General features: G+C 45.1%; 44 protein-coding genes, 1 other RNA gene, 1 pseudogene and 1 riboswitch (2 of these 47 running past the window's edge). Of the genes and pseudogenes, 23 read left to right on the forward strand and 23 right to left on the reverse strand.

What is annotated here, in order from left to right; genetic code table 11:
* Positions 1-1,771 carry the 3' portion of an ATP-dependent zinc protease gene (locus tag BCU07_RS01665; protein ID WP_102428277.1) on the forward strand. The gene continues 110 nt to the left of window position 1, outside the view, so the window shows 1,771 of its 1,881 coding nt (coding positions 111-1,881); its start codon lies beyond the left edge, outside the window; its stop codon occupies positions 1,769-1,771.
* A 156-nt stretch (positions 1,772-1,927) separates the two neighbouring features.
* On the opposite strand, the gene BCU07_RS01670 is transcribed toward BCU07_RS01665, so the two are convergent.
* From BCU07_RS01670 to BCU07_RS01685, 4 genes are all read right to left on the reverse strand, one after another.
* The gene (locus BCU07_RS01670) at positions 1,928-2,065 is read right to left on the reverse strand and encodes a hypothetical protein (RefSeq protein WP_170967427.1); all 138 of its coding nucleotides are present in this window, start codon (positions 2,063-2,065) and stop codon (positions 1,928-1,930) included.
* Position 2,066: 1 nt separating this feature from the next.
* Entirely contained in the window at positions 2,067-2,210 is a 144-nt protein-coding gene (locus tag BCU07_RS01675) for a hypothetical protein (protein ID WP_170964600.1), read from the reverse strand.
* Positions 2,211-2,566: 356 nt separating this feature from the next.
* Positions 2,567-3,157, reverse strand: a complete 591-nt coding sequence (locus tag BCU07_RS01680) for a hypothetical protein (RefSeq protein WP_240799484.1) — start codon at positions 3,155-3,157, stop codon at positions 2,567-2,569.
* A gap of 82 nt (positions 3,158-3,239) precedes the next feature.
* Entirely contained in the window at positions 3,240-3,572 is a 333-nt protein-coding gene (locus tag BCU07_RS01685) for a hypothetical protein (RefSeq protein WP_054542203.1), read from the reverse strand.
* Positions 3,573-4,319: 747 nt separating this feature from the next.
* Here BCU07_RS01685 and BCU07_RS01690 point away from each other — a divergent pair.
* Both BCU07_RS01690 and BCU07_RS01695 read left to right on the forward strand, forming a co-directional pair.
* Positions 4,320-4,508 carry a YgjP-like metallopeptidase domain-containing protein gene (locus BCU07_RS01690; RefSeq protein ID WP_241910049.1) on the forward strand — a complete coding sequence of 63 codons (189 nt, stop codon included), beginning with the start codon at positions 4,320-4,322 and terminating at the stop codon, positions 4,506-4,508.
* Positions 4,509-4,548: 40 nt separating this feature from the next.
* Positions 4,549-4,812: a M48 family metallopeptidase gene (locus BCU07_RS01695; RefSeq protein ID WP_229649987.1), complete on the forward strand. Its 264-nt coding sequence runs from the start codon at positions 4,549-4,551 to the stop codon at positions 4,810-4,812.
* Between the two features lie 87 nt (positions 4,813-4,899).
* Here BCU07_RS01695 and ssrA read toward each other — a convergent pair.
* Together ssrA and smpB are read right to left on the reverse strand one after the other, a co-directional pair.
* Positions 4,900-5,266: a transfer-messenger RNA gene (gene ssrA / locus BCU07_RS01700) on the reverse strand.
* Positions 5,267-5,332: 66 nt separating this feature from the next.
* Positions 5,333-5,818 carry an SsrA-binding protein SmpB gene (smpB, locus tag BCU07_RS01705; RefSeq protein ID WP_004735156.1) on the reverse strand — a complete coding sequence of 162 codons (486 nt, stop codon included), beginning with the start codon at positions 5,816-5,818 and terminating at the stop codon, positions 5,333-5,335.
* Positions 5,819-5,937: 119 nt separating this feature from the next.
* Here smpB and BCU07_RS01710 point away from each other — a divergent pair, with 119 nt between their 5' ends.
* Together BCU07_RS01710 and BCU07_RS01715 are read left to right on the forward strand one after the other, a co-directional pair.
* Entirely contained in the window at positions 5,938-6,366 is a 429-nt protein-coding gene (locus BCU07_RS01710) for an SRPBCC family protein (protein ID WP_012603332.1), read from the forward strand.
* Between the two features lie 3 nt (positions 6,367-6,369).
* Positions 6,370-6,681, forward strand: a complete 312-nt coding sequence (locus tag BCU07_RS01715; RefSeq protein WP_004735158.1) for an RnfH family protein — start codon at positions 6,370-6,372, stop codon at positions 6,679-6,681.
* A gap of 216 nt (positions 6,682-6,897) precedes the next feature.
* Here the strand turns inward: BCU07_RS01715 and bamE are convergent, their stop codons facing one another.
* The 3 genes from bamE to nadK form a co-directional block, all read right to left on the reverse strand.
* Positions 6,898-7,257, reverse strand: a complete 360-nt coding sequence (gene bamE, locus BCU07_RS01720) for an outer membrane protein assembly factor BamE (RefSeq protein ID WP_004735159.1) — start codon at positions 7,255-7,257, stop codon at positions 6,898-6,900.
* A gap of 167 nt (positions 7,258-7,424) precedes the next feature.
* Positions 7,425-9,089 carry a DNA repair protein RecN gene (gene recN, locus BCU07_RS01725; RefSeq protein ID WP_017098044.1) on the reverse strand — a complete coding sequence of 555 codons (1,665 nt, stop codon included), beginning with the start codon at positions 9,087-9,089 and terminating at the stop codon, positions 7,425-7,427.
* Positions 9,090-9,383: 294 nt separating this feature from the next.
* Positions 9,384-10,268 (reverse strand): NAD(+) kinase, encoded by an 885-nt coding sequence (gene nadK / locus BCU07_RS01730; RefSeq protein WP_004735161.1) that lies wholly within the window; start codon positions 10,266-10,268, stop codon positions 9,384-9,386.
* A 143-nt stretch (positions 10,269-10,411) separates the two neighbouring features.
* On the opposite strand from nadK, the gene grpE reads away from it, so the two are divergent.
* The 5 genes from grpE (at position 10,412) to dnaJ (ending at position 17,688) form a co-directional block, all read left to right on the forward strand.
* The gene (gene grpE / locus BCU07_RS01735; RefSeq protein WP_102393637.1) at positions 10,412-10,993 is read left to right on the forward strand and encodes a nucleotide exchange factor GrpE; all 582 of its coding nucleotides are present in this window, start codon (positions 10,412-10,414) and stop codon (positions 10,991-10,993) included.
* Between the two features lie 388 nt (positions 10,994-11,381).
* A complete protein-coding gene (locus tag BCU07_RS01740) occupies positions 11,382-12,656 on the forward strand; it encodes a dicarboxylate/amino acid:cation symporter (protein ID WP_019823920.1) in 1,275 nt (424 codons plus the stop codon).
* A 258-nt stretch (positions 12,657-12,914) separates the two neighbouring features.
* Complete coding sequence (locus tag BCU07_RS01745; protein WP_017059866.1) at positions 12,915-13,952, forward strand: polysaccharide lyase family 7 protein; 1,038 nt, start codon at positions 12,915-12,917, stop codon at positions 13,950-13,952.
* A gap of 389 nt (positions 13,953-14,341) precedes the next feature.
* A complete protein-coding gene (gene dnaK, locus BCU07_RS01750; RefSeq protein ID WP_017059868.1) occupies positions 14,342-16,255 on the forward strand; it encodes a molecular chaperone DnaK in 1,914 nt (637 codons plus the stop codon).
* Positions 16,256-16,539: 284 nt separating this feature from the next.
* On the forward strand, positions 16,540-17,688 hold the full coding sequence (gene dnaJ, locus BCU07_RS01755; protein ID WP_102428275.1) for a molecular chaperone DnaJ: 1,149 nt from the start codon (positions 16,540-16,542) through the stop codon (positions 17,686-17,688).
* A 154-nt stretch (positions 17,689-17,842) separates the two neighbouring features.
* Here dnaJ and BCU07_RS01760 read toward each other — a convergent pair whose 3' ends face one another.
* Positions 17,843-18,280 carry a type IV pilin protein gene (locus BCU07_RS01760; RefSeq protein ID WP_017059870.1) on the reverse strand — a complete coding sequence of 146 codons (438 nt, stop codon included), beginning with the start codon at positions 18,278-18,280 and terminating at the stop codon, positions 17,843-17,845.
* A gap of 102 nt (positions 18,281-18,382) precedes the next feature.
* Between BCU07_RS01760 and BCU07_RS01765 the strand changes: the two genes are divergently transcribed.
* The 7 genes from BCU07_RS01765 (at position 18,383) to tadA (ending at position 25,343) form a co-directional block, all read left to right on the forward strand.
* Positions 18,383-18,931, forward strand: coding sequence for a GspH/FimT family pseudopilin (locus BCU07_RS01765; protein WP_017059871.1), 549 nt, complete (start codon positions 18,383-18,385; stop codon positions 18,929-18,931).
* Positions 18,932-18,959: 28 nt separating this feature from the next.
* Complete coding sequence (locus BCU07_RS01770) at positions 18,960-19,541, forward strand: PilW family protein (protein WP_017059872.1); 582 nt, start codon at positions 18,960-18,962, stop codon at positions 19,539-19,541.
* Positions 19,538-20,848 (forward strand): hypothetical protein, encoded by a 1,311-nt coding sequence (locus BCU07_RS01775; protein WP_102428274.1) that lies wholly within the window; start codon positions 19,538-19,540, stop codon positions 20,846-20,848. Before BCU07_RS01770 ends, BCU07_RS01775 begins: the two co-directional genes overlap by 4 nt.
* A complete protein-coding gene (locus BCU07_RS01780) occupies positions 20,838-21,287 on the forward strand; it encodes a prepilin-type N-terminal cleavage/methylation domain-containing protein (protein WP_102428273.1) in 450 nt (149 codons plus the stop codon). Before BCU07_RS01775 ends, BCU07_RS01780 begins: the two co-directional genes overlap by 11 nt.
* A gap of 298 nt (positions 21,288-21,585) precedes the next feature.
* Positions 21,586-23,148 carry an AbgT family transporter gene (locus tag BCU07_RS01785; protein ID WP_017059875.1) on the forward strand — a complete coding sequence of 521 codons (1,563 nt, stop codon included), beginning with the start codon at positions 21,586-21,588 and terminating at the stop codon, positions 23,146-23,148.
* 214 nt (positions 23,149-23,362) lie between these two features.
* Positions 23,363-24,652 carry a hemolysin family protein gene (locus BCU07_RS01790; protein ID WP_017059876.1) on the forward strand — a complete coding sequence of 430 codons (1,290 nt, stop codon included), beginning with the start codon at positions 23,363-23,365 and terminating at the stop codon, positions 24,650-24,652.
* Between the two features lie 85 nt (positions 24,653-24,737).
* Positions 24,738-25,343 (forward strand): tRNA adenosine(34) deaminase TadA, encoded by a 606-nt coding sequence (gene tadA, locus BCU07_RS01795; RefSeq protein WP_032545688.1) that lies wholly within the window; start codon positions 24,738-24,740, stop codon positions 25,341-25,343.
* Positions 25,344-25,404: 61 nt separating this feature from the next.
* On the opposite strand, the gene BCU07_RS01800 is transcribed toward tadA, so the two are convergent.
* Entirely contained in the window at positions 25,405-25,536 is a 132-nt protein-coding gene (locus BCU07_RS01800) for a hypothetical protein (protein WP_017059878.1), read from the reverse strand.
* Between the two features lie 302 nt (positions 25,537-25,838).
* On the reverse strand, positions 25,839-27,407 hold the full coding sequence (gene mltF, locus BCU07_RS01805) for a membrane-bound lytic murein transglycosylase MltF (protein WP_017067640.1): 1,569 nt from the start codon (positions 27,405-27,407) through the stop codon (positions 25,839-25,841).
* A 329-nt stretch (positions 27,408-27,736) separates the two neighbouring features.
* Here mltF and purL point away from each other — a divergent pair, with 329 nt between their 5' ends.
* Positions 27,737-31,645, forward strand: a complete 3,909-nt coding sequence (purL, locus tag BCU07_RS01810; protein WP_102428272.1) for a phosphoribosylformylglycinamidine synthase — start codon at positions 27,737-27,739, stop codon at positions 31,643-31,645.
* A 372-nt stretch (positions 31,646-32,017) separates the two neighbouring features.
* Here purL and BCU07_RS01815 read toward each other — a convergent pair whose 3' ends face one another.
* The 4 genes from BCU07_RS01815 to dapD all read right to left on the reverse strand — a co-directional run bounded on the left by BCU07_RS01815 (position 32,018) and on the right by dapD (position 38,453).
* Complete coding sequence (locus tag BCU07_RS01815; RefSeq protein WP_102428271.1) at positions 32,018-35,122, reverse strand: efflux RND transporter permease subunit; 3,105 nt, start codon at positions 35,120-35,122, stop codon at positions 32,018-32,020.
* Complete coding sequence (locus BCU07_RS01820; protein ID WP_032545691.1) at positions 35,119-36,441, reverse strand: efflux RND transporter periplasmic adaptor subunit; 1,323 nt, start codon at positions 36,439-36,441, stop codon at positions 35,119-35,121. Before BCU07_RS01820 ends, BCU07_RS01815 begins: the two co-directional genes overlap by 4 nt.
* A 124-nt stretch (positions 36,442-36,565) precedes the next feature.
* A complete protein-coding gene (locus BCU07_RS01825) occupies positions 36,566-36,904 on the reverse strand; it encodes an EF-hand domain-containing protein (RefSeq protein WP_102428270.1) in 339 nt (112 codons plus the stop codon).
* A 517-nt stretch (positions 36,905-37,421) separates the two neighbouring features.
* Positions 37,422-38,453 (reverse strand): 2,3,4,5-tetrahydropyridine-2,6-dicarboxylate N-succinyltransferase, encoded by a 1,032-nt coding sequence (gene dapD / locus BCU07_RS01830; protein WP_017059885.1) that lies wholly within the window; start codon positions 38,451-38,453, stop codon positions 37,422-37,424.
* A 505-nt stretch (positions 38,454-38,958) separates the two neighbouring features.
* On the opposite strand from dapD, the gene ushA reads away from it, so the two are divergent.
* Complete coding sequence (gene ushA, locus BCU07_RS01835; protein WP_102428269.1) at positions 38,959-40,659, forward strand: bifunctional UDP-sugar hydrolase/5'-nucleotidase UshA; 1,701 nt, start codon at positions 38,959-38,961, stop codon at positions 40,657-40,659.
* 84 nt (positions 40,660-40,743) lie between these two features.
* Here ushA and BCU07_RS01840 read toward each other — a convergent pair.
* The 5 genes and pseudogenes from BCU07_RS01840 to BCU07_RS01860 form a co-directional block, all read right to left on the reverse strand.
* Positions 40,744-41,385, reverse strand: a pseudogene (locus BCU07_RS01840) (MarC family protein).
* A 229-nt stretch (positions 41,386-41,614) separates the two neighbouring features.
* Positions 41,615-42,604, reverse strand: a complete 990-nt coding sequence (locus BCU07_RS01845; protein WP_102428268.1) for a GGGtGRT protein — start codon at positions 42,602-42,604, stop codon at positions 41,615-41,617.
* A 24-nt stretch (positions 42,605-42,628) separates the two neighbouring features.
* Positions 42,629-43,321, reverse strand: coding sequence for an iron-sulfur cluster assembly scaffold protein (locus BCU07_RS01850; protein ID WP_065206889.1), 693 nt, complete (start codon positions 43,319-43,321; stop codon positions 42,629-42,631).
* Between the two features lie 194 nt (positions 43,322-43,515).
* A riboswitch (Fluoride riboswitch) is annotated at positions 43,516-43,599 on the reverse strand.
* A gap of 155 nt (positions 43,600-43,754) precedes the next feature.
* Positions 43,755-44,048 carry a YebG family protein gene (locus BCU07_RS01855; RefSeq protein WP_004735185.1) on the reverse strand — a complete coding sequence of 98 codons (294 nt, stop codon included), beginning with the start codon at positions 44,046-44,048 and terminating at the stop codon, positions 43,755-43,757.
* An 88-nt stretch (positions 44,049-44,136) separates the two neighbouring features.
* Positions 44,137-45,033: a LysR family transcriptional regulator gene (locus tag BCU07_RS01860; RefSeq protein WP_048608012.1), complete on the reverse strand. Its 897-nt coding sequence runs from the start codon at positions 45,031-45,033 to the stop codon at positions 44,137-44,139.
* A 163-nt stretch (positions 45,034-45,196) separates the two neighbouring features.
* Here BCU07_RS01860 and BCU07_RS01865 point away from each other — a divergent pair, with 163 nt between their 5' ends.
* From BCU07_RS01865 to recD, 4 genes are all read left to right on the forward strand, one after another.
* Positions 45,197-46,192, forward strand: coding sequence for a TDT family transporter (locus tag BCU07_RS01865; protein WP_198599052.1), 996 nt, complete (start codon positions 45,197-45,199; stop codon positions 46,190-46,192).
* A 127-nt stretch (positions 46,193-46,319) separates the two neighbouring features.
* Entirely contained in the window at positions 46,320-49,796 is a 3,477-nt protein-coding gene (gene recC, locus BCU07_RS01870) for an exodeoxyribonuclease V subunit gamma (protein ID WP_102428266.1), read from the forward strand.
* A gap of 409 nt (positions 49,797-50,205) precedes the next feature.
* Entirely contained in the window at positions 50,206-53,880 is a 3,675-nt protein-coding gene (gene recB / locus BCU07_RS01875) for an exodeoxyribonuclease V subunit beta (RefSeq protein WP_102428265.1), read from the forward strand.
* Positions 53,880-56,090: an exodeoxyribonuclease V subunit alpha gene (gene recD, locus BCU07_RS01880; protein ID WP_102428264.1), complete on the forward strand. Its 2,211-nt coding sequence runs from the start codon at positions 53,880-53,882 to the stop codon at positions 56,088-56,090. The genes recB and recD overlap by 1 nt, the downstream gene beginning before the upstream one ends.
* An 81-nt stretch (positions 56,091-56,171) precedes the next feature.
* On the opposite strand, the gene BCU07_RS01885 is transcribed toward recD, so the two are convergent.
* Together BCU07_RS01885 and argA are read right to left on the reverse strand one after the other, a co-directional pair.
* Entirely contained in the window at positions 56,172-56,363 is a 192-nt protein-coding gene (locus tag BCU07_RS01885) for a hypothetical protein (RefSeq protein ID WP_046224581.1), read from the reverse strand.
* A 283-nt stretch (positions 56,364-56,646) separates the two neighbouring features.
* Positions 56,647-57,671: the 3' portion of an amino-acid N-acetyltransferase gene (gene argA, locus BCU07_RS01890; protein WP_102428263.1), read on the reverse strand. Its footprint extends 313 nt past the window's final position; only the last 1,025 of its 1,338 coding nucleotides appear in the window; its start codon lies beyond the right edge, outside the window — the gene reads right to left on this strand; its stop codon occupies positions 56,647-56,649.

Genomic DNA, 57,671 nt, shown 5'->3' on the forward strand with positions numbered 1-57,671 from the left:
TGGTAAGGCGGTATTAGGCCGTACTGAGAATGTATACCTCTCTAGCGTTCAAGGGCTAAAAGACGTTCCTTTCATTGGCAAAATCGACACTGGTGCAGAAACTACCTCTATGCATGCTGAAGATATTCATGTGAAGAGCACGAATGCCGATTACAAGAATCTTAAAGACAAAGAGTTGATGGCGGCGTTAACCGAAGACCTGTTGAACAATTCCGATGTTGATTACAATGATTGGGATGGCACTACCTTTGCGAAATATGAAGCTGTGGTCTCTTTTAAGGTTCAAAACCCACGCACGGGAGACATGGTATTAATCGAAGCGCCTTTAGAGCGTGTCAGCATGATACGCAGCCGCACTAGCAGCACGCCTTTACTTCGTCCTACCGTAAAAATGTCGCTCACCATTGCAGACCAAGAGCTAAAAACCGATGTTAACCTGACCGACAGAAGCCATTTCTCTGCGCCAGTGCTGATTGGTAAAACCTTCCTTGCTGACAACGCTTTAGTGTTTGCGGGCTATGACTACTTGCAAGAGCAAGAGAATGCAACAGTGGTTGGCCGTAAAGAGGTGGTTTCTATCTCGGGAATGGCGATGAATGCGACCTTCTCTTTAAAGAATCGCTACAGCATTTTGCATGCAAAAGACATCGACATAGACAAAAAGAACAAAGAAGTGACGTTTGATATGTTCGACAACGACGGTAAGCAAAAAGAGATGACATTGCCGTTGGTTCGTATGTTAAGCGTGAGCGGTAAGAAGAGACCTTTAGTTTATGTACCTGTTCAACTCGATGAAAACACAACTAAAGACGTTCTGGTGTACCTACGTGAGCGCTCGAGTAGTGAATCGCAGTTGAGATTTGGAACCAACACCGCCAGCGAACTCTTCATGATTGACACCAGTGCTGAGAATATTTTATCAGAAGGTTCAGAGAGCTTTAGTGATGTGGCTGAGTCTGGTGAGCCTATGATTATCTCGCCGGAAGAGGATATCACCCTAGATGACTTCCCGCTTAAGGCTGTGGCTTCTTTCACCGTCAATACGCCTTTGCTGAAGGTCGACAGTTTTGAAATGACAGGTAAAGGCAAAGATGCTTCCGTTGAATTTTATCTTACGGATGTAAATGGTGAGAAGCAGAAGGTGACCAAGCCAATTATTAAGAAGCTTAAAGTCGGGGATGATACTCGTCCGGTTGTAAGTGGTGAGTTTGCGGTGTCTGGAAAAGTGCGCACGCAAGAGTTTGCCATCGATGTGCTCAATACAAATGAGAAAGAAGCGTACTTTATTTTAGGTAAGAAGATGGCAAAAGAGGGCGTTTACGTTAATACGCGTTCTGATTACCTTCTGAAAGCCGAACCACTGTTTAAAGTTGGGCACATCGAAGTCGTTGAAGTGAACGGCATGAAGTTCCCGGCCAAGCTCGACACTGGTGCGGATGTGAGTTCAATGAACGCAGTCAACATCAAACGATTTAAGAAAGATGGCCAAGACATGGTGAGCTTTACCTATCAAAACAACCAAGGCGATAAGCAAGATTTCACCAAGCCAGTGATTGATGTAATGCGCATTAAAGCGAAGAAAGGCGAGAAGGTGAACATTCGCCCAGTGGTAGAAATGAAAGTGAAGTTAGGCGACTTAGAGAAAGAGGTGAGAGTGAACCTACAAGATCGTTCTCGCTTTGAGTACAGCATGATTCTAGGTAAGAACTTCCTGAAGTACGGCGCGGTAGTGAGCAGCGATGAAGATTACTTGTTAGGTGATATGGAGTAACCCCTAAACTTATCTAAGTTCGTAGCAGAACAGATCTAAACAGCCACACATTTCAACAATAGGATGTGTGGTTTTTTATTGAGAGCCTAAACGGCTAACCATCAATGCCTTGTGAACAAGTTAAAAAAAACGGCTCCTTAGAGAGCCGCTTATTACTTAGTCATCACCTAAATAATCATCATTATTTGGGTTATGTGCATCAGACCAATCATCCATATCAGTATCGTTGTTTGGGTTGTTGATATCTGACCATACATCGAGCTCGTCTTGAGACATATCACTTGAATTTGGCATATTATTTCTTCCCTTGTTGATTAGGGTTTAGTTGTTTACCGCGGTTGCCTTTGTTCTGATCATGCTGACGGTTAGTGCCGCTTGTTCCCTTGTTGGCATTAGGGATGTTTGCTGCATTGTCTGCTGGTGTGATTTTCTTAGCCATTGTCAATTTCCTTGTTTAATAACTAGCCTTGCGGATTTGTTTAATGATTCGCTCAAATCCTTGCCTAGTTGTGATTGCTTTGGGATAAAGCCCATCAGGAGCAACACGCCAAACAAACCGGAACCCTCTACCCAACTTAAACCTAATATAGGTCGGACAAGAGCGGATCTTCTTACCCCCTAAATTTGGGTATAAAGCTCCAGCTCGGAGTTGGGCTTCAATACTGAAAGCTCGCTCTGCATAGCATGGAGGGAGTTGAGATTGGAATGTATCAATAAGCTGTTTAGTTGAAGTCATTCTTGCTCTCCCTGATGAACTGATAGCAAGAATGATTGAGTGCACTGCACTCGCAACAACTAATTTAATAAATTATTTAATAGGTCATCGAACTCGACGGCTTCGAGGTATTTCTGCTTGATAAGGGTTTGGTATTGAGCCAGCGCAGGAGTTGTATTTCCTAGAGAGCATGCTGCAAGGTAGGCTTTTTCTATATCCTGATTGAAAAAGTGCATGATCATTGATTCACCTTGTGTCAGCAAGGCGCTTTGAGCCAATAGAGCCTGCATTACACTGGTTACGCCATTAAGAGAAAGTTGCGGTAACTCTTGAAAAGGTTTTGGTAACTTTTCCTTACTCAGGTCGATGTGTTCTGATTTTAATTTTACGATCAGCTCTGACAGCGTAGTCGTTTGAATGCCAACTGCGAGAATAGATTGTCTACCCATGACGACTGTTTCTAAAAAGTCCGCCGCTTCTATGCGTTTTTTAGAATGAGAAAAGATCTCTTTGACTCGTTTACTATCAGCAAAGAACCCTTGTAGCAAAACGGCATTATGGAGTTTGGTTAGGCTATTACTTGCAATGAGCAAGTTGTTCTTTGTTGAGCCCAGCGCCATAGGCTCTTTTTTAACCTCAAAGAAACCTTTGCTTCTTACTAGTGGGTACACCAAATCTTTGAATGATTTATGTTCGGCTAACTTTATGTTAAATAGCTTCTTAATTGCATCAGGCGTTGAGATGTAGCTATCGTTAGATTTCACACGATAGCTCCAATAGTTTTCGCTCTGGCAACGGCTTATCTTTTAATGACTCGCGTGCAATAAACTGTGCTCGCTCATACCAATCTGAACGGCAGCCATATTCGGACTTTTCATATTGGTCAATCACTCCCAAGCAGTATCCTGCACGTAAACTTTCTGATAGCGATGTGGTTTGTGCCGCTAACAATCGTTTCGAACTTTTGGAGTCATAAATATTGATAAGTTCAACACAGCTATCGACCAGAGAGAGTTTTTTAGCATTGGAAACCATTGGTAAGATCGCTAGTGCAATAGCAAGCATGGCGTGTTTTTTATTGAGCATTTGTTACCTCAGCGTCCGTTTGTGCTTGTTTAGTATCGTTGTCGTTATTTGGGGTTTCTAATGGGGTGTCTGAGCCTGGGTTTAGAATCAGATCCTGGCTTGGAACTGCAATATACAAGCACAGTAATATAATGCTGAAAGAAAAGATTTGGTCGTAACTTTGCTCTAGCAATAACAGGTTTTTAAAGTGCTCGGTACCTTCGAATAGGTCAATAAAAACAATCGTACTGGCACAAAGTAACGCAGCCGTAATGAATTTTCCGTGCTATAAAAACGGGGTGCTAATGATATGCCACCAGCGAAGTGAGGTTTGTTTTGTATATACCCAATAGCGTTTTAACAACACAAGAAATGAGATAAAAAAGATAATCTCGATGGTTGATACATCAGAGAACCCATCTTGATATTCAAAAATATTGAGTAATTCAAAACTGATGACTGCAATACTCATACTGACGAGGAAAATGTAAATTAACGCTTTTAAAATAAATCCTAGCAAGCGACTTAATGTCCAATCAACCTGCTGTAAATAGTGTTTTAAAGAGGGCGTAGCCAATTTGGGCTTCGGGGTATCGTTGTTGATAGTGCTCTGCTCATGATTTGTTTACGTAATAGATATTTTACATACATCACGGGTGTTTAATTGCATAAAAAATAGATATTAATATGAAATGTTATGCAAATCATGGATTGCATCGATGATTTGTTGTGTTTGCACTCTTTCATTGCCCCACCAGCCCTACGACAATGCGAGAGTATGTGTCAGGTGAGTCATTGCCATACTTAGGGCGGAATTATCGCTTAAAAGTGCTTAAAGGCGACTTAAAGCCTACAAAACTACTTAATGGACGTATTACGGTCACCGTTTCCGACCCATCCACACAAGCGCACTATATTCGCCGAGCTTTAACGAATTGGTATAAGCAGCCATGCTGATAAGAAGATTCGAGAGAAGGTAAGGCGTTACGAATCGTTGGTGGGCGTTGAAACGGGAGTTGTTCGTACTAAAGAGTTTAAGAGTAGATGGGGCAGTTGTACCCCTTACGGTGATTTAGAATTTAACTGGGTGATTGTCATGGCTCCCAACAGGGTTGTTGATTACGTAGTGGTGCATGAGCTTTGTCATCTAATCCACCATGACCATTCGCCACAGTTCTGGAAAGAAGTTGAACGAGTCATGCCCGACTATAAAGAGCATAAAGAGTGGCTTAGAGGAAATGCACAAAATCTAATCATATAGTGCGTACGTTCACTAATGTAAAAAGACATCCTCAAATGAGACATAAAAAAAGGGCCAACTCTTTCGAGTTGACCCTTTCCAAACGTTTGGTGGAGCTGGCGGGAGTTGAACCCGCGTCCAAAAATCATTCATCATTGGTACTACATGCTTAGTCGATCTTTAATTTCACCAGCAACCTGCGAACCGACACGCTAGTTAAAGGCTAACCTGAATTATAATTCGCGCTTTTCCTCTCAGGTGGGAGAAGCCACGCTAGCTAGTTTGGGTTTGATCTCTTATTGGTCCCCGTCTTACGAGCGGAAGCTAGGGTAAGAGAGCTCTGAGCAGGTTATTAAGCTGCTAGTGCGTAGTTTTCGTCGTTTGCGACTATTTTTTTGCGGCTTTTAACGTGGCCAACCGCCCCACGGCATGCACCTCAGACTTCAAAATTCCTGTCGAATCCTAAATCAGCCCCAAGTGTTATTTGCATAGTACCAGAAAAGCTTACCCTGTCTAGCACTGTACGTTTAAGTGCTTAAAATTAACGCAAATTACTCTTCATAATTCGTGCTTTATCTCTCGCCCAATCTTTTTCTTTCATATCAGTACGTTTATCGTGCAGCTTTTTACCTTTCGCTACGCCAACTTTAATCTTCGCCCAAGAGCGAGACCAGTAAAGTGCGGTTGCGACAAGTGTCATGCCTTCACGGTTAATACGACCGATAAGGTTATCGAGTTCTTTTCTCGACATCAGGAGTTTACGGATACGTGTTGGGTTCGCCACGATATGAGTACTCGCTTGGGTCAGCGGAGTGATCGTCATACCACTGATGAATGCTTCGCCATCTCGGATGTAAACGTAGCTTTCTGCGATATTGGTTTTGCCTTCACGTAGGGATTTTACTTCCCAGCCTTGTAGCTCAAGCCCCGCTTCTATCTCATCATCGATGAAATATTCGTGGCGAGCTTTCTTATTAAGCGCAATGGTATTACTACCGGCTTTTGATTTTGATTTATTCTTTGCCATAATGGCCTCATTATACGGATTGCGCCCTAGTTGGGGAATCCTTTTTATTTGCGCTCTGGCCCAATACAATTAAAATTGCAGTTTGTGTTAATGTAACGCTGTCTTTAACAGGAGTCTATATGCCAAAGGTTACTCGTTCAGCATTAGTGTCGTTTAGTGCCGACCAGATGTTCAGCTTGGTCAATGATGTTGCTCGTTATCATGAGTTTTTGCCAGGGTGTTCTGGTTCACGTGTGATCGAATCTTCAGATTCAGCTATGGTGGCTTCGGTTGATGTATCTAAAGCCGGTATCAGCAAAACATTTACTACGTCTAACCGCTTAGCGGATGGCGCTGAGATCTTGATGGAGCTGGTGGATGGCCCATTTAAGAAACTGCAGGGTGGTTGGTATTTCACTCCGCTCGACGATCAAGCGTGTAAGGTTGAGCTTAAGTTGGAGTTTGAATTCTCTAGCCGAATGATTGAAATGGCATTTGGTAAGGTTTTCAATGAGCTGACGAGCAATATGGTCAGTGCTTTTACTCAACGCGCGAAACAGGTTTACTAAGCCATGACTATTGAATCAGATATGATCCACGTAGAGGTTGTGTTTGCGCTTCCGCACGAACAGCGTGTGTTTACCTTGGTGGTGAACAAAAACGCGACTGTGGAAGAGATTATTGCGCAGTCTGGTGTTTTGGAACTGTATCCAGAAATCGACTTAGCGAAAAATAAGGTTGGCGTGTTCAGCCGTAACGTTAAGCTAGATGCGACGGTTCGTGATAAAGACCGTATCGAAATCTACCGTGCACTGTTAGCCGATCCAAAAGAGATTCGCCGTAAGCGTGCTGAGCAAGCGAAAGCAGCAGCGGCTAAATCGTAATGCTAAACCAGTTTGACTAAGAAGAGAGCTCGCTATATTGGCGAGCTTTTTTGTGCCTGTTGGTTAGACAACGCAGCTAATTTGTTAGCAGATATTAAAAAGCCTGCTCATGTGAGCAGGCTTTTGCGATTCTTGCTTTGTCGACCGATAGCTTTGTCGACTGATAGCTTTATCGGCCAAGAGCTTTGTTGACTGGAAAGCTTTGTTGGTTGAAAGCTAGCGAAGGCTTTCGAAGAACTCATCACTGGCTTCAAAATCACCGTTGATCGTTACTAGAGTGCCTGTGGCATCAAAGTTAACGACTAGGTTTTTCTGAATAGGGTCTTCATGGCCTTTTTGGTGGTGGTAAATGTAATACCACGTATCTGGGTAGCCGTTTTCGATAAGCATTGGTGAGCCCATAACGTAACGAACTTGTGTTTTTGTCATGCCAAACTTGAGCTGATCGACAGCTTCTTGTTCAACATAGTTACCCTGATTGATGTCAATTCGATAAACCAACTTCTCTAGTAGAGAGCAACCGGTCAACATTGTTAGTGCAAGTGGAACTGCAACTAACCACTTTTTAATTCGCATAGTTTGAGATCTTTCTTCGCTAAAATACTGCCTGATAATAAACAAGCTCCAGCAAGAAGTAAAAAGCTCCTTGCGCTTTGAGCTTGTTATGACTGGCAATTTTGAATTAAGTTGCAAAATTGCCAAGAATTTTCGGTAAATTATCAGAAAGTTGCCGAATATGTAACCTAAGCTGCGATTAATAACTCTTTTGCGTTGGCAAGCGTCGATTCGGTAATCTGGCTGCCACCAAGCAGTCGAGCAAGCTCTGAAACGCGTTGTTGCTCATCAAGCGTGTGCATTTGAGTCTCGGTTTTACCTGATTTAGTGTTCTTCGCTACAAAAAGTTGTTGGTGACCGCAACCGGCAACTTGAGGTAAGTGAGTCACGCACATAACTTGTGTCGATTCGCCCAGCTTACGTAGCATTTTTCCGACAACCGCAGCGGTTGGTCCACTGATACCCACATCGACTTCATCGAAAATCAGGCTTGGTGTATCCACTTTTTGCGCTGTGATCACCTGAATCGCTAATGAGATTCGTGATAACTCACCACCAGAGGCCACTTTCGCAATCGGCTGCATCGGTTGGCCTGGGTTGGTCGAAACAATGAAGGTCACGTTATCCATACCCAATGGAGAAGGGTGTGTGTTGGTGTTGTTCACTTCAATGGCAAACTGCGCTTTTTCCATGCTCAGTTCGTGCATGCTTTGCGTGATCAGCTTGTTGAGCTCTTTTGCGTAACGAGTTCGAGATTTATGAAGCTTCTCTGATTTAGCAACGAACGATTGGTATTGGTTTTCCACCTCGTTTGCCAGTTCTTCTAATTTTTCATCAGAGCAATCAAGCGCTTCAACTTGTTGTAGTAAGTCTTGATGGTGCTTATACAGCTCTTCAGGTAACACGTGGTGTTTACGAGACATCGACATCACTTTAGAGAAACGCTCCTCAACGTAAGCCATACGACCGGGATCAACATCAATGCTGTCTAGGTATGTTCTTAACTCGTTGTTGGTTTCTTCAATCTGAATAATGGCTTCGGAAAGCAAGTTTGGTAACTCGGCTAATCTTTCATCTAGCTCAGCTAGCTGAATTAAGGAGTTATTGGCCGATTGCAGAATACCAAGCGCATTAACTTCTTCGCCTTCATAAATAAGCTCGATAGCTTGCTGACAGGTTGTGGCCAGTTCTCCGCTATTGGAGAGGCGCTTATGCTCTTGTTCGAGGTCTTCATATTCTTCCTCCCCAATAGACAGCTCATTTAACTCTTTGATTTGGTATTCAAGAAGTTGTTTTTGAGCTTGATTTTGCTGGCTATTTTCACGTAACTCTTTCAAGTGGTTATCGGCTTGTCGCCAGGCTTGGTAAGCATTACGTGTCGATTTCAACAGGTTCAAGTGGCCTGCGTATTGATCAAGCATGGCCATTTGGTAATCGCTCTTCATCAACTGATGATGCGCATGTTGACCATGAATGTTGATCAACAGCTGCCCAAGCGATTTCAACTGTGAAAGAGGGACAGGACTGCCGTTAATGAATGCGCGAGAACGACCTTCTTTAGAGATGGTTCTACGTAATATGCATTCACCGCCATCAAGCAGCTCGTTGTCTTCTAACCAGCGGGTAGCATGCAGATTGTTCTCAAGTAAAAAAGCGGCACTGACTTCGGTTTTTTCTTCACCTTGTCGAACCATTCCTGCATCGGATCTTCCCCCAAGACATAAGCCTAAAGCATCGATAGCGATAGATTTACCCGCACCAGTTTCTCCGGTGATTGTTGTCATGCCTTTAGAGAGTTCTAGCTGTAAAGACTTAACAATAGCGAAATTATTAACACTTAGATGAGCCAGCATTTTTATTTACCTGTATAACTGAACAATACTGTATATAAGCTCAGTATATACTGTTTCTTTATACAGTAAAGTCGGTGGGTGAAATTTTTTTGTGACTGTTATCAGAATTGAGGTTGTTCGTAGATCACTGAAACCGCTATAGATTCCCAACTCAGTCGTTCCTCCTTCTTGGGAATGACGGTGTGAATCATTGAGACGAAGAGAGAGTTGGCGGGCTTTTTACTGGTAATGAAAAAGGCTGACGAATGTCGTCAGCCTTTCAAATTTTCGGTTACCACTAGAGCGTTTATTCTTTTAGAACAGCTTACTCGACCAGCCTAGTTTGTTACGTAGAACATGGTAGTAGTTGTAGTCTTTAGGGTGGATCAGCTTGAGTACATTCGGGCTTTGGTAAATATGGATCTCATCGCCAGGAGAAACCGGTAGCGAGATTTGGCCATCGCAGCTGACTTCCTGTGTACCGCGGTTATCAGGCGATACGATAAGCTTGATACGACGCTTTCCATCCACCACAAGTGGGCGGCTTGAAAGGGTGTGCGGGAACATTGGCACTAGTGAGATAGCATTTAGGCTTGATGACAGGATAGGGCCGCCGCCAGAAAGCGAATAAGCGGTAGAACCTGTCGGTGTTGAGACGATCAAGCCATCAGAGCGCTGTGAGAAGGCGAAGCTGTCATCGATATACACTTCGAACTCGATCATGTGCGCGACTTGGCCGGGGTGCAGTACAGCCTCATTAAGGGCTGCATTGTGGCTTTTTATCTGGCCGTGACGATGAATTTCAGTTTCAAGTAAGAAGCGTTCTTCTTCCATGAACTCTCCCTTAAGCACATCAGTCAGCGCGCTCTGGAAGTTTTCAGGGTTGAGATCGGTTAGGAAACCAAGATTACCTCGGTTAACACCTATCACTGAAATGTCGAAACGTGACAAAATTCTAGCCGCACCGAGCATATTTCCATCACCACCCACAACAATTGCGAGATCGGCACGTTTACCCAATTCAATCAGGCTAGAAAAATGTTCTTGTGGGATATCGTCCAAAATGCTGGAGAGCCTATCATCAACAAACACTTGATAACCCTCAGTACTTAACCACTGATAGAGCTCTCTATGAGTCTGAATTGCTTGCTGATCTCGAGGTTTACCAATAATGGCGATGACTTCAAATGGCTTTTTCATAACGTTTCCAAACGAATTAGGCTTGAATCAAAATTCTTCATCCCCATAATAAAGGCAAGTTGAACGTCTATGCGAGTGTTTTATATCAATTTGAGGCGCAAACACGCCTGTCACTGGCATTGAAAACGAATTCTGGAGATATCATGAGCAACGAAGAAAACAAAGTAACCGAAGAAGAACTAGATCAGATCATTGCTGAAGCTGAGAAAGTTGAAGAAGCTGAACTGAATGAAGACGCTGCTGATGAGCAGGAAGCAAAAATCGCTCAACTGGAAGCTGCACTGCTTTCTAGTGAATCTAAAGTGAAAGAGCAGCAAGATTCTGTTCTTCGCGCGAAAGCTGAAGTTGAAAACATGCGTCGCCGTAGCGAACAAGAAATTGATAAAGCGCGTAAATTCGCTTTGAACAAGTTTGCTGAAGGTCTGCTTCCTGTAATCGACAACCTAGAGCGTGCAATGCAAGCAGCAGACGCTGAAAACGAAGTGGTTAAGCCACTGTATGAAGGTGTTGAGCTAACGCACAAAACGTTCGTAGACACAGTTGCTAAGTTTGGTCTTAAAGAGATCAACCCTGAAGGTGAAGCGTTCAACCCTGAATTCCACCAAGCGATGTCTATTCAAGAAAGCCCAGATCACGAATCAAACACGGTTATGTTTGTGATGCAAAAAGGCTACGAACTAAACGGTCGTGTGGTTCGCCCAGCGATGGTTATGGTTGCTAAGTAATGACGTATTACGTTACCAAGTGGTTGACTGGCGCATTGACTGAATTAGTAGCAGCGACAAAATAAATCACTGGTTTACGTAAAATAAAAAGAGAGGCATAGGCCTCTCTTTTTTTGTGCCTATAACTTGAGAGTCCACGTAAATAAGCATCAAAACCGCATTAAGAATGTCGTTCTTTTTATTTCATTCAGATCAGCGATTTAGAGTTTTGTGTTATGAAACTTGTTGTGATTGAGTAAATGTTTTGATGTCACATTTGTGATGTTTTTGTAAATAAATACTTTTAATTGTTATCTTTATATGTAAAATCCACTGCCATATAGCGATTTTGGTCGCATATATAACTATAAAAGTACAAATTTTAAACACAACAAACTGGAGAAGAACGATGGATAAATCGCTCTCAAGTAAAATTTTTGTAGGCTTGTTCGCCGGTCTACTTATTGGTACTGCTATTCAGTACCTATTCAGCGGTATTGCTATTTTTGATACGTATCTACTTGGCGCTGCCGAAGGTGCTGGTGGTATGTTTGTATCACTTATCAAATTGCTTGTAGTTCCTCTTGTATACGTATCTATTGTTTGCGGTATTGTTGAGCTAAAAGATATTCGTTCATTTGGCCGTCTTGGTGGTAAAACCTTTGGTCTTTACATTATTAACACCATCATCGCGATTTCAGCAGCGCTAACGATTGGTCTTATTTTCCAACCAGGTGCAGGTGCGAACCTTGCGGGTACGGTTTCTGAGACAATTGCGCTTACAACAACTGAAACACCAGACATCTTCTCTCTTGTTGTTAACATCGTTCCTAGCAACCCTGTAGAAGCGTTCGCAAGCGGCGACATGCTACAAATCATCTTCATGGCAATTTTGACAGGTCTTGCTATTCAAGCGCTTGATTCTCGTGGTGGCCCAGCTATCAAGACATTCAAGATGGCTAACGAAATCATGATGAAGCTTATCGGCCTAGTAATGAGCTTGGCGCCTTACGGTGTATTTGCTCTGATGATTCAACTGGGCGCAACACTGGATGCAGACACGCTAATGTCAGTTGCTGGCTATGTGGCGCTTGTGGTTGCAATGCTTGTGTTCTGGATTTTCTTCTTCTATCCAATGATGGTTGGTTCATTCACTGGTATTTCTCCAAAGCAGTTCCTACGTGCAACTCGTGAGCAAGTTCTATTCTCACTATCTACAGCAAGTTCGAACGCAACAATCCCAGTAACAATGCGTACTCTTACTGACAAACTAAACGTATCTAAGTCAGTAGCAGGTTTCGGTGTACCACTGGGTGCAACAATGAACATGTCTGGTGTATCTATCTACATTGCACTCGCAACTATGTTCGTAGCAAACGCGTTTGGTCAGCCAATCAATACTGCTGATATCTTCACTCTTGGTCTAACTATCCTGCTACTGTCTATCGGTGCTGGTGGTGTTCCTGGTGGCGGTGTTGTGATGGTAGGTGTTCTATTGCACCAACTAGGTTTACCACCAGAAGGTCTAGCGATTGTTGCTGCTGTTGACCGTATCTGTGACATGTTCTGTACTTCTTCAAACGTAGTGGGTGACACAGCGGTGAACACTATCGTTGCTAAATCTGAAAACGAAATTGGCGTTGAAGCTAACGAAGAAGCTGAGCTGCAAAAAGCAGAAGCTTAATTCTTAATTAAGACTCAATAACTGCGAAGCCCCGCTCAACCAGAGCGGGGCTTTTTTATTTCTGCTGTTGGGTACTTTGGGCTGTCTGCTGCTGAGTTAAAAGAGGGGGCTATGTTGGTGCGAAGTCTCATTTTTTCTTTTTACTCGCGCTGAATGGGTCATCAGTTTTCAATATTTAATATAGATCACATATAATAATACAATATTATTTTATTGTTCTGGCAACCTACATTATGACGACATAAAGGAAACCAAATAATGAAGTTGTCTTACCTAAGCTTACTGACTGCTAGCCTCTTAGCGGCTCCCGCTCTTGCTTCTAATCACGATATTGGTCAACAGTTCAATCTTGATCCAGCAAAAGCGCCTGCACAAAACTTCGATTTATCTAAATGGAAAATTAACTTACCGGAGCTGACGACTGAAGGGTCTAGAAAAGGTAAAACGCTGGAGATTGGTAAAAAGGAACTGTCGAATGTAGACACGCCTTACGTTCACCCTAAATGGTTCTACACGGATGCCGAGTCTGGTGCGATGGTGTTTGTGGCTCCGAATACAGCTCCAACGACGCCAAACAGTAAAAACACGCGTAGTGAGCTAAGAGCGATGCTAGCGGATAGCTACTCTGCGCCGAGCAACAACTTCGCGATTTCAAGCCATAAGAACGCGGAAGAGTTTGGCTCTATCGGTGGCCAGATGACGGCAACACTTTCTGTTGATCAGGTGAGCACCAGCGGTAATTATAAGAAAACCGGTGCATTCTCTGTGGTTATTGGTCAAATCCATGGGTCGGATAATGAACCTCTGAAAATTGTTTACCGCAAGTTGCCAGAACATGAGCATGGTTCGTTAACGTGGAACTATGAGTTAAACCCGCCGACAGAGATGAAAAACGCGAAGGATGAAAACGGAAAGAAACTTCGTAAAGACATTCGCCATGATGTATTTGGTCAATACAATCTGAAAAAAGGCAGCTCGGACCCTGCTGATGGCATCAAGCTAGGTGAAGTGTTCTCATACGATGTGAATATCAAAGATAACATCATGCACTTAACCTTTACTAAGAATCCAAACTCAGCCGATCCTATTGTGAAGACGTATGATGTTGATTTGGCTAAGGGTAAGTATCAGGGGCATGATATCGACCTTGGTTATGGACAGGACTGGATGTACTTCAAGGCGGGCGCATACAATCAATGCAACACTAAGAAGTCGAGCTCAGCCTGTGAATGGCGTGGTATGGAAGCGGGTGATTACACTCAAGCGAGCTTCTACCAGTTAGTGCTCAACCAATAATATGGCTGAATCAGTCACCATTTGAACAATATTTAACTGATTAATATCTATTTGAAAAAGACCTTCCACATGAAGGTCTTTTTTTATGGCATCTGGAATAGGGTTGAGGTTTCAATGTGGCGACAAATGCGAGAGTTTCTCAACATTGGAGCCTTAATTGGCAAGGGATCGGTCACTTTTTACCTTTATGTAAAAAGATACGGGAAAAAATAGATTTTTTTTACTTATTCCCTTGAAAACCAGTTTGCAGCCCTTATCTATGGTGCATACGAAAGCAAATTACATTTGCACTTAAATTTTGTGTATTAGGGTTGAATCCCTGATTACCGCCCCCCACATATGTGGGTATAGCAAAAAACTAATATAGATTATATTTCGGAGATAGCCTGATGGGTCGAATCATTGGTATTGATTTAGGTACTACTAACTCTTGTGTTGCTGTTTTAGACGGCGACAAACCACGCGTACTAGAAAATGCTGAAGGCGAACGCACAACAGCATCGGTAATCGCATACACTGACGGCGAGACGCTAGTTGGTCAACCTGCGAAACGTCAAGCAGTTACTAACCCTCAAAACACGCTATACGCAATTAAGCGTCTAATCGGTCGTCGTTTTGAAGATGAAGAAGTTCAACGCGATATCGAAATCATGCCTTTCAACATTGTTAAGGCTGACAACGGTGATGCATGGGTTGAAGCGCAAGGCCAAAAAATGGCTGCTCCTCAAGTATCTGCTGAAGTTCTTAAGAAAATGAAGAAAACAGCTGAAGACTTCCTAGGCGAAGAAGTAACTGGCGCAGTAGTAACTGTTCCTGCTTACTTCAACGATGCTCAACGTCAAGCAACGAAAGATGCTGGCCGTATCGCTGGTCTAGATGTTAAACGTATCATCAACGAACCAACTGCTGCTGCTCTAGCTTACGGCCTAGACAAGCAAGGTGGTGATCGCACTATCGCTGTATACGACCTTGGTGGTGGTACATTCGATATCTCTATCATCGAAATCGATGAAGTAGAAGGCGAGAAGACTTTCGAAGTTCTTTCAACTAACGGTGACACTCACCTTGGTGGTGAAGATTTCGATAACCGCATGATCAACTACCTAGTAGATGAGTTCAAGAAAGAACAAGGTATCGACCTTAAAGCTGATCCACTAGCAATGCAGCGTGTTAAAGAAGCAGCAGAAAAAGCGAAAATCGAGCTTTCTTCTACTACTCAAACTGACGTAAACCTACCTTACGTTACTGCTGATGCGACTGGTCCTAAGCACATGAACATCAAAGTGACTCGTGCGAAGCTTGAGTCTCTAGTTGAAGACCTAGTTCAACGTTCTCTTGAGCCACTAAAAGTAGCTCTAGCAGATGCTGACCTATCTGTAGGCGAAATCACTGACGTTATCCTAGTTGGTGGTCAAACTCGTATGCCTATGGTTCAAGCTAAAGTAACTGAATTCTTCGGTAAAGAGCCACGTAAAGACGTGAACCCTGACGAAGCTGTTGCAATGGGTGCTGCTGTTCAAGGTGGTGTACTAGCTGGTGACGTTAAAGACGTTCTACTACTAGACGTTACTCCTCTATCTTTCGGTATCGAAACGATGGGCGGCGTGATGACTAAGCTTATCGAGAAAAACACAACTATCCCTACTAAAGCGGATCAAGTGTTCTCTACAGCTGAAGACAACCAAAACGCAGTAACTATCCACGTTCTTCAAGGTGAGCGTAAGCAAGCGACTTACAACAAGTCTCTTGGTCAGTTTAACCTAGAAGGTATCCAACCAGCACCACGTGGCATGCCACAAATCGAAGTAACATTCGACCTAGATGCTGATGGTATCCTGAACGTATCTGCTAAAGATAAAGCAACAGGTAAAGAGCAGAAGATCACTATCCAAGCATCAGGCGGCCTGTCTGAGGAAGAGATCGAAGCAATGGTACAAGAAGCAGAAGCTAACAAAGAAGCGGACAAAAAGTTCGAAGAGCTAGTAACTGCACGTAACCAAGCTGACCAAATGATTCACGGCACTAAGAAGCAAGTAGAAGAAGCTGGTGAAGCTCTACCTGCAGACGAGAAAGCTAAAATCGAAGCGGCTATCACTGCACTAGAAGAAGTTAAGTCTGGTAACGATAAAGAAGCTATCGACGCTAAAGTTCAAGAACTTATGCAAGCAGCTCAAAAGCTAATGGAAATTGCTCAACAGAAAGCTCAAGCTGAACAAGCTGGTGCTGACGCTGGTGAACAACCTAAGCAAGACGACGATGTTGTAGACGCTGAGTTTGAAGAAGTTAAAGAAGACAAAAAATAATTTCGTCGCAGAGTAGCCTGATTTCGTTATCGGAAGTGTCCACCTACTAACGTAGGCTCCGCGCTTCCACTTAGGACTCAAGCTATCTGCTTAGAAATTTGTCTCAAAGACTTATTATTGCGGGCGTCAGAGGTAACTCTCACGCCCGTAAATTTGTATTTAGACTTGTCGATCTAGATAATAGCTTTATTCGGCATTTCAGCCGGCAGAACTTTTATCTAGATTGATACACAGACTACTGAAGTGATCATTCGGTAGTAGCAATTATTTTGGTGACCTAGAACATGTCAAAACGTGATTTTTACGAAGTATTAGGCGTAAGCCGCGATGCATCAGAGCGCGATATTAAAAAAGCGTACAAACGCTTAGCGATGAAATTCCACCCGGACCGTAACCAGGGTGATGAGACCGCAGCAGATAAGTTTAAAGAAGTAAAAGTAGCGTACGAGATCCTAACCGATTCTCAAAAGAAAGCAGCTTACGACCAATACGGTCATGCAGCCTTTGAACAAGGTGGCATGGGCGGCGGCGGTGGTTTTGGCGGCGGTGGCCAAGGTGACTTCGGCGATATCTTCGGTGACGTATTTGGCGACATCTTCGGCGGCGGTCGTCGTGGTGGCGGTCAACAGCGTGCACAACGTGGTTCAGATCTACGTTACAACATGGAACTTTCTCTAGAAGAAGCGGTTCGTGGTGTTTCTAAAGAAATCGAAGTACCAACACTTGTAGAGTGTGATACTTGTGACGGCAGCGGCGCGAAAGCGGGTTCTTCTGCACAAACGTGTGGTACTTGTCATGGCCACGGCCAGGTACAAATGCGCCAAGGTTTCTTTGCGGTTCAACAGACTTGTCCTACTTGTAACGGTAAAGGCAAGATCATCAAAGACCCATGTAACTCATGTCATGGTCAAGGTCGCAAACAGAAGACGAAAACGCTTAACGTTAAGATCCCAGCAGGTGTTGATACTGGTGATCGCATTCGTCTATCTGGCGAAGGCGAAGCAGGGGAGCACGGCGCTCCAGCTGGCGACTTGTACGTACAAGTACACGTAAAAGAGCACAATATCTTTGAGCGTGACGGCAACAACCTTTACTGTGAAGTGCCAGTAAGCTTCTCTATGGCTGCTTTAGGCGGTGAAGTTGAAGTTCCAACACTGGATGGTCGTGTAAACCTTAAAGTGCCAGAAGAAACACAAACGGGCCGTATGTTCCGTATGCGTGGCAAAGGCGTGAAAGGCGTTCGTGGCGGCGGTGTGGGTGATCTAATCGTTAAGCTAGTGGTTGAGACTCCAGTTAAGCTAAGCGCTCGCCAGAAAGAATTACTGCGTGAATTCGAAGAAACCTGTTGTGGTGAAGCGGCAAGCAAGCATAAGCCAAAGTCTGAAGGTTTCTTTAGCGGCGTTAAAAACTTCTTCGATGACCTAACTAAGTAATTAGATTGTTGATACTTTAAGTTGTTGATAAAGTTAAAAAACCTGCTCATGTAGCAGGTTTTTTTTGTATCTCAAACCTGGTTCTTTCTCTTTCTCTTTCTCTTTCTCTTTCTCTTTCTCTTTCTCTTTCTCTTCACCTGAAACCCTCATCACACTACATCCAGCAGGCTTCTGGGTATTCGACATTAGCACTGTCGAGAGTGAGCACTTTATGGTTTTGTCCATCGAAGCAGTTGTCTTTATCTTGACCTACTCCCGACTGAGGTGTTGCTGTAATCGTATAGGCAGCAGAAGCCGAACTGGTGACACTGAAAACAAAACGACTCGCTTCGGTATCGCAGATCAAACAATCGCTTCCCGAAACAATACCACTCCAGTCATAACCGCTGTCATAGGCTGCTTCTAGTTCTAATTGAATTCGAGCTATGTCAGCGAGTGCGCTAGTTCGATGTCCAGTCACTACGTGGTTGGTATAGCTCGGATAGGCGATAGCCCCCAAAATCCCAATGATGGCAACCACAATCAATAACTCGATCAATGTCATCCCTTTTACGCGCGTGTTGTTGCTGTTGCATTTATTTTTTCGAATCATCACGAGGACTTCCTTTTCACTTATCTGGCTATTTTTCCTTAGTGTTAGCATGTGCGCAAGGTTGAGTACGGTTGCTCAAGTTATTACATAGGAATTTGGGAAATGACTCGCGGGTTTACGCTATTAGAGCTGCTGATTACTGTAGTGGTGCTTTCAGTGCTACTGGCTGCGGCTGCCCCTAGTTTTAGTTCTTTGTTGGCTTCTTCTAAACTGCAGCGCTTAGCCCCTGAGGTTCATAGTTTTCTTATTACTGCCCGATCAGAAGCGGTCACTCGTAACCAAGAGCTTTATGTTTTGTTCTTGGTTTCAGGTGCCTTAGGTGGAACCGAAAGTTCTGATGGTGATTGGGATATGGTGTTGAGCAGTTCAACATTTTACGTTTCTGATAATGTACTTATGCATCTTGATGGTTCGGCATATAGAGGTATAAAAGTAGACTTTAATTTCTCCAATAGTACTTCAATTGCGATCGATAACGTCAGGGGACGTTTTCGAGACGGTAATGTTTCACTCGCCTCCACGAATGCGCTGTCGGATGTACTTTCAATCATCGCATCGAAAACGACAGGGCGGATCCGAATTTGCAGCAGTGACCCAAACAGCGATGGGCGCAATAGCATAGGTCATTATGGTTATGAGATCTGTGGCTAGGAGTGTTCAAGGTAGTACCTTGGTCGAAATGTTAGTGGCCTCTGTGATCGGTGTGATTGTTATCGGTACTATCGGCTCGGTATTTGTTACCAACCAACGTTTGAGTTCAGAAAAGAGCTTGGAGCTGCTCTTATCTCAGAACCTATTCGCTACTACTCAAATGATGAAAGAGGAGCTCTGGCGAGCCGGTTATGATGCAGACTCTGGACAATCAGTGAAGCTATCGGGCGCTGCCAATACGATTTATACCTTTCAATCCAGTGCCAGTGAATCTTACGTTGGTTTTGTTTATCGACAAAACAGCGCATCTTCGGCCTATCGAAACATTGTCTATCAATTTAAGGGTAATAAGCTGAACTATTGCCAAGAAGAATCTTCTTATTTATTAGATATCACTCAGATTACGTCATCTGGTTTGGGAGCAATGACATGTGAAAGTTTGTTTTTCGAAAAGCAAATAGAAGTAGAACTTTTTTTGGTTTCTGTAACTGAGTTATCTAACAGTCTGGCAACCTCGCAAAGAGTCGATATCGCTCTAGAAGCTTCTCTTGTGAATGCAGATGAAAGTCAGAGAGTAGTGACTTCAGTGGTACAAAGGAATTGGCAATGATGCGATTAAAGCAAAATGGAGCGGTAACACTACTTCTAGTCAGTATTCTATTGATTGGTGTGCTGATCGTTTCTCTTGGTAGCTTTAAAACCACTTTTTACCAAATAAAGCGTGCTCAAAACGAGGTTCAAGCTCGCAAAGAACATTGGACCGCCGAGGGGGGATTGGAGTGTGGTCTAAGCGTTATTATTGAAAACAGCAGTACCGCGATCCCAGGTGATCTCCTGGATTCCTGTAGCAACAAGCTTTCTTCATTAGATAAATCATCCGATAACGCTAATATCCTTGTCTCAACCGCCAACAGAACATCGATTAATAAAGAAATTCGATTTTCTAATGATTCGGGTTTGGGGGCCATACAAGCAATATCGGCTCTCGAAATTATTTCCGAGGACATCATGGATATCGACCCTGAACTCAGTGAAACCAGTAACAACGGTGTATATGAGTGTGTGGCAGTTCGGTTTTTCGACTCTGTTATACACACCAAAGGTACAGGGGGGAGCTTAACCACCGTTTCTAATCCTGAGAATGCACCTGCAGATTTTAGCGCTTGTAAAGATGCGGTAACTGACTTGAGTGAGAGCGCAACGATTACCGCATCGGGTAGTGATCCTAGCGGTGCTTTTATGAGTGATTACGTTCATGACACCAATCTAAATGGTTTCGAAAACTACTTCGGGGTAAAGAAAACAACGGACAATATCAACGCCCTTAAAAGTAATGAATATGAGGTAATAAACCTATTAGAGACGGATTCTCACGGGAATACCATGCATGTAGATTTCGATTCAAACACAAATAAATACGTGGGCAAGGAGTGCAGTACTCGAATCAATGATGCCTTTTCAGCTGGTAAAACTAAGGTGTGGGTCATTGGGGACTGTGTAGTTTGGCACCCAGCCATTAATATTGTGGATAGTGCAGGAACGATCACACCACGATCTTTAGTGGTCGAAAATGGGATTTTCGCAAATGGAAACGCCAGTGTACTTGATGGTGCTTTTTATCACTTGAATGACATGAGTGTCTTCAAGGACGCTTCAGGTGCTGAAAACAACACGGACTTTCTTGCTGATAGTTGGGATAAGTTACCAGCAACGATGGATTACTCTTTATTGGTTAAAGAAAATAGTACCTATATAGCTAACGCTTCCTTCTTCCCTAAAGGAGGCATATTTTTGGATTCAATCGGGGGGCTTTCTACGATTAAAGGCTCGATGAATCTAGATTATCGAGGAGAATACAACCCGCATGATGAACCTGTCGAAATACAGTGGAAAAAGGGCTCATGGAGTGATTTCTAACCAGCGTGGTTTTAGTTTACTTGAAGTACTTATCTCTTTTCTACTGGTGGACGTGGCCGCGTTAGGCATGGTCAAGCTGCAGACCTACACTGAGCAGAAAGCCGACTATGCGATTCAGAGTATCGAAGCGCTGCATTTTGCAGAAAGGCAGATGGAGTATTATCGAACTCGGGCGTCTAATGCGAGTGGGGCGGTAGGTTTAATTCCTTTTTCGGAACTAAATCAGGCGAGTCATTGTCTCAACATAGCAAGTTCAGATGCTTTATCCGGTTTGTCGGGTTCTGCCTATGCCATGACCTGTGAAGTGACTAATGCAAACGGTGCTCTGTCTAGCGCATTAAAAAGCATTACTGTCACAATTGCATGGCAAGATCGTATGAACCACGCACAAAGTATTTACCTCGAAACTATGCTCTCCAAATACAGTGAGTTTGATTGACCCTCAAGCAAACGTTTACTGCATGCCAAGGCTCATGCTACCCCTTTTACTGATAATTTTCACTCCTCGGACATTGTTTACGTGCTAGTTAAAACTCTGTATATGGAATGGTGTTTTTTATGTTTTTATATTGTTGTGGTTGTATGGTATTTTTGCAAAATATGTCTCCATTTATGGAAAATTAGGTGGAATCTTGTGCTTTTTAATAACGACTTTAATAGAATATGTGCTGTACCAATAGGCCGTGGTCAAAACTTATATTAGGCCTAAACAAAACAACATCACATATGGAGTTACAATGAGTAACCAAGCCGTAAAAAAAGCACCATCGACTGAGAAGATCAGTGGTATGGACCGCTTTCTAAACTTCATTGAACGCGCCGGCAACAAAATTCCAGATCCAGCAATCCTGTTCTTCTGGGCTCTAGTTATTGTATGGGTAGCATCTGCACTTTTATCGAATCTTTCATTCGACTTAATCAACCCTCAAACGGGTGCTGCTCTTGAAGTAAACAACCTACTAACTGGTGAAGCGCTTGCTAGCTTCCTAGCGAATATGGTTACCACGTTCACAGGCTTCGCACCTCTAGGCATCGTACTTGTTGCTATGCTAGGTGTTGGCGTTGCAGACTCTTCAGGCTTCATTACGACTGGCCTTAAGAAGATGCTTAACTTCACGCCAGCTAAGCTACTAACGCCGATGCTAATCTTGGTTGCTATCGTGTCTCACACAGCAGCTGATGCAGGTTACGTTCTAGTAATCCCTCTTGGCGGTATCATCTTCCACGCTGCGGGTCGTCACCCTCTAGCGGGTATTGCAGCAGCGTTTGCTGGTGTATCAGGTGGTTTCTCAGCGAACTTTATCCCTTCAGGTATTGATCCGCTACTAGCTGGTTTCACTCAAACAGCGGCAAACGTTCTTGACCCTGCATATGTGATCAACCCTCTAGCGAACATCTTCTTTACTGGTTTGTCTTCAATTCTAATTGTGGCAATTGGTTGGTACGTTACAGAGAAAATTATCGAGCCTCGTCTTGCTAATACGCCTGTAGATGAAGATGCAGAACAAGCACCTGATCTAGGTACGTTCACAGCCATTGAATCTAAAGCATTCAAATTCGCTGGTTGGGCAATGGTTGCCGGTATTGGTCTGCTTATCGCGGCTCTAATGCCTGAAAACTCAGCACTTCGTTCACCTGAAGGCGAATTAACGGCGTTCTCAGCACCAGTAATGAAGTCTATCGTTCCTCTGATCTTCATCCTGTTTATTATTCCGGGTATCGTCTACGGCCGTGTAGCGGGTACATTCAAGAATAGTAATGATGTTATCAAAGCAATGTCTGAGACGATGGCAACGATGGGCGCATACATTGTAATGTCGTTCTTCTGTGCTCAGTTCCTATCTGCATTCGCTCAATCAAACATCGGTACTATGCTGGCACTTTACGGTGCTGAAGGCTTGAAAGCGATGGACCTTCCAGGTGAAGCAACGGTTGTTGGTATGATTCTACTAACGGCTGCAGTTAACCTTCTTGTTGGTTCTGCTTCAGCTAAGTGGGCACTGATTGGTCCTATCCTAGTTCCAATGCTAATGGTTGTGGGTATCTCTCCTGAGCTATCTCAAGCGGCTTACCGTGTAGGTGACTCAGTGTCTAACATCATCTCTCCACTAATGGTGTTCTTCCCACTGGTTGTTGTTTACTGTCAGCGCTACGTTAAGTCGACAGGTATCGGTACTCTAGCTTCTCTAATGATGCCATTCTCGATTGCGATGTTAATCGGTTGGTCTATCTTCTTGCTAGCTTACTGGGCTCTTGGTATCCCACTAGGTATCCAAGCACCTTACACTTACACAATGTAAGATTGAACTAAGCAAAACTAAGCTTTATTCATTGCTAAGCCCGCACCGAAATGTGCGGGCTTTTTTTCGCTATTTTTTCCGTTTTTTATATCCAAGGTTTTTATATCCAAAACTTTCTATATCCAAAACTTTTTATATTCAAAATAAAGGCACTCAGCTTATACTCCGGATTACGGCTAATTGTTGGCCGGTAAATTTAGGAAATCCAAGCCACATGAAAATTCTGCTTTTAGTAGGGTTAATTGTTTTAAATGGTCTGTTTGCCATGTCTGAGATTGCATTGGTAGCAGCAAAAAATAGTCGGCTGAAACGCTTAGCCGAAAAACACCGCTCCGCTCAGGTTGCTCTTGATCTCAAAGAAAACCCAACCCGCTTCCTCTCTACAATCCAAATCGGTATCACGGTAATCGGCCTACTCAGCGGGATTGTGGGTGAGGCGACGCTATCGGCTCCACTAGCCGTTCAACTTGAACTGTGGGGACTAGACCCAACACAAGCGAACATCTTGTCTACTGCGGTTGTGGTGGTAGGTATTACTTATTTCGCTATCGTTGTCGGTGAGTTGGTACCAAAGCGTTTTGCTCAGTCTCAAGCTGAAAACATTGCTGTGTTAGTCGCGCTGCCAATCTTCTGGTTATCTAAAATCGCGACGCCGTTTGTGTTTGCGTTGTCGGCTTCAACGGAAGGTATTCTTAAGTTGATGGGCCGAGGCGGTGAAGAAGATAGCGTTACCGAAGATGATATCCATGCACTTGTGAAAGAGGGCTCAGAATCGGGTGTGATTGAACGCGGCGAACAAGAGATGATTCGTAATATCTTGCAGCTTGATGATCGTCTTGTGAGCTCATTGATGACTCCGCGTCGAGACATCGACTTTCTGGATGTCGACCAACCCGTTGAGCAGATATTAAAGAAACTGCGTTCATCAAAACACAGTGTGTTTCCATTGTGCCAAGATCACCTCAATAAAGTGGTGGGTACAGTGTCAGCCAAAGCCTTGCTGAATCAGGCGGGCAATCTAAGCATTCAAGTGATCATGGGGCTGTCTCGCTCGCCGATCTATGTTCCAGAATCGATGAAAGCTCTGCGTCTACTTGGCTACTTTAAAGAGTCGGGCACCGAGATGGCATTCATTGTCGACGAGTATGGCGATGTTCAAGGTCTTGTGACTCATTACGATATTCTTGAGGCGATTGCTGGCGAGCTATCGAATAATCCGAACGATCTTTGGACCGAGCAAGTGGAAGACGGTTTGTTGGTGGATGGATTGATTCCTATCAGTGAACTGAAGAACCGTTTAGAGCTATCGGATTTTGAGGGCGAAAGCGAGAGCTTCCAAACGTTGAATGGCCTTGTGACTTGGTTAATAGGGCGCTTACCGGATGCAGGCGAAGTTGTTCAATACCAGCAGTGGCAGTTTGAAATTATCTCTGTTGAGAATAACCGTATTGTGAGCATCAAAGCGACGCCAATAGCCGGTGACACAGAAGACGCTAATAGCTAACAGTTCGACCAACCAGCAAGCGGCAATGGTTCATTGTCTCTTGTTGTCTTAACCTCTTTATTGTTCATTATCACGAAGATTAGGTATGCTTCACCGCATACCTATTTTCGTTTTTATCCTTTGTTTTCTGGAGTTCCCTTTGTCAGACCATCAATTCACCCCTCAAGATGAAATCTTCATGCGACGCGCCATTGAGGTAGCTAAGCAAGCAGAGAGCGAGGGAGAGGTTCCAGTGGGTGCGGTATTAGTGAAAGATGGGCAGATTATCTCTGAAGGATGGAACCGTTCGATTGGCAGCCACGATGCAACGGCACACGCAGAAATTGAAACCTTGCGTAAAGCCGGTCAAACCTTAGAAAACTATCGGCTACTCGATACCACTTTATATGTCACGCTAGAGCCTTGCCCAATGTGCGCAGGCGCGTTGCTACACAGCCGAGTAAAGCGCATTGTGTTTGGTGCTCCAGACTTAAAAGCGGGCGCTGCAGGTACAGTATTGAACTTGTTTGAAAGCCAAGCCTCATACCACTATGCCGACGTTGAACATGGTTTGTTAGAGGAAGAGTGCCGTGAGCAATTACAAGCGTTTTTCAAGCGTCGTAGAAAAGAGATAAAAGAGAAGCGAAAGCAAGAACGTCTGTTGGAAGAGCAGCGTTTAGAAGCAGAGATGAAGGCTGGCAATAAGAAATAGCAGCGTACTTTCGGCACTCTCTATCGCAAGAGTGCCAAGCAAACTGACTGAGTAACTACATTTACTCAGCAATCATCTGCATGAAAGCGCGATTGCGCCAAATGATCTTCTTCTTATTATTTGAAAGCATACGCTTACGACGGTTTGCAGCAACGGTCTTATCAAGGCGTTTCGATTTCAGTTTCTTCATCATTTCAATGATTTCCTATTTGTCGTCTGACTTTTTAGTTTGGACTAACGATTTAATTATAGTGTTATTCGTTTATTTGGCCTGTCGCGCGCTTGGCTTACCCAGAAGAGCAGTTCTAGCGAAAACCCAGCACGGAAGTGCAACAGAGCGTAATTTTGATTATGGTGTGCCGTTATAAAGTTCGATTGTTACTGCAATATGACACATCGATTTTCACGGCCTTTTGTCGAGCTTATTCTTTTATGCGCAGTTATAAAAAGCACAATAAAAAAGAGCAATGCTTAATGGCATTGCTCTTTTAGTTTCTATTGCGAAGATTCTGAACTGCTTACTGTCGATTCAGCAGCGCTAATGCTTGATTCAGCACTAGAAGTCTCTAAAGGTGGGATGACAATCAAACCCTCAAGACTCTCTTCTTGTTCTTTATTACGCTTATTTACATGGCCGATGATGCTTTGGTAATAACGGCGAATGTTCTCAACGTAGTTTCTCGCTTCATCACCACGCGCATAGCCGTAGCGAGTTTGGCTGTAGTACTTCTTCTGTCTTAACAGAGGCAGTCTGTCTTTCACATCGCCCCAAGCATCGGGATCGCCACCTTGTGCCTTCGTGAGGCGACGCGCGTCCATCATGTGCCCGTAACCGACATTGTATGAAGCAAGTGCAAACCAGATCTTTTCGTGTTGAGTGATTGAATCTGGTACTCGGTTCACGATACGACGCAGGTACTCAACACCGCCTTGTACCGACTGGTTCGGGTCGAGACGGTTGGTTACCCCAACACTCTTCGCGGTGGGCAGTGTCAACATCATCATGCCACGAACACCCGTTGGTGAGCGCGCAACAGGGTTCCAGTGTGATTCTTGGTAGGCCAAAGCGGCAATCAAGCGCCAATCAAATTCTTGAGAGTACCTTTGAAATAGCGGCGACCATTTTGGCAACTTGCTGTCCAGTGCGCGGATAAAGGCACGAGTATCAACGTAGTCAAAAGTGCCGATGTGGCCGATGTATTTCTCTTCTAGTGAAGCCAGTTCACCAGACTGTTTTAGGTTACCGAAGAACTCAATCAACAGAGCATAAAGGCTTTCATCTTCAGACTTCTGCAAATACCAAGAGATAGGTTGGTCTTCTGTCAGTTCAAAAGCCAAAGCTACGTCTGGGTATAAACGTTGTGCCAGTGACAGCTCAATTGAGTCCGCAACCGTAAATAAGCGCTCGCCAGTCGATACTTCTTTGAGCAGGTCGTTGATATCAGCATTGCCGACCGCATCATAGATAAAGTCATCGTGTGTTTTCTGCAGCTGCTTTAGTGTTGGCTCAAAGTGTGAGTCTTTCACCACAACCAAAGATGGCGTTAATGTGTCAGTAGACGCCGCCTCTTCTGATTCAGTTTGTGCTTTAACAAAGTCAACCTGACGCTCATTCTCGAAATTGATCAGTTGTTCAAGGTTTCTCGGTCGCCACTGGCCTTTTTTGTATACGACCTGTTGGCTTACGTAGTAATAAGCAGGTGCGGCGCGATAAGCTCGTGTCAGTTTGTTGTTTTGCGTTAAGCCGGTCGCGATAAGATCGATTTCGCCTTTCTGCAGTGCAGGGAACAAGCCAGACAAACGGTAAGCGGGTTTAACCTCAAGCTTTACACCAAGCTCCTGCGCAAATTCACGAGCTAATTCGTAATCCAAGCCAGCAGGACCATCAGGACCGATGTAATAAGAGAGTTGGTTATTTAGGGTGCCGACACGAAGAACGCCACGATCTCGTATCTGCTCAAGGACACTTTTAGGTTCAGATTCAATCTGGCATCCAGCCAACCCAAATAGGGCGATGGCGAGCAGAAGGAACTTAGACGAAAAGATGAGCGTAAATTTAGGCATCAAAATGAAATCTCGAAAAGTGGAAGCTCCTTTATACCAAACCCCGCAAGGCTGGCAAAGCAGGTTTAATTAAACAGTTGTAAAAGTGGTGATAAATGCAGCAAAAGTACCATTTACGCAGAAAGATAAAAAAAATCACGCAAACGGTTGCTTTTGGTGTTACGTCACAAAAAGAAATGCTTTATAATGCGCTCGCATTGAAGAGGTGGGATCGGCATAGGTTTTTAAACCTTCGGGAATAGCTTCGAAGAAAACAGTTAGGTTTTTCCTTTAACCCACTGAATTTATTCCAATACTACCTTAATCAACTGCATAAGAGACGTAAGCACATGAGAATTTTGCGTGGCTCCCCAGCTCTATCTGAGTTTCGTGTTAACAAGCTTTTAGAGCTTTGTCGTGAATTAAGCTTACCTGTAACAGGTATTTACGCTGAGTTTGCCCACTTTGCTGATCTAACGGCAGACCTAGATGAGTCTGAAGTTGAGAAGCTAGAAAAGCTACTGACTTACGGTCCAACGATTGAAGAGCATGAACCTGAAGGTTTACTGCTGCTTGCAACGCCACGCCCAGGCACTATCTCGCCTTGGTCTTCAAAATCAACAGATATCGCACACAACTGCGGACTGGCTAAAGTGTCACGTCTAGAGCGCGGTACTGCTTTCTACATTGAAACCTCTGCTGAACTTTCTGAACTTCAACTTGTTGAGCTGAAAGCAATCCTGCACGACCGTATGATGGAAGTGGTTTTCACTGACTTCGAATCAGCGGCGGCACTATTTACCGTTGCTGAGCCTGCTCCTTATGCGGAAGTTGACCTACTAACTGGTGGACGTAAAGCGCTTGAAAAAGCAAACGTTACCCTAGGTCTTGCACTTGCAGAAGATGAGATTGATTACCTTCTTGAAAGCTTCACTGAGAAGCTAGGTCGTAACCCGACGGACATCGAGCTAATGATGTTTGCACAAGCGAACTCAGAGCACTGTCGTCATAAGATCTTTAACGCTGATTGGACTATCGATGGCGTTAAGCAAGAAAAATCATTGTTCAAGATGATTAAGAACACCTTTGAAACGACACCAGAACATGTTCTGTCTGCTTATAAAGATAACGCAGCGGTAATGACAGGTTCTGAAGTTGGTCGCTTCTTCCCAGATCCAGAAACTCGCCAGTACAACTACCACCAAGAGAAAACACACATCTTGATGAAGGTTGAAACGCACAACCACCCAACGGCAATCTCTCCATGGCCAGGCGCATCGACAGGTTCAGGCGGTGAAATCCGTGATGAAGGCGCAACCGGTATTGGTGGTAAGCCAAAAGCGGGTCTTGTTGCTTTCTCTGTATCTAACCTTAAGATCCCGAACTTCGTTCAACCTTGGGAAACTGACTTTGGTAAGCCAAGCCGTATCGTTACTGCTCTGGATATCATGCTTGAAGGTCCTCTTGGTGGCGCGGCATTCAACAACGAATTTGGTCGTCCAAACCTACTTGGCTACTTCCGTACTTACGAAGAGAAAGTAAACTCTCACGCAGGTGAAGAAGTGCGTGGTTACCACAAACCAATCATGCTAGCTGGTGGTCTTGGCAACATCCGTGATGAGCACGTTCAGAAGAAAGAGATCCCGGTAGGTGCAAGCCTAATCGTTCTAGGTGGTCCTGCGATGAACATCGGCCTTGGTGGCGGTGCGGCATCTTCAATGGATTCTGGTTCTTCTTCTGAAGATCTTGATTTCGCTTCTGTACAACGTGAAAACCCAGAGATGGAGCGTCGTTGTCAGGAAGTTATCGACCGTTGTTGGCAGCTTGGTGATGCGAACCCAATCGCATTTATCCACGATGTGGGCGCGGGCGGTATCTCGAATGCTCTTCCTGAGCTAGTCGACGATGGCGAGCGTGGCGGTATCTTTAATCTACGTGACGTGCCAAACGATGAGCCGGGCATGAGCCCACTTGAGATCTGGTGTAACGAATCTCAAGAGCGTTATGTAATGGCGGTTGCTGATAAAGACATGGCAACGTTCGACGCGATTTGTAAGCGTGAACGTGCACCGTACGCGGTGGTTGGTAAAGCAACTGAAGAACGTGATCTGAAATTAGAAGATTCACACTTCGACAACACGCCAATCGACATGCCAATGGACATCCTATTAGGTAAAACACCTAAGATGCACCGTGACGCGAAAACGCTAAAAGCTAACAACCCTGCGATTGACCGTTCTGGCATCGAGATGAACGAAGCGGTTGACCGTGTTCTTCGCTTGCCAACAGTCGCTGAGAAAACATTCCTTATCACCATCGGTGACCGCTCGGTAACAGGCCTTGTAGCTCGTGACCAAATGGTTGGTCCATGGCAGGTTCCTGTTGCTAACTGCGCAGTAACAGCGGCAAGCTACGACTCTTACCACGGTGAGGCTATGTCTCTTGGTGAGCGTACGCCAGTGGCACTTCTAGACTTCGGCGCATCGGCTCGTCTAGCGGTTGGTGAAGCAATTACTAACATCGCAGCGACCAACATCGGCGATATCAAACACATTAAACTGTCGGCTAACTGGATGTCTCCAGCAGGTCACCCAGGTGAAGATGCAGGTCTTTACGAAGCGGTTAAAGCGGTTGGTGAAGAACTATGTCCAGCTCTGGGTCTAACTATCCCAGTGGGTAAAGACTCAATGTCGATGAAGACTAAGTGGGAAGAGAATGGCGAGCAGAAAGAAGTAACGTCTCCGCTATCTCTTGTTATCACTGCGTTTGCACGTGTTGAAGATGTTCGTAAGACGATTACTCCTCAGCTTCGCACTGACAAAGGTAATACAAGCCTAGTTCTTATCGACCTAGGTAACGGCAAAAACCGTATGGGTGCAACAGCACTTGCACAGGTTTACAAGCAGCTTGGTGACAAGCCAGCAGACGTAGACAACGCAGCGCAACTAAAAGGTTTCTACGAAGGCGTTCAAGCACTTGTAGCGAACGACCAAGTTGTCGCTTACCACGATAAAGGCGATGGTGGTCTATTCGTAACGCTAGCAGAAATGGCGTTCGCAGGTCATTGTGGTGTTAACGCTGATATTGCAGCGTTAGGCGAAGATACGCTTGCGGCACTTTTCAACGAAGAACTGGGTGCGGTAATCCAAGTTCGTAACGACGACCTAGACGCAGTACTTTCTACTCTTGCAGCTAACGGTCTAGAAGCATGTTCTCATGTGATTGGCAGCGTTGTTGGTGAAGGGGAAGCTTCTGATGAGCTAGTGATTAAGTCAGGCGCAGACGTTGTAATCCAACGTAACCGTACTGAACTACGTACTATCTGGGCTGAGACGACGCACAAGATGCAAGGTCTACGTGATAACCCAATCTGTGCAGACCAAGAACACGAAGCGAAGAAAGACAATTCAGACCCAGGTCTGAACGTAAAACTAAGCTTTGACGTAAACGAAGACATTGCTGCACCGTTCATCAACACTGGCGCTAAGCCTAAGATGGCGATTCTACGTGAGCAGGGTGTTAACTCTCACGTTGAAATGGCAGCAGCATTCGACCGTGCAGGCTTCGAAGCAACTGATATTCACATGAGCGACATCCTTACGGGTCAAGCAGTTCTAGAAGAGTACAACGGCCTTGTGGCTTGTGGTGGCTTCTCTTACGGTGACGTACTAGGCGCTGGTGAAGGTTGGGCTAAGTCGGTTTTGTTTAATGACTCTACTCGTGAGCAATTTGAAAACTTCTTCAAGCGTGAAGATACCTTCTCTCTAGGTGTGTGTAACGGTTGTCAGATGTTGTCTAACCTACGTGAACTTATCCCTGGTGCAGAGTACTGGCCACGTTTCGTTCGCAACGAATCTGAGCGCTTTGAAGCACGTTTCAGCCTAGTAGAAGTTCAGAAGTCAGATTCTGTATTCTTCAACGGCATGGAAGGTTCTCGTATGCCAATCGCTGTTTCTCACGGTGAAGGCCGCGTAGAAGTACGTGATAACGACCACCTAAACGCGATTGAAAACTCAGGTACGGTTGCTCTACGTTACGTTGATAACAACGGTAACCAAACGCAGCAATACCCGAATAACCCGAATGGTTCGCCAAACGCTATCACAGGTTTAACAACGACTGACGGCCGCGTGACAATTATGATGCCTCACCCAGAGCGTGTATTCCGTACGGTTGCAAACTCTTGGTCTCCGGAAGGTTGGGGCGAGAATGGCGCTTGGATGCGTATGTTCCAAAACGCACGTAAGAACGTGGGTTAATTGAAAACGATTTAAACAGTGTTATCGGGACAATAACCACAAGCGCAGATCGAAAGGTCTGCGCTTTTTTTGGTGGTGAGTGTGGTGTAGGGATCACCGTATAGTGGATGTGTGTATAACAAACTTTTGGACAGAAATGAGTTTTGGAAAATCAAACATTAGCAAATGACTAATAACTTCAGGTATGACAAATAACTAAACCTGATAGAAAAACTGCCACCAAAGAGCAAAAGACAAGACCTGACCCTATTGTTTTTTGTACGCAAAAAAACAGCAGTCAGTGATAGGGTTTAATCGCCAAATAAATTCTACGCAAACTACCATTTTCATGCCGGGCTAAATGACATGGTTCAGCATGCACTCCCAAGGGCCTCAAAGGGAAGATTGAGCACCTTCTGCCCATTTGGTCAGCTTTAAATCGTCCAAAATAAGCAGCACGCAAGGCACAACAATTGACGCTAGTAACGTAGCCGAGACTAAGCCAAACGCAATACTGGCAATTAACGGGATCAGAAATTGCGCTTGCGTACTGGTTTCGGTTAACAGTGGAAGCAATCCTGCAAATGTGGTTAACGAGGTGATAAATATCGCTCTAAATCGGTCACGTACCGCCTCTCGACAAGCGTCTATCAAGCGCTCGCCTTGGGCGATATTCTTCTTAATAAAATTGACCAACAGAATGTTATCGTTAACGACGATACCCGCTAAGGTAGCAAAGCCAACCAAGCTTGGAATAGTCAAATCGAACCCCATGCCCAAGTGCCCCCATACCACACCAATCCAGCCCATAGGGATTGCCAGCAGCACAGCAATCGGTTGAGTGTAGCTTTGTAACAGGAACACTAAAATAAGATAAATCCCCACCACGCCAAGAGCAAAGAAGGTCGCCAGCGAGGAGCCCGTATCTGAGCTTTCTTTATCCTGACCTTGCGAGGTGAAGGTGATGTCTGGGAATTTGTGTTGAGTTTGCGAGACAAATTCGCTATTGAACTGCAGCATAATTTCACGCGCATTGGCAACCCGCGTATCGATATTGCCTTGCACAACCACAGTGTTCATCCCATTAATGCGGTGAATTCGCGAGAAGGCTTGTTTTCTGTCAAACGTCGCAACACTTGATAATGGAACTAGGGTTCCATTGCCTGCCGTCACCATCAAGTTATTCAACTCATACAGGCTAGCTTGGTGCGTAAACTCATCCAGTCTCACACTAATATCCACCAGCTCGCCTTGTTGGAAAACCGTCAGATCAGTACTGCCTTTTACCGCGCTGCGCAGCGTTTGAGCAATGTTGGAAGCATTAACTCCCATCACGCCAGCTTCATCTTTAAGGTTAACGTGAAATTCGGTTCTGCCCTCACGCAGATCGGTGGAGAGGTTATAGACACCGTCAAATCCCTTCAACCATTTCATCAGCGAGCGGCTGACTTGATTGAGCTCTTGTAACGACTCACCCTGAACCCGAATATCAATGCCATTGCCAGCAATGCCCCGTTCTTTATCGGTAAACTTGAGTGAAACCACATCCGCCGTAGGGCCTACTTTTTGTTTCCAATCTTGGATCAGATCTTTAATGCTCTGCTGCCTAAATTGCGCTGGCAATAGATCGGCACTGACGGTTGCCATATGCGGCCCCGACTCATTAGCATCAGCATTTGAGTTGAACATGATCGTGGTGCTCGCGACCAAAGGTTTTGAGCTTGGGTATTTCTCTGCGTATTCTTGGTTGAGTTCATCAAGCGCGTTTGAAACCTTCTCCACCACCGCCTCTGTCTGGCTCAGTAAACTGCCTTGAGGGAGCAAGATACGCGCCTGCAGCACATCACTTTCCAAGGCAGGCATGGCTTTGAATTTCAGCCAACCTGACGAAATGGAAGCGGTTGAAATCATCACCACCATCACCAATATCCCTACTGAAAGATAAGGTGCATTCATCGCCTTGACACTCACTGGCACAAAGAATCTGTCTCTGATGTTTTCAAAACCGGCAATGAACTTGTCCCGTATAGGATTAGAGCGAGATTCAGTATGGCTATGTGCCAAATGAGACGGCAAGATCAAGAAAGCTTCTATCAGACTAACAAGCAAGGTAATCAATAACACGATGGGAATATAGCGTAGTACTTCGCCCATCTTGCCTGTGAGAAACATCAGCGGCCCTATCACCATGATGGTGGTAGCAAACGATGCAATCACACCTGGGAAGACTTGTTTGGTACCTTCAACTGCAGCGTCAAACGCGGGTAGCCCTTGTTGCCTCTTGGCAGCGATGTTTTCTGCAATGATCAACGAGTCGTCCATTAGCAGACCAATCGCGACAATCAGCCCGACCAGCGTCATCATATTCAGGGTATAACCGAGAAGTTGTATCGCAAAAATGGCGCCAAGGAATGAAACCGGCAGCCCCATGGTGACCCAAAAGCTAAAGCGAATATTAAAAAACGCCCACAACATCAAAAATGCCAGTGCTAATCCCTGTGCGCCATTGCTGGTGAGGATTCTCAGACGCTCAATAATATTGGTGCTGGAATCTTGGGTGATGGTTAAAGCGACGCCTTCAGGGGCTCTCGCCTGTTCTTTTTCAACGATGCTGACGATCGCATCTTTGACCGTTAAGGTATCTTGAAATTGCGTTTTGGACACCTGAAGCAAAGCGGCACGCTGACCATTGAACAGGATTTGATTTTCATCGCTAGTGAACTTCTGCTGAATAACGGCAACATCACCGAGGCGAACCTGAGTCCCCGTCTCACTGGATTTAATCACGATATTTTCGAAGTCTCTGACGTTGCTGCCTAAGTGGTCGAAGCGGACGCTGATCTCTTCCAAGTCATTACTAAATACGCCAGCAGGAGTGCTGATACTTTGCTGTTGTACTAGATTGGACAAGTCGGACACACTCAGGCCGTACTGCTGCAACTTCCACTGCGATACGCGAATTTCTATTTCTTGATCCGCAAAACCGCTCACGGTCACCTGAGCGATCAATGGGCTCTCTTTTAACTTGTGCTTAATTTGTTGGGCATAGAGATATAAGTCCCTATCTGACATATTGCCGGTAATCGCGACACTGGCCACCGTTGCCACTCGGTCCAGTTTCGACACCGTGATCTGCTCAACTCGATCCGGAAAATCACTGATGGCGTTAACCTGCTGTTGAATATCGCTGGTTAAAGTGTCAATGTCTTCATCATCGCCGATTTCCACATTGGCGATGACCAAACTCTCTCGGGCATCACAGCTTAACTCTTTAATTCCACTCAGCTTATCGAGAGAATCTTCCAACGGGTAACACACTTCTTCCATCATCTCAAAAGGTGACGCGCCCGGATAAACGATCCGAACCTCAATATTTTTGGTCGGCGTCAACGGAAAAGTGTCTTTCTGCAGTTTGGGCAAGGCAAAAGCCCCTAACAGCAGTACCGCCATCATCAGGACATTGGCGCCAGTGGTGTGCCGAGCAAAAAAAGCGATCATAATTTGCCCTCTTTCTGAATCGCGTTTAGGGCTTTAAATCCGCTCTGCGTATCCAACCAAAGGCCGATTTTCTCATCCGGTTGCGGTTGTAAAGCCATCCCCTCAACGGCGGGTGAAAGTTTACTTAGTACAACCACATCACCGAATTCCACGCCAGATTTGATCACCGCAACCTGCCCTTGGACGAAATCTATCCTGACAGGTTTGCTTTTCAGTTTACCTTCAGAGACAGTGTAAACTTTACCATCATGGATGGCGTTTATCGGTAGCAAGACTTGTTGCTCCATCATTGGTGCTTTAATCGTGACTTTAACGAAAGTCCCACGAATAAGTGGTGGCTTCTCCCCGGGAATGGCTTGCTGATAGGGCTGATTTACTTGTGCAACCAGGCTTTGGCTTTGAGTCTGAGCATCGATTTCACCGCCGGAGCGGCTGATCTCGGCAGGCCAAGTAATTACTTTATCGCCTGCTTGGAGCTCGACTGTCGCGCTCAAGTTGCTATGAACATCTTCGTCAAGCGAGTCAAAGCGATTGGAATTTCTTAGCGGACGCATTTTACCAAGCGGAAACTGCGCGCGAACCTCAACGGCATCGATGTCATCCGCTTTGAGCAGCAATTCCCCCTTGTTGACATACTCGGCGAGTCCAACCAAGGTTTCGACAATGCGAATATCAAATGGGGCTTTAATTACGGTTTGTTCGAGATCTCGGTTTGCAAGTGCTAGTTCCGTTTGCAAAACCTTTTGCTGCGCTTGATTAATTGCCAGTTGGTTTTTCTGTGTCTGGAGCTGTTGCTGGCTGCTGAGCAAGTCTTTGGTCGCGCGGTCTTTCTCTGTTTTGGAGATATGCCCGGTTTCACTCAATTTGATTGAGCGGGCATATTCTGACTGTTGTACCTCAAACTCTTTCTCTGCAATCTTGAGCGAATCGATAATGGTCTGATTCGTTAGCATTAGCACTTCAAGCTCAGCTTGCAAACGGGCAATAGTAAGTTGATAAGCGGTGGGGTCAATTCTAAGGAGTTCGCTGTCTTTGCGGATAATAGCGCCCGTTTTGTATTGCTCAGAAACCCACACAACCGCGCCGTCAAGTTCAGACTGTGCCTGCCAGTCTTGAACAGACTCGGTATGTCCATATCCGATGGCAGAAGGTTGGATATTTCGCGGCTCGACTTTCAACACCCGAACCACCTTTTTAGCAGCCGTATTACTCGCATTAGGCGGTTCAGCCTTCATCCCTGGTGCGATCACCAATAACGCGATGCCCAACAAAACAGGAGGAACAAACAGAGCCCTTTGTAACCAGCTATACCTAGTCATAGCGATTCCCTTACTATATATTAGCTTTTCCTTAAGCAAAAGGTAGCACACCAACATAAGCGGATTTGCTTCCTTGATCTCAAAATAAGTCAGGCCTCACAAATGGAGGCCTGATTGAATTGAGCTACTGATTGTTTTTGCCTTTGCCCATGGTATTTTTGGGGTTCACCATGCCTTGATGAGCATTAAACTCTTGTTGAGAGATAGCGCGATCCGCGTTGCTATCTAACGAAGCAAAACTGTGGCTTTGATTGATATTTTTCAACGTACGTCCCTCTTCTGCTCGCTGGGCAATACGTTCTGAGCGTGCTTGATTGAACTCGGCTTCGGTTATCTTGCCATCACCATCGAGATCAAACTGTGAAAATACTGGGCGTGACATATTGTTATTCATGCCACCAGCCATTGCTCCGAAGGCAATAACGATACCGAGTAACGCGATTATCGTGCTTTTGATTTTCATGACGTTTTCCTTCTCTTTGTTTCACTACTTAAGAATATACTAATGTAAGTAAGATAACGTCATGTGATGTAAAGGTATGTAAAGATGGCTAAGTAGATATCGATTTATGTTCTTATCGGTTTGTAAGCGCAGCGCAACAGAAATTATGAAACTTCTGCCGCTAGTACTCTGGTAAGAGTACAGGCATAGCTATGTCCAAATGGTTTTCAAATTATCCCAAACTTTCAGCCACCGAAACCGAAAAGCCAATGATATAAAATCCCTAGTTTCGAAAAATATGGCGATTTTTAGACATTCAGAGTGTTTTCGAACTTTTGCCCAGCAGTTTGCCTTGCAAATATCCAACAGACAAGGGATTACTTTTAGTAGGGCAAATACATGTTAACATTCTGTTAACCCTGACTGGTAATGGGGCAATAATGATTCCCAGAACATACAAAAAAGCCGCTGGATTGAACCCCAGCGGCTTATTATTTTCTAGCATCTAGCATCTAGCATCTAGCATCTAGTGCTTAGATTAGTTGTTGCTGTGCAGCTCGCTGTTTAGCTCAACCGCAGACTTGTTCGCTAGGCACTCGATTTGGCCTGTGATTGAGTTGCGACGGAACAGAAGATCAGACACGCCAGCAAGATCGCGAGCTTTAATGATTTCTACTTCATTGCCTTCTTTATCTAGCATGCGAACCTTAGTACCCGCAGTCACGTAAAGACCAGACTCAACTGTACAACGGTCACCCATAGGGAAGCCAAGACCCGCGTTTGCGCCTAGTAGGCAGTTTTCGCCGATAGAGATAACCATCGTACCGCCACCAGACAGAGTACCCATGATAGAAGCGCCGCCGCCGATGTCTGAACCGTTACCTACAACAACACCCGCAGAGATACGACCTTCAACCATGCTCACGCCAGTTGTACCAGCATTGAAGTTGATGAAACCTTCGTGCATTACTGTTGTGCCTTCGCCTACGTGTGCGCCAAGACGAACACGAGAAGTGTCAGCAATACGAATACCTGTTGGTACTACGTAGTCCACCATTTTAGGGAACTTGTCTACGCAATCTACAGACAGAGCACGACCTGCAAGGCGAGCTTCGATTTGACGCTCAGCCAGCTCAGGTAGGTCGATAGGGCCTTCGTTTGTCCATGCGATGTTGTGCAGTAGACCGAAGATGCCGTCCAGTACCGTACCGTGTGGTTGTACTAGGCGGTTAGAGATAAGTTGTAGCTTTAGGAAGCCTTCAGCAACTGATGCTGGCTTCTCGTCAGTAGCAAGAACAACAAGAACAAGTGGCTGTTCAGACGCTGCCGCTTTTTCTGCGAAAGATGCGTTAGCTGCATCATCGTTTGCTGCGAATGCTTTCGCCAGTTCTGCGCTTTGTGCAGCAGAGATTTCGATAGCTTGGTTGCCTTCAGCGTAACCTGACACTTCAGCTACAGCTGCTACAAGAGCGTCGCTTGGGTTTAGAAGCGGGTTAGGGAAGAACGCTTCAATGATTTTATTGTCGCGATTTTTGGTTGCCGTACCGAAGGCTAGTGAAAAATAAGCCATGTTGAATCTCCATGTGTTGAGTCTTGATTTTACTATTCCAAAACAACGGCTCGAATAACAAGCGCTGCCGTTAGCAAAGTTAATTTAATTGCGTTCATCATAAAGAGAGCGCCCTCGTTATGAAAGGGCGTATCGGGATAAAGTCTGTAAAATGATATTGCTTGTCTTTTGAGAGATAGTTTTCATTATCCGGATATTATACCTCGCTCTTAAATATGGGCGTTCTTACTTAAGTAGCGCGGTGCCATTTCATTTCCATGCCTGACACTTATCTTTAGTCCATCCTCTTGTTAGCCGTATCAATAGAGTGAGTCACACTTTCTTTATAAATTCATGTTTATTATCAGAATTATTCGACTTCTGTTGATTAATCGCTTGTGCCTACAGTTAGGGTAAATACTCAACTTTCCAGACATGTAATTAAGAGAACGATCACTAAAACCCTGCAAGATGTCAGTATATTGCCTGCCATAACGACATTAAAACGATTAATAAAGGATCTTCTATGAATTTTACTAAGTCTTTACTGGTGTTATCTATCGGCGTAGCGATGGTTGGTTGTGGCTCGGACAGTGACGATATCGCAGTGACATGTGACACTGCCGCTTCTTGTACCAAGTTTACTGTTTTACATACCAACGATAACCATGGTCGCTTCTGGGAAAATAGTAAGGGTGAGTATGGAATGGCGGCTCGTAAGACGTTGATTGATAGTATTCGTGCGGAAGTGACTCAAAACGGTGGTGAGACGATCCTACTGTCCGGTGGTGACATTAATACTGGTGTTCCAGAGTCTGATATGCAGGATGCGATACCAGATTTTGTTGGCATGAACCTTCTTGGTTACGATGCGATGGCATTAGGTAACCATGAATTCGACAACACCTTGGATGTGCTTGAGATGCAATCTGAGCTAGCTGACTTCCCGATGCTTGCGGCGAATATTTATATCAAAGATGGAGACACAGTTACTGATGAACGCCTTTTCTCTCCATATAAAGTATTCACCATTAATGGTTTAAAGATTGCTGTTATTGGCCTGACAACCAAAGATACGGCTAAATTAGTTAATCCTGACAACGTCGCGACAATTCACTTTGCCGACCCACAAGTTGAAATCAAAAAAGCCATAAAAGAAATAGAGGCCAATGAAACGGTTGACCTGATTTTTGCTACCACGCATATGGGGCATTACGCAGATGGTCAGCATGGTAGTGAAGCGCTTGGCGATGTATTGCTTGCTCGCTCTCTAGAAGAAGGTCAGCTAGATGCAATTATTGGTGGACACTCTCAAAACCCTGTTTGTATGGAAGGCAATGAATACGCCGACTTCAACCCAGGGGATGACTGCAAACCTGATCAGCAAAATGGTACCTACATCATGCAAGCTCACGAGTGGGGTAAGTATGTAGGCAGAGCTGACTTTGAGTTTTATGACGGCAAACTGCATTTAGCGAAGTACGATCTGGTTCCTGTGAACCTAAAAGAGAAGGATGAAAACGGTGATTATCAGTTTATTCAATCTGAAATAAAGCCTGATGCAGCTGTAAAAGCTACTCTCTACCCATATCAACAACAAGGGCAAGATCTCCTCGATGTCATCATCTCAAAGACAGATGCAAAACTGGAAGGTGATCGTGATGTTGTTCGTTCAGAACAAACTAATCTTGGTCACTTGTTAGGAGAAGCATACCGCACTTATGAATTGGTGAATGCTGACTTTGGTGTAATGAACTCTGGTGGTGTCCGTGACTCAATTGCGGCAGGAGACATTGCTTATCGTGATGTACTGACGGTTCAACCTTTCGGGAACTTCGTGACTAAAGCAACGATGACAGGTGCTGAAGTAAAAGCGTATTTGGACGTTGTTGCGACGAAGACTGCAGGATCCGGCGCTTATGCCCAACTCGACAATATCAGCTTAACGGTTGACTGCGATTTGAGTGATGTGACCATTCGAGACATCAATGGCAAAGGTTTTGATTTAGCAGACACTTACACGTTCTCCGTGATCAGTTTCAGTGCGGCTGGTGGTGATGACTACCCAGTAATTGACGTTGAATCGACACAGTTAACGGATGCCTCGGTACTGCGCGAATTCTTTGTTAAGAACCCTGATGTCACTGCAGCGAATTACGCACCAGCGGATGGTGATCTAATCTACATGAGTAAAGGTTTAGAAGTAAAAGGCTGCCCTGCGAACTAATTTATAATTCGTAAACAAAAGCGCCAAAGAAAATAGCCAGCGAATCGCTGGCTATTTTTGTATCAGAAATTTGTTGTTCTGAGCTTAAACAAACAGCGCCTTATGAGCTTGTTCAATACCTTCAATCAGCATCTGCATACCAATAACGGCGAGTATCAAACCCATCATTCGGGTAATTACATTCAATGCACTTGGTCCAACGGCTTTAACGAAGCGCTCGCCAAATACAAACAATACGTAGGTTAAGGCGCATAGTAGGCCAAAGGCGACGATGGTGATGATAGTTTCGTAGATGCCTTCGGTGCTGGCAAAGTTCATCGCGGTGGCAATGGTGCCCGGTCCGGCTAATATTGGCATTGCCAGTGGCGAGACGGCGATACTGAGCGCCGCATCTTGTTGAGCGTCTGAGTTGACCTTCTCTTTTGCTTTAGAGTGTGTTGAGTCACCTTGCAGCATATGAAAGCCAATCAAGAACACGAGGATCCCGCCGGTGATACGAAGCGCGTAAAGCGTGATACCAAAGAGGTCGAAGATGAGTTTACCCGAGACAGCAAAGGTGCTGACGATGATGAAGGCGATGAACACTGAGCGGAAAGCGATAGACTTGACCGTTTCCCTATCATTATCACCTGTTAATCAAAGAAAGATCGGTGTGTTGGCGATAGGGTTCATGATGGCAAAAAAGCCCATGAACACGGTAATGGTATGAATGATGAGCTCTTTCATATTATTCCTTTGAAAAGATGCAGTTAAATACGAATGGTTTGTGTATTTAATCTTAGATACAAATAATTATTAGAAATAGATAGTAGAGCAAGTGTGAATAAAAAACAGCCAGCATAAGGCTGGCTGTTTGGTTTTAGTGATAGGTGTAGAGTTTTGGTCGTTTGTTATTACTTGTTTCTCAATTAACGGACTCTACTCTATGGATAAATCGTGGCGCTCAATTTTGTCGTTATGCGTTCAAAGATTCGCTCACCGCCACAGCCAATGCAACTGTCGCACCGACCATTGGGTTGTTACCCATACCGATGAAGCCCATCATTGCCACGTGAGCCGGAACAGAAGAGCTACCTGCAAACTGAGCGTCAGCGTGCATTCTGCCCATGGTATCTGTCATGCCGTAAGACGCTGGGCCAGCTGCCACGTTATCTGGGTGCAATGTTCTACCTGTACCGCCGCCTGAAGCAACTGAGAAGTAAGGTAAACCTTGGCGAGTACGTTCTGCTTTGTAGATACCTGCAACAGGGTGTTGGAAGCGCGTTGGGTTAGTTGAGTTACCCGTAATACTTACATCCACTTCTTCTCTGTGCATGATTGCCACGCCTTCACGTACATCATCAGCGCCGTAACACAAGATCTCTCCGCGAGGGCCTTGTGAGAAACGGCGACGTTCTGTTTCAACAAGTTCACCCGTTTGGTAATCGTATTGAGTGCGAACATAGGTAAAACCATTGATGCGAGAGATTAAGTAAGCCGCATCTTTACCTAGACCATTTAGGATTACCTTTAATGGATTGTGACGTGATTTGTTGACGTTGAGTGCGATTTTAATCGCACCTTCTGCAGCAGCAAAAGACTCGTGACCCGCAAGAAAGGCGAAGCAGTGGCTCTCTTCATTGAGAAGACGAGCGGCTAGCGCACCATGTCCGATACCGACTTGGCGTTGCTCAGCAACACTGCCGGGTTTAGTGAATGCTTGAAGGCCTTTACCAATGATATTTGCAGCTTGTTCAGCGCTGGTGGCTTTGCGAAATAACGCCAGTGCTGAGCCAAGAATATAAGCATCGGCAGCGCTTTCAAAAGCAATAGGTTGGGTGTCCATCACCATGGCTTTTGGGTCGACATTGTGTGATTTACAGTATTGGTTCGCTTGCTCTAAAGAGTCGAAGTTCATTTCTGCCAATACGCGAGTTACTGATTCATTAAATTGAGTGTTCATCATATCTTTCCTCTAAATTGGCAAAAATTATTGTTGGCGTGGGTTAATAGTGGTGACAGCTTCATCGAAGCGACCGTAGGTTCCCATAGCAAGGTCTGCTGCTTCATTAGCTGACATACCTTGATTAATCGCCTTCATCATTTTGCCGAGGTTGAGATATTCGTAGCCAATTACTTCGCTATGGTCATCAAGTGCAAGCTTAGTCACGTAACCCTCTGCAAGCTCTAGGTAACGAACGCCTTTCGCTGAGGTTGAATAGCTGGTACCTACTTGACTACGTTGTGTTTGACCTAGGTCTTCTAATGCAGCGCCAATTTCTAGGCCGCCTTCAGAGAATGCAGATTGAGTTCGACCGTAAACGAATTGCAGAAAGATTTCGCGCATGGCTACGTTAATAGCGTCACACACCAAGTCAGTATTCAGAGCTTCAAGAATGGTTCTTCCTGTGAGGATTTCGGCTGCCATCGCGGCTGATTGAGTCATGCCTGAACAACCAATCGTTTCGATTAGTGCTTCTTCGATGATGCCGTTTTTTACGTTCAGCGTTAGTTTTGCTGCACCTTGTTGTGGTGCACAAGTGCCGACGCCATGGCTTAAGCCCGAAATAGCGATAACGTCTTTTGGACTAACCATAGCGCCTTCAACTGGAATTGGCGCTGAAGTGTGCAGATCACCCCTTTGAATAGGGCACATTGATTGAATTTCTGAAGAGTAGTGCATAATGTTTTCTCACAGTTAGAGTCATTGAAGACCTAGAGTGTTGAGAAAACAGGACGTGTTGGAAGAGGTGCGGCTAATTCACTACAGATCTTGAGTATCGATAATCCAAAGGTGTCATGAAGCTCGGCCTTAAGAGACTAAGTCCATTTCAAAATGGAGGAATAGCGATACATCCAACAGTATTACCTGTTTTCGATTCTGTAGGAGTCATTAGCACTGTTCGAAAGAACGGGCGGTTGAAGCAAAAGCTTAGGTGGAACCCCATCACCTGATGGCTATAGATTAGATCTTTATCACACTTTCATGCAAGCGAATGTTTAGAGCGATTTCGACTATAAACAGAGTTCATTATATTTCGATAAGTATAAAAAAACGCCAATAACGAGCTCTAATTAGAGGTGTCATTGACGTTTTCAACAGAGGTATCAGCTAGTTACGCTGCATCTTCTTCTGCGTCTTCAACAGCTTCAAGTTTCTTTTCTTTTTTCGGAGCTGGTTTGCGCTTAGCACCTAATGCATAAAGAACTTCTTCTTTATTCTTCGCTAGGTACATTGCAAGTTCTTCTTGCTTGCCTTCATCTTCAACTAAGTCGCTTTTGCTTAACAGTTCAAAAAGCTCATCAGCCATATCCAGCATTTTGTCGTATGCGTCAGCTTCGGCTTTAGAGGTAAAAGTCATTTTCTCTTCTCCGTTGCGTTCGACCACGTACTTGACGATAACAGCCATGGTTAATCCTCTAAGTTTGATAAATTTTACTGGCTTTTTATACAGTTTCTGATGTTAAAAGTCCAGTTGGAGCCCTAACAATGCGGCCTCAATCTTGATGTGTAGCCCAGTCTTCACAATAACTCATGAAAGATTTCAGCAGCGGGCTCTGGTATTTGTCTTTGTGTACCAGCATCCAGAAACGTCGTTTCATGTCGAGTGGGACATCGAGTGCTTTCACTCGGCCTGAGTCAATTGCTCGTTGCGCCGCCAGTCGTGATAAACACGCGAATCCAAGATTGGCAGAAACTGAATTGATGATCGCCTCGGTGGTGTTGAGTTCAAAGGATTCATACCAGTGTTCGATACGCGGTGCGACTGCACGAAGGAAAAACTCGCGAGTCCCTGAGCCTGATTCACGTAGAATCCAGTGACTATCTTCTAAATCGCTTAAAGTCACTTTTTCTTTTGAAACGAGAGGATGTTGATTACTAACAATAATACACATTTCATCGCTGCTAAACTGACTCGAAATGAGTTCAGGGTGTAATGTTTTTCCTTCAATTAGCGCGATATCAAGTTCATAATCCACCAACTTTTGGCAGATCAGCGCACTGTTTGAAATGAACAAGCTTTGATCCTGATGTTGAGTTCGTTCACGAAAGCCAGACAGAATAAACGGTGCGACCTGATTACCAATCGTGTCACTCGCGCCGACCTTTAGATTGCCACTTAAAGGCTGATCATCACGGAACAAAACATCAATACCAGCAGCACGGTGTAATATCTCATCCGCCAATGGAAGTAACTTATGTCCCTCTTGGTTGAGAATTAATCGGTTGTTGACCCGGTCAAATAGAGAGTGGCCGAGTTGTTTCTCCATTTCGCCTAGTGCCATGCTGACCGCAGCTTTAGACAGAAACAGAGCCTCAGAGGCAGCAGTCAATGTCGAGTGCTGAGTAATAGTGACGAACACTTTGAGCTGTTTTATTGAAATATTAGCCATCAGATTCCTAGTTTTACTCTGCTGGTGAAAATGGATTCTGTTCAGTATTGATGAACACTTGTTATATATAATTGGATATTGTTTAACGAAGCGCAAGCGTATTATGGCTTCAACAAGCTGATGAGTTCACAAGTTTAGTGAATTAGGTTTAAGAGAGGCTGACATGATTCAACGTATTAAATATAGATTAACAGGAGCTCCAACACCCATGGCAGGGTTAGCACTCGCAATTGCAAGCTTAGGCTGGTGTTGGGATGGTGTTCTAGTCGCACAAGGTATCTTACACACACCGGGTTTGGTGCAGTGGATCAGTGCTGGCATTGCGGCGGTATTACTTCTTGTTTTAGCTGTGAAATTTTTGATTCATGGTCACCTATTGCGTGAAGATCTTGCTCACCCTGTTGTCGGCAGTGTGGTACCAACATTTGCAATGGGGTGCATGGTGGTGTCAGCGTCTTTGGCGCCAATCTCTCAATTCTTACAAGAAGCTATGTGGTTGGCTTCTGTGGCTTTGCATGTTGTGTTTCTAACGAGCTTTTTGTACCACAGAGCTAAAAACTTTGAGATTCACCACATGGTGCCAAGCTGGTTTGTGCCACCGATCGGTATTATCGTCGCTGACGTCTCTTTCTCAGGTAATCCAGTTTTAGAGCCAGTAGCTAACGCGACTTTGGTATTCGGCTTATTGGTTTACGCAGTAATGCTACCAATCATGGTTTACCGTTTGATCTTCTCTCATGAAGTGCCTGACGCAGCAAAGCCAACCATTGCGATTATGGCGGCACCAGCAAGTCTATCTCTAGCTGGCTACCTAACGGTGACGGCAAATCCTTCGCCAGTTATCATCGGTCTATTGTTTGGTATTGCAGTGCTAATGACGTTCATCATTTACGCAGCGTTCTTCAAACTACTTCGTCTGCCATTCAGCCCAGGCTATGCGGCGTTTACCTTCCCAATCGTGATTGGTGCAACGGCGTTATTCAAATTGGCGGCTTGGATGCAAACTGTTGGTGTGGAAGCTCACTATGTGGATCAAGTCTTCAACCTAGCGTATCTAGAGTTGATTGTGGCAACGTTTGTAGTGGGCTATGTGGCGGTTCGTTATTACATGAATTACAAACCTCATCGTGTTCTAAGCGCGGTAGGCAGTAGATTGTAAGAAGCAATAGTTCAAAAGATAAACGGACCTTAAGTTTTCAGTATTTCGTAAGCTTATATTCCTCATCCAAACACGGCACTTATGCTAATCTGGCTTTATATTGTGGCAAGATTAGCGTGAGTGCACTTTGTTTACTGTTTACCATTCCAATAAAGTTGATACTTTAAAAATCCTTCTCGTTCACTTAATCAAAAGTGATCCTTTAGCCAATCCTTTCGAAAAAGAGCAGATCTTGGTTCAGAGCCCAGGTATGTCTCAATGGCTTAAGATGGAACTCGCCAAAGAGTTTGGCGTAGCAGCAAATATCGATTTCCCACTTCCAGCAACCTTCATTTGGGATATGTTTACCCAAGTGCTTCCTGATGTACCTAAACGCAGTGCTTTTAACAAGGAAGCGATGACATGGAAGCTGATGAGTTTGCTACCCGCTAAGCTTGACCACCCTGATTTTTTACCTCTACAACGCTACCTTGAAAACGACGAAGATGATTCGAAGTTGTATCAATTGGCAGAAAAAATTGCCGATATCTTCGATGGCTACTTGGTGTATAGACCTGAATGGATGGCGATGTGGGAAGCGGGAGAGCCCGTTGCAGAACTTATCGATGATGAGGGACAACAAGAGCACCCTTGGCAACCGATTTTGTGGCAAGCACTCTATGAGAAAACCTTGTCTCAAGGCCAATCTAAGTATCACCGTGGCAACTTGTATCACGACTTCATTGAAGCGCTAGCCAAGCAACAAGGTCAACTGCAACACTTACCTAAGCGTCTGTTTGTGTTTGGTATTTCGTCACTGCCTCCTCGTTATATGGACGCATTGAAAGCGCTTGGCGAGCAGATTGATGTCCACCTGATGTTTACCAACCCTTGCCAACATTACTGGGGCGATATTCGTGACCGTAAATACTTGGCGAGAGTGGAAGCGCAGCGTCGTAAGCAGTTTGCTTTGGTTGATGGTTTACCTCAGCTAGAAGGCGAAGTCTCACCATTAAAAGATGGCATTGAAGCCAATATTGAAGACGAACTGCATACCAGCCAAGCGGTCGGTAATAGCTTACTGGCGTCTATGGGTAAACTGGGCAGAGATAACCTGTTCTTGCTGTCTCAATCAGACAGCGAAGAGCATGAGTTCTTTATTGATGTCGAGAGAGACAGCCTGCTGCATCAACTGCAAGCCGATATTCTTGAGTTAGAAGAGCACCAAGACGATCACATCTTAGACTCCAGCAACCACAAACAAGTGGTTGAGCTGGGCGATCGTTCGTTGACGGTACACGCTTGTCACAGCCCAATGCGCGAGGTGGAGGTTCTCCATGACCAGTTGTTAGCGATGTTTGATGCTGATCCAAGCTTAAAACCACGCGATATCATTGTGATGGTGGCAGACATCAATGCTTACAGCCCTGCTATTCAGGCGGTATTTGGTAATGCTCCGGGTGAGCGTTATATCCCTTACTCGATCTCGGATAGAACGGCAGACCAAGAGAGCCCAATTCTGACCGCGTTCATGCAGTTGGTCGCGTTACCGAACACGCGTTGTCTAGCTTCTGAACTTCTAGAGCTATTAGAAATCCCAGCGATGATGGCACGCTTCGGTATTGATGAATTTCAATTTGAACAAGCTAAGCAGTGGGTTGAAGAAGCGGGTATCCGCTGGGGCGTCGATTCTTCTACGGCAACAGAGTTTGATTTGCCTGCCACCGAGCAAAATACTTGGCTATTTGGTATCCAGCGTATGTTACTGGGTTATGCGATGTCGGATTCCGCAGGTTTGTTTGAAACTGGACACTCTCCAATTGCAGCTTATAACGAAGTTCAGGGCATTAACGCCGAACTTGCTGGTAAGTTAGCGCACTTTATTGATCGTATTGCCCATTACCGTCAACGCCTTGCTGAGACGCAATCCATCGATATGTGGCGTGAAACCTTGCTGCAAATGATTGATGATTTCTTCGCCGTTGAGCTAGAAGGCGAGGTGGTGCTTAAGTCGATTCGTGATGCACTTTCTCAACTGAATGAACAGCTTGATGATGCCTTGTACGAACAAGAGCTATCGCCAAGCATCATTTATCAGTACTTAAACAATAAACTGTCGGGTGCGCGTATCAGTCAGCGTTTCTTAGCGGGGCAAGTGAACTTTTGTACCCTGATGCCGATGCGTTCTATCCCGTTCAAAACTGTTTGTCTATTAGGCATGAATGACGGTGTTTACCCACGCTCAATGCCGCCGGAAGGTTTTGATTTGATGAACGGACGCACTCGTCCGGGAGATCGTTCTCGTCGTGATGATGACCGTTACCTATTCTTAGAAGCGATGTTGTCGGCGCAAGAGTGTTTATACATCAGTTATGTCGGCCGCTCGATTCAAGATAATACTGAGCGAGTACCGTCGGTATTGGTTTCTGAGTTGATTGAGTACTGCCACCAGAACTACTGCCTAAGTGAAGACCAATCATTACCAAGTGATGATTCTGGTATCAAACTGACTCAAGCAATCAGCTTTGAACACACCATGACACCATTTAGCCCAGCAGCCTTTACGCAAGGTGATGCAGGTCATGTATTGAGCTACGCCAAAGAATGGCTTCCTGCGGCAAATCGTTCTGGTGAGCGCAGTGGTGAATTCAATCGCGCTTTGGATGACTATTTGCTTGGTGCGAGCTATCCGTTAGAACTCGATTTGGTTGAGCTACAGCGTTTCTGGCGTTTGCCGGTGCAATACTTCTTTAATCGCCGTCTAAAAGTCGTGTTTGAGCCACCGCTTCCGGTAATGGAAGACGACGAGCCGTTCGTGCTTAATGGCTTAGAAAGCTTCCAGCTTAAAGATGCGCTGCTGCAAGTGTTGCTGGACCACCCAGAAGGCGCAGACGAAGCGGTGCGACTGTTTGTCTCTGAGCAAAAAGCCCAAGGTCGATTACCGGTCGGCGCCTTTGGTGACATCGAATTTGAAACCAATCGTGTTCAAGCGGAAGACTTAGCCAAAGAGATTAGATTTGTGAGCGGATCACCGCAGCAAGATCTCGAAGTGAATATCGAGTTTGACGTGTTAGGCGAAGGCAAGCCTGTTCGCTTGATGGGGTGGTTAACTCAAAACTATCAATCAGGTCTAGTGCGTTTCCGTAGCGGCAAAATACGCTCTCAAGATTACTTGGCTGCGTGGATTGATCATCTATCCTGCGCTGTTATGGGACACGGAAAAACGACCCATATTATTGGCTATGACAGAAAAGAGGGCGTGGTTCACCAAACGCTACAACCTATCGGCGATGCGCAGCAAGCGAAGAGTATATTAGCTGAGTTAGTACGATTGTTTTATCAAGGTATGACTGCACCATTGCCATACTTCCCGAAAACGGCATTAGCTGGTGTTGAAGCGGGCTTTAGCCGTGGTAAGTGGGTCGATGATGAAGAAAAGTCACTCAAGAAAATGGCCGATACCTTTAATGACAGCTTCGCCTTCACGGGCGAGGGTAGAGATACCTACATCTCACGAATCTGGTCTAAATGGGACGATGAATTGGCTACTGAGTCGCGTATGTATTCAACGCTTGTGCTACAGGCGGCAAGGTTGGCTACTGCCGATCTGGAAGATCAAGAGTAGGTGGCTGTGATCGACAAGATCAATAGCGAGTGCGCTGAATTAATGAAAGACAAAAGAGAGTCGCTGGTAAGCGTTTGGTACGCTTGCTTTCAAGATGAAGGGAATCAAGGTGAATAGAAGCAAGGTACAGGAAATAAAGTGGCCGCCAGTAAATCATTATTAGTGTAGGGCGTTCGCTGTACGGCCACAGGTCAGAGGGACCATTATTCTGTGGTTCAAAGTAACGCCGTAAAGTACAAAACTCGTACGTGCTCCTGAACTCGTGGGCGCATAGTAGCGAGGCGATCCGAATTGATCCGTGAGAGAGATCGCACTAACTATTAACAAATTAGCGTAGGACGTAAATTGAATGACGTTTTCCACGCTAGGTCACATTTGTAACAACACATTTATCAGAAGGCAGTAAGGCATGACGACCACAAGCAGTGTTCAGGTAATCGCTCCACAGACACTCGATACCATGACGTTTCCACTTCATGGCGCGCGTTTAATTGAAGCATCAGCGGGTACAGGTAAAACATTTACCATCGCTGGCTTGTACTTACGCCTACTGCTCGGGCATGGCACGGCCGCTCCACAAGGTGATCTGACTGAAGCCACTCGACACCATGAGCCGCTAACCGTAGACCAAATTCTGGTGGTGACCTTTACTGAAGCAGCTACGGCTGAGCTGCGAGATCGTATTCGTGCTCGTATTCATGATGCACGCATTGCGTTTGCACGTGGGCAAAGTGACGACCCAGTGATTGCGCCTTTGTTACAAGCCATCGATGATCATGCTGGCGCGGCTAAAACTCTGCTTAACGCTGAAAGACAAATGGATGAGGCTGCGGTATACACCATTCACGGTTTCTGTCAGCGAATGTTGACTCAAAATGCTTTTGAGTCTGGAAGCCGCTTTGATAACGAATTTGTGACCGATGAAAGTCACCTAAAAGCACAAGTAGTTGCTGACTATTGGCGTAAACAGTTTTACCCGCTGCCCATTCAACTGGCTGGTGAGGTTCGTAATATCTGGGGTTCACCTGCTGCGTTATTAGCAGACGTAAATCGTTATCTGACAGGATCTCCGCTGAAATTGACGGTAGATGCGATGTCGGGCGACTTGCAAACTCTGCACAACCAAAACCTAGATAAAGTGAAGCAACTTAAAGCGCTGTGGTGTGAATCCGAAGCGGACTTTTTGGCTTTGATCTCTGCTTCGGATGTGAACAAGCGTAGCTACACTAAGAAATCTCTGCCGACATGGTTAGAAGCTGTGACAGCATGGGCGCAGAGCGACACTCATGATTACCAGTTTCCAGATAAACTAGAGAAGTTCTCACAAGCAACGTTAATTGAAAAAACACCAAAAGGCACCGCGCCTCAGCACGCGGTGTTTGAGGCTATTGAGGATTTCTTAAATCACCCAGCTGATTTGAAAGCTCCGTTATTGGCGCATGCGATTACTCATTGTCGAACTATGCTCGCCAAGGCGAAACAGCAAAAGCAGTGGTTGTCGTTTGATGACCTACTGACCCAGTTATCTGCGTCGATCGATGTCGATGAGCAGTCACTGCTGGTGGAAAGGATTCGCACGCTCTACCCGGTGGCGATGATCGATGAATTTCAGGATACCGACCCACTGCAATACAGTATTTTTAGCCGAATCTATCTTGATAATCCGCAGTGCGGCTTGTTTATGATCGGTGACCCAAAGCAGGCGATTTATGGCTTCCGTGGCGCAGATATCTTTACCTATATCAAGGCGAGAAACCAAGTTAGTGCTCACTACACCTTAGGCACTAACTGGCGCTCAAGTGCCGATATGGTCAGTGCAGTAAACCAAGTGTTTATGAATTCGGACAGCCCGTTTATCTACGATCAAGACATTCCATTTCTGCCCGTCGCTGCCAGTCCATCGGCTGACAACCGCCAATGGGTGATGAACGGAGAAACTCAACACGCACTGACCTTTTGGTTACAAGAAGCAGAAGATAAGCCACTACCTAAAGGCGAATATCACAAAGCCATGGCCGAGGCGACGGCGAGTCAAATTCAAACCATTCTGACCGCTTCTCAAAATCAACAAGCCTATTTTGATAACGGCAAAAAACAACATGCCGTGAATGCGGGTGATATTGCTGTTTTGGTTCGAACCGGTAGTGAAGGTCGTCTGATTAAGAACGCGTTGTCGGAACAAGGCATTGCGAGCGTGTATTTATCCAACCGAGACAGTGTGTTCACCAGCTTGGTCGCACAAGATATTCAACGTTTGTTGCAGGCGGTGCTGACACCTGAAAATGACCGAGCATTACGCGCCAGTTTAGCGTCGGAGTTGTTTGCACTGGATGCCGCATCGTTGGATGAACTCAACAACGATGAAGTGGTGTGGGAAAACGTCGTTAACGAGTTTAGAGAATATCGTAAGTTGTGGCTTCAGCGCGGCGTGTTGCCAATGCTTCGCAGCGTGATCAGTAAACGACATCTCGCGGAACGCTTACTGGAAGAAGAAAATGGTGAGCGCTCACTCACTGATTTAATGCACATTGGCGAATTGTTGCAACAAGCAAGACAAGAACTCGATAGTGATTACGGTTTGTTGCGTTGGTTAGCAGAAGCGATTTCCGATGCTCAAAATGGTTTAGGCGGCAGTGAGGATGACATTCAGCGTCTTGAATCAGAGAGAAACTTGGTTCAAATCGTTACCATTCATAAGTCGAAAGGTTTGGAATATGACTTAGTATTCCTGCCATTTGTTACGAGTTACCGAGAAGCGAGCGAAGGCAAATTCTACGATCATGATTCAGATACCACAGTACTGGATATTACAGGTAGTGATAGTGCCTTAGCCCAAGCCGATAAAGAGCGACTCGCAGAAGACTTGCGTTTGATTTATGTAGCGCTGACTCGTGCGGTTTATGGCTGTTTCATTGGTATGGCGCCACTGCGTAAAGGGCGTTCAACCAAAGAGCCTACCGGCGTGCATTTGAGTGCGATGGGCTATTTGGTTCAAAACGGTCAAGAGCAGGGTATTGCCGAATTGCATCAGGCTCTTGCAGCCATTGAGGGCAAGAATTCCAGTGTGCTGCTAGCCGAAATTCCAACCGCTCACGAGCAAGTGTTTGTACAAACCGAGCAAGTGAGCGAAGACTTACATGCGAGCGAACTCAAGGCTTCAATCGACCGGGCTTGGCGTATCACCAGTTACTCGGGGCTTGTAAAGCAAGGCAGTCACGGTGCGAGTCATGACGCGACCATTGAGGTGTCTGGCTTTGATATTGATTCGGCTGATGAGCAGGATGAGTCTGAGTTGATTGAGCCTGAACGCTCTATCTTTACGTTCCCTCGTGGTGCTCGCCCAGGTACTTTCTTACACACCTTGTTTGAGGAGGTTGAATTTACCGAGCCAGCAACCAGTGAACATAACACGCAAGTAATCACTCACTTATTAGAATCAGAGCAATATGAATTAGAGTGGCTACCTGTGCTTCAGCAACTGGTCGATACAGTGCTGAACACCGCATTAGACGGCAAGAACTTAAAGCTAAGCGAGAAAGACTCGACGCAACGTTTAGTTGAGATGGAATTCTTACTGCCGATCGAAGTATTGGCTGCATCTGAACTGAATCAAACCATTCAATATCACGATCCATTGTCAGCCAAAGCGGGCGATCTAGGTTTCCAAACCGTGCAAGGTATGTTGAAAGGCTTCATCGATTTGGTGTTTGAGCACCAAGGTAAATACTATGTACTCGACTGGAAATCGAATCACTTAGGAGATGATGTTGCTGTCTACCATGGCGAGGCATTGAAATCGGCGATGGCCGACCATCGCTATGATTTGCAATATCAAATCTATGCATTGGCGTTGCACCGTTTCTTACGCAGCCGCGTTGCCAATTACAGCTACGAACAACATTTTGGTGGCGTGTACTACTTGTTCTTACGAGGAATGGACGGCCAATCTCAGCAAGGTATTTTCTCGGCGAAACCAACACTGGCTTTACTTGATGAAATGGATCAATTGATTGACGGTAAAGTGATAGACAGACGTTCGGCACAATTGAATGACGATGAAACTGGACAGATGGGGCTTTTATAATGACAACAACGACCACTAATACCGGCATAGATACTGCGAACACAGCAAAGCCAGTTTCACTTATTCCTGAGCAACTGATGGATGTACTCCAGTTTCTTGCGGATAAGGGTTCTATTCGTCAGTTGGATTATCAATTTGCCCGTTTTCTTGCTCAGCAAGCCACGAGCTACCCTCAAGAGATCGGCTTTCTCGCGGGGGTAGTGAGCCATGAATTAGGCAAAGGACACATTTGTACTCAGCTTATACAGCAGCATACGACAGGCCCTGAACTAGCGGCAGATCTTGCTCAGTTACTTGGGTTATACGGTGAAACTGCACTGCAATTGAACCAAAAACTGTTGGGTATTGATTGGGTGGCTGTGCTTCAATCATCAAACTTAGTGGGAACGACCAACGATTGTGTTAAGCCTCTAATGTTCGATGGGCAGCGTGTCTATTTACAGCGTTATTGGAACTACGAAGTTGTGTTGGCTGAGACCTTAAACCGTTTAAGTAAGCCGGTAGAGTTCAATACTGAGCAGAAAAAAGCGCTGACTGAAACGCTCAATCTGCTTTTTGCACGTAGCTATCATTTTCTGTTTAACGCCTTAGCCAGGGCTGAAGCAAATCAGCAGACGTCTCAGGTATTACGCCAACAATTGGTGTGTGACCATCTTGATATTGTGAATGAGCAGGCTTTAGATTGGGGATCAATCGACCAAGCGATTGTACAAGCTAAGCAGGTGACGGACTTAGATGTGTTGGACGACTTGGTGCCGTTATCGGCATGTTTGAACTGGCAAAAAGTCGCGGCAGCGGTGGCGCTGAGTCGTCGTTTTGCGGTGATTTCTGGTGGGCCGGGTACTGGTAAAACAACCACGGTAACCAAATTACTGTCGGCGATGGTCGAGCAATCTCTCAGCCAAGGTAAAACACCAACGATTAAGCTAGTGGCACCAACGGGTAAAGCGGCGGCGCGTTTAACCGAGTCGATCGGTAAAGCAATTGAACAGCTGCCATTAGCGCCTGAAGTGAAAGCCAACATACCGACCGAATCGAGCACCTTACACAGATTACTCGGCGCGATTCCTAACCGTGCTGAGTTTAGACATAACCGACGCAATCCACTCCACCTTGATATCTTGGTAGTGGATGAAGCTTCAATGGTTGATCTGTCGATGATGTATAAGCTGGTGGATGCACTTCCTGAGCACGCAAGGCTCATCTTATTGGGTGATAAAGACCAACTCGCTTCAGTAGAGGCAGGTGCTGTGCTCGGTGATATCTGTTCATTCAACTCTGCAGGGTACAGCACAGCGCAAGGCAATTTGATTGCAGAGATGACAGGTTTTGATGCGATAGCTAAACCAAGACAAGACAAAGCTGGAGCGGTGAATCCGCCTGCGATTGCGGATAGCTTGTGTATGCTGCAGAAGAGTTATCGTTTCGATGCGCGCTCCGGTATCGGCCAGCTGGCAAAAGCAATCAATAATGGTTCTGCGAATCAAGTAGACCAAGTGTTTGCCAAAGGTTTTGGCGATATCGAAAACCACCCTCTGTCGAGTGACAGCTATAACCTGATGCTGCGTACTTTGGTTAACGAGTATGGTGCGTACCTCAATAGAATGAGTGTGCCGTTGGAAGAGTTAGAAACTCAAGAAGCGAGAGCGAAATCGGTACTCGATTTGTTCAGCCAATGCCGACTGTTGTGTTCCATTCGTGAAGGGGATTTTGGTGTTAAAGGCCTCAACCACAGAATTGAAAGAGCACTGGCCGCAAGGCGTTTGGTGAGCCCTCATAATGATGAGCTGTGGTATCACGGACGTCCTGTTATGGTGACGCGAAATGATCATGGCTTGGGTTTGTACAATGGTGATATTGGTATCTGTATGCTTGAGGCGGGTTCTAGTCAACCTGACTTAACCCCTCGTTTGAAGGTCTATTTTGAGTTGCCCGATGGCAGCGTAAAAGCTGTGCTACCAAGCCGAGTGCCCGATCATGAAACGGCTTATGCAATGACAATACACAAATCTCAGGGTAGTGAATTTGATCTGACCTTAATGATCTTGCCGCCAGATTTCAGCCCTATTTTAACGCGGGAGCTTATCTATACAGGTATTACACGTGCGAAGAAACGACTGATGATGTTCAGCGATACAAATGTGTTGAAGCGTGGGATTAAGGTGAAAACAGAGCGAGTGAGTGGTTTAGGCAGTCGCTTAACGAATTAGTCGTTATGGACGGCTAGAGAAGGTTTTGAACTTAGGGCTAGATAAACACAAAGCAACCATCCTTGGTTGCTTTGAGCGTTATTAGGAATCAGAGCCTAAAAACGCTCGAGTAAACGATATGTGGTTTATCTTGTACTTTGCTTGGCAATTCAAAATAAACTCTTTTAGATTCTCGCTAACAGGGAACACGCAGTGTACGTCTAGCCCTTCTAAGAATTGGTTATCAGCCATATCCCAAAAACTTTGCAGCGAGTTACAAACAATGGTTCTCATATCAATATTGCTCTTTTTGCTGTTTATATTAACGAGCAGAGCTAATGTTAGCGTGCTGGCCGTCAACGGGTATAGCAATCCGTGCAGTGACCACCTCAATGAGTTCGACATGACTATCGAGATGGCAATTCCAATAAAAACATTTGTTAAGATTATTAAAGCGTCTAAATTCTATACAATTATACGTGTGAGTGAAAGTGCATAGTTAATAAATCTCATATAGAAAACGATTACATTTGCAATTATTTTTCTGTCGAAGTGAGATTGTGCTCCAAAACTTTATTTATACGTTGAGCGCCAAGATCTTTGAGTTTCTCTGATAGTTGTATAACCCTTGTTTTTCCATCGGTAATTCATCAACCGCTATCTCGTAAAAACCCTGTTCACGGAACCAGTGAAGGCTGTGCGTAGTAAGGACAAAAATCTGGTCGATATCACGAGACTTCGATTGATGACGCATGTAGTCCAGTAATATTTGCCCGCGGTTGCCATCACGATAATCAGGATGAATAGCCACGCACGCCATCTCCGCCATATGATCTTCCGGGTATGCGTAAAGCGCTGCGCAACCGATAATCAGCCCGTCTTTTTCAATAATGGTAAATCGGTGGATTTCTTGCTCTAGCTGTTCTCGAGAGCGGCGCACTAAGATGCCTTGTTCTTCAAGAGGGCGAATAAGGTCAAAGATGCCGCCAATATCGTCGATCTGAGCTTGTCTTACTTGCTCGGCACTAGCCATGACCACTTGGGTTCCAATACCGTCAAAAGAGAACAACTCTTGGATTAATGCGCCATCTACCTTGTAGCTGATTAGATGACAACGAGGCACACCAGCTCGACAAGCGGAGATCGCTCCTTTCAAGAAGCGCAGTGTTCCTGTGCTCATGTCTTCGGCAGGATTTTGAGATTCCGTTAATCGTTCTAGAATTTGCTTGGCATCTTTAGGGAAGAGTTCGGCGAGCACGTTACCGCGTTCATCTGTTACCCCTTGTTCGGAGCAGAAGCCAATCAGCTTGTCGGCCTTTAGACGAATAGCAACTTGGGTAGCGACCTCTTCAGAAAGTAGGTTAAAGCTTTCGCCTGTCACGGAGCTGGCAATAGGGCCAAGCAGTACAATTGAACCTTGGTCAAGCGTGCGATTGATCCCTTCGATATCGATACGACGAATACGCCCGCTGTGGCAATAATCCGTACCGTCATCCACGCCAAGCGGTTGAGCCGTAATGAAGTTACCACTCATAACATTGAGTTGAGTGCCTGCCATCGGCGTGTTGTTTAAGCTCATTGAGAGGCGTGCGGTGATGGCAA

Origin of the sequence: Vibrio sp. 10N.261.54.E10, from assembly GCF_002877735.2 — a bacterium.
GTDB lineage: Bacteria > Pseudomonadota > Gammaproteobacteria > Enterobacterales > Vibrionaceae > Vibrio > Vibrio crassostreae_C.

What these genes read in the sequence shown, in the direction of transcription:
- BCU07_RS01670 (WP_170967427.1), bottom strand. Translation starts at nt 2,065, where the DNA reads ATGCCAAATTCAAGTGATATGTCTCAAGACGAGCTCGATGTATGGTCA.
- nadK (WP_004735161.1), bottom strand. Translation starts at nt 10,268, where the DNA reads ATGAAAAAGCCATTTGAAGTCATCGCCATTATTGGTAAACCTCGAGAT.
- recB (WP_102428265.1), top strand. Translation starts at nt 50,206, where the DNA reads ATGACGACCACAAGCAGTGTTCAGGTAATCGCTCCACAGACACTCGAT.
- BCU07_RS01690 (WP_241910049.1), top strand. Translation starts at nt 4,320, where the DNA reads ATGCGAGAGTATGTGTCAGGTGAGTCATTGCCATACTTAGGGCGGAAT.
- BCU07_RS01760 (WP_017059870.1), bottom strand. Translation starts at nt 18,280, where the DNA reads ATGATTCGAAAAAATAAATGCAACAGCAACAACACGCGCGTAAAAGGG.
- dapD (WP_017059885.1), bottom strand. Translation starts at nt 38,453, where the DNA reads ATGGCTTATTTTTCACTAGCCTTCGGTACGGCAACCAAAAATCGCGAC.
- BCU07_RS01850 (WP_065206889.1), bottom strand. Translation starts at nt 43,321, where the DNA reads ATGCACTACTCTTCAGAAATTCAATCAATGTGCCCTATTCAAAGGGGT.
- BCU07_RS01800 (WP_017059878.1), bottom strand. Translation starts at nt 25,536, where the DNA reads ATGATGAAGAAACTGAAATCGAAACGCCTTGATAAGACCGTTGCTGCA.
- BCU07_RS01860 (WP_048608012.1), bottom strand. Translation starts at nt 45,033, where the DNA reads ATGGCTAATATTTCAATAAAACAGCTCAAAGTGTTCGTCACTATTACT.
- BCU07_RS01745 (WP_017059866.1), top strand. Translation starts at nt 12,915, where the DNA reads ATGAAGTTGTCTTACCTAAGCTTACTGACTGCTAGCCTCTTAGCGGCT.
- BCU07_RS01885 (WP_046224581.1), bottom strand. Translation starts at nt 56,363, where the DNA reads ATGAGAACCATTGTTTGTAACTCGCTGCAAAGTTTTTGGGATATGGCT.
- purL (WP_102428272.1), top strand. Translation starts at nt 27,737, where the DNA reads ATGAGAATTTTGCGTGGCTCCCCAGCTCTATCTGAGTTTCGTGTTAAC.
- BCU07_RS01825 (WP_102428270.1), bottom strand. Translation starts at nt 36,904, where the DNA reads ATGAAAATCAAAAGCACGATAATCGCGTTACTCGGTATCGTTATTGCC.
- BCU07_RS01790 (WP_017059876.1), top strand. Translation starts at nt 23,363, where the DNA reads ATGAAAATTCTGCTTTTAGTAGGGTTAATTGTTTTAAATGGTCTGTTT.
- smpB (WP_004735156.1), bottom strand. Translation starts at nt 5,818, where the DNA reads ATGGCAAAGAATAAATCAAAATCAAAAGCCGGTAGTAATACCATTGCG.
- dnaK (WP_017059868.1), top strand. Translation starts at nt 14,342, where the DNA reads ATGGGTCGAATCATTGGTATTGATTTAGGTACTACTAACTCTTGTGTT.
- BCU07_RS01820 (WP_032545691.1), bottom strand. Translation starts at nt 36,441, where the DNA reads ATGACTAGGTATAGCTGGTTACAAAGGGCTCTGTTTGTTCCTCCTGTT.
- BCU07_RS01710 (WP_012603332.1), top strand. Translation starts at nt 5,938, where the DNA reads ATGCCAAAGGTTACTCGTTCAGCATTAGTGTCGTTTAGTGCCGACCAG.
- ushA (WP_102428269.1), top strand. Translation starts at nt 38,959, where the DNA reads ATGAATTTTACTAAGTCTTTACTGGTGTTATCTATCGGCGTAGCGATG.
- tadA (WP_032545688.1), top strand. Translation starts at nt 24,738, where the DNA reads ATGCTTCACCGCATACCTATTTTCGTTTTTATCCTTTGTTTTCTGGAG.
- grpE (WP_102393637.1), top strand. Translation starts at nt 10,412, where the DNA reads ATGAGCAACGAAGAAAACAAAGTAACCGAAGAAGAACTAGATCAGATC.
- recN (WP_017098044.1), bottom strand. Translation starts at nt 9,089, where the DNA reads ATGCTGGCTCATCTAAGTGTTAATAATTTCGCTATTGTTAAGTCTTTA.
- BCU07_RS01740 (WP_019823920.1), top strand. Translation starts at nt 11,382, where the DNA reads ATGGATAAATCGCTCTCAAGTAAAATTTTTGTAGGCTTGTTCGCCGGT.
- BCU07_RS01815 (WP_102428271.1), bottom strand. Translation starts at nt 35,122, where the DNA reads ATGATCGCTTTTTTTGCTCGGCACACCACTGGCGCCAATGTCCTGATG.
- recD (WP_102428264.1), top strand. Translation starts at nt 53,880, where the DNA reads ATGACAACAACGACCACTAATACCGGCATAGATACTGCGAACACAGCA.
- BCU07_RS01770 (WP_017059872.1), top strand. Translation starts at nt 18,960, where the DNA reads ATGTTAGTGGCCTCTGTGATCGGTGTGATTGTTATCGGTACTATCGGC.
- bamE (WP_004735159.1), bottom strand. Translation starts at nt 7,257, where the DNA reads ATGCGAATTAAAAAGTGGTTAGTTGCAGTTCCACTTGCACTAACAATG.
- BCU07_RS01775 (WP_102428274.1), top strand. Translation starts at nt 19,538, where the DNA reads ATGATGCGATTAAAGCAAAATGGAGCGGTAACACTACTTCTAGTCAGT.
- mltF (WP_017067640.1), bottom strand. Translation starts at nt 27,407, where the DNA reads ATGCCTAAATTTACGCTCATCTTTTCGTCTAAGTTCCTTCTGCTCGCC.
- BCU07_RS01865 (WP_198599052.1), top strand. Translation starts at nt 45,197, where the DNA reads ATGATTCAACGTATTAAATATAGATTAACAGGAGCTCCAACACCCATG.
- BCU07_RS01785 (WP_017059875.1), top strand. Translation starts at nt 21,586, where the DNA reads ATGAGTAACCAAGCCGTAAAAAAAGCACCATCGACTGAGAAGATCAGT.
- BCU07_RS01855 (WP_004735185.1), bottom strand. Translation starts at nt 44,048, where the DNA reads ATGGCTGTTATCGTCAAGTACGTGGTCGAACGCAACGGAGAAGAGAAA.
- BCU07_RS01765 (WP_017059871.1), top strand. Translation starts at nt 18,383, where the DNA reads ATGACTCGCGGGTTTACGCTATTAGAGCTGCTGATTACTGTAGTGGTG.
- BCU07_RS01715 (WP_004735158.1), top strand. Translation starts at nt 6,370, where the DNA reads ATGACTATTGAATCAGATATGATCCACGTAGAGGTTGTGTTTGCGCTT.
- dnaJ (WP_102428275.1), top strand. Translation starts at nt 16,540, where the DNA reads ATGTCAAAACGTGATTTTTACGAAGTATTAGGCGTAAGCCGCGATGCA.
- BCU07_RS01685 (WP_054542203.1), bottom strand. Translation starts at nt 3,572, where the DNA reads ATGCTCAATAAAAAACACGCCATGCTTGCTATTGCACTAGCGATCTTA.
- BCU07_RS01675 (WP_170964600.1), bottom strand. Translation starts at nt 2,210, where the DNA reads ATGGCTAAGAAAATCACACCAGCAGACAATGCAGCAAACATCCCTAAT.
- BCU07_RS01845 (WP_102428268.1), bottom strand. Translation starts at nt 42,604, where the DNA reads ATGATGAACACTCAATTTAATGAATCAGTAACTCGCGTATTGGCAGAA.